General features: G+C 70.2%; 54 protein-coding genes and 1 tRNA gene (2 of these 55 running past the window's edge). 22 read left to right on the top strand and 33 right to left on the bottom strand.

Going from position 1 to position 55,146, the window contains the following annotated elements; translation table 11 throughout:
* Positions 1-820: the final stretch of a chemotaxis protein CheB gene (locus KAK07_RS10070; RefSeq protein ID WP_210860576.1), read on the top strand. The gene continues 2,045 nt to the left of window position 1, outside the view; the window shows 820 of its 2,865 coding nt (coding positions 2,046-2,865); its start codon lies beyond the left edge, outside the window; the stop codon is at positions 818-820.
* On the top strand, positions 817-2,067 hold the full coding sequence (locus KAK07_RS25605) for a PAS domain-containing sensor histidine kinase (RefSeq protein ID WP_210860574.1): 1,251 nt from the start codon (positions 817-819) through the stop codon (positions 2,065-2,067). Before KAK07_RS10070 ends, KAK07_RS25605 begins: the two co-directional genes overlap by 4 nt.
* Here the strand turns inward: KAK07_RS25605 and KAK07_RS10060 are convergent, their stop codons facing one another.
* A complete protein-coding gene (locus KAK07_RS10060; RefSeq protein ID WP_210855534.1) occupies positions 2,068-2,544 on the bottom strand; it encodes a GNAT family N-acetyltransferase in 477 nt (158 codons plus the stop codon).
* A 60-nt stretch (positions 2,545-2,604) separates the two neighbouring features.
* Between KAK07_RS10060 and KAK07_RS10055 the strand changes: the two genes are divergently transcribed.
* The gene (locus KAK07_RS10055; RefSeq protein WP_210860572.1) at positions 2,605-3,540 is read left to right on the top strand and encodes an alpha/beta fold hydrolase; all 936 of its coding nucleotides are present in this window, start codon (positions 2,605-2,607) and stop codon (positions 3,538-3,540) included.
* Here KAK07_RS10055 and KAK07_RS10050 read toward each other — a convergent pair whose 3' ends face one another.
* A complete protein-coding gene (locus KAK07_RS10050) occupies positions 3,541-4,920 on the bottom strand; it encodes a S41 family peptidase (protein WP_247664317.1) in 1,380 nt (459 codons plus the stop codon). It lies immediately after the preceding gene.
* Between the two features lie 127 nt (positions 4,921-5,047).
* Here KAK07_RS10050 and KAK07_RS10045 point away from each other — a divergent pair, with 127 nt between their 5' ends.
* Positions 5,048-7,891, top strand: a complete 2,844-nt coding sequence (locus KAK07_RS10045) for a valine--tRNA ligase (RefSeq protein ID WP_210860569.1) — start codon at positions 5,048-5,050, stop codon at positions 7,889-7,891.
* A gap of 123 nt (positions 7,892-8,014) precedes the next feature.
* Positions 8,015-8,881: a UTP--glucose-1-phosphate uridylyltransferase GalU gene (gene galU / locus KAK07_RS10040; RefSeq protein WP_210855526.1), complete on the top strand. Its 867-nt coding sequence runs from the start codon at positions 8,015-8,017 to the stop codon at positions 8,879-8,881.
* Between the two features lie 67 nt (positions 8,882-8,948).
* On the opposite strand, the gene KAK07_RS10035 is transcribed toward galU, so the two are convergent.
* The 4 genes from KAK07_RS10035 to KAK07_RS10020 form a co-directional block, all read right to left on the bottom strand.
* Complete coding sequence (locus KAK07_RS10035) at positions 8,949-9,176, bottom strand: sulfurtransferase TusA family protein (RefSeq protein WP_210801477.1); 228 nt, start codon at positions 9,174-9,176, stop codon at positions 8,949-8,951.
* Between the two features lie 35 nt (positions 9,177-9,211).
* Positions 9,212-9,757 carry an NUDIX hydrolase gene (locus KAK07_RS10030; protein ID WP_210860567.1) on the bottom strand — a complete coding sequence of 182 codons (546 nt, stop codon included), beginning with the start codon at positions 9,755-9,757 and terminating at the stop codon, positions 9,212-9,214.
* Complete coding sequence (gene cysM, locus KAK07_RS10025) at positions 9,754-10,659, bottom strand: cysteine synthase CysM (RefSeq protein WP_210855522.1); 906 nt, start codon at positions 10,657-10,659, stop codon at positions 9,754-9,756. The genes KAK07_RS10030 and cysM overlap by 4 nt, the downstream gene beginning before the upstream one ends.
* Positions 10,660-10,733: 74 nt before the next feature.
* The gene (locus KAK07_RS10020) at positions 10,734-11,732 is read right to left on the bottom strand and encodes a trypsin-like serine peptidase (RefSeq protein ID WP_210860565.1); all 999 of its coding nucleotides are present in this window, start codon (positions 11,730-11,732) and stop codon (positions 10,734-10,736) included.
* Positions 11,733-11,934: 202 nt separating this feature from the next.
* Here KAK07_RS10020 and KAK07_RS10015 point away from each other — a divergent pair.
* Both KAK07_RS10015 and KAK07_RS10010 read left to right on the top strand, forming a co-directional pair.
* Positions 11,935-12,019 (top strand) — tRNA-Leu (locus tag KAK07_RS10015).
* A 19-nt stretch (positions 12,020-12,038) separates the two neighbouring features.
* Positions 12,039-12,641: a rhomboid family intramembrane serine protease gene (locus KAK07_RS10010; RefSeq protein ID WP_210860562.1), complete on the top strand. Its 603-nt coding sequence runs from the start codon at positions 12,039-12,041 to the stop codon at positions 12,639-12,641.
* Positions 12,642-12,660: 19 nt separating this feature from the next.
* Here KAK07_RS10010 and KAK07_RS10005 read toward each other — a convergent pair whose 3' ends face one another.
* The gene (locus KAK07_RS10005; protein WP_210860560.1) at positions 12,661-13,533 is read right to left on the bottom strand and encodes an SDR family oxidoreductase; all 873 of its coding nucleotides are present in this window, start codon (positions 13,531-13,533) and stop codon (positions 12,661-12,663) included.
* A 54-nt stretch (positions 13,534-13,587) separates the two neighbouring features.
* Between KAK07_RS10005 and KAK07_RS10000 the strand changes: the two genes are divergently transcribed.
* On the top strand, positions 13,588-14,619 hold the full coding sequence (locus KAK07_RS10000) for a CDP-6-deoxy-delta-3,4-glucoseen reductase (RefSeq protein WP_210860558.1): 1,032 nt from the start codon (positions 13,588-13,590) through the stop codon (positions 14,617-14,619).
* Here the strand turns inward: KAK07_RS10000 and aac(6') are convergent, their stop codons facing one another.
* The 6 genes from aac(6') to KAK07_RS09970 are packed head-to-tail and all read right to left on the bottom strand — an operon-like array spanning position 14,620 to position 17,986.
* Entirely contained in the window at positions 14,620-15,069 is a 450-nt protein-coding gene (gene aac(6') / locus KAK07_RS09995; protein WP_375141224.1) for an aminoglycoside 6'-N-acetyltransferase, read from the bottom strand.
* 17 nt (positions 15,070-15,086) lie between these two features.
* Positions 15,087-15,461: a hypothetical protein gene (locus tag KAK07_RS09990; protein WP_210860554.1), complete on the bottom strand. Its 375-nt coding sequence runs from the start codon at positions 15,459-15,461 to the stop codon at positions 15,087-15,089.
* Between the two features lie 37 nt (positions 15,462-15,498).
* Positions 15,499-15,909 carry a GFA family protein gene (locus tag KAK07_RS09985; RefSeq protein WP_210855506.1) on the bottom strand — a complete coding sequence of 137 codons (411 nt, stop codon included), beginning with the start codon at positions 15,907-15,909 and terminating at the stop codon, positions 15,499-15,501.
* A 12-nt stretch (positions 15,910-15,921) separates the two neighbouring features.
* Entirely contained in the window at positions 15,922-16,836 is a 915-nt protein-coding gene (locus tag KAK07_RS09980) for a LysR substrate-binding domain-containing protein (RefSeq protein WP_210860552.1), read from the bottom strand.
* A 5-nt stretch (positions 16,837-16,841) separates the two neighbouring features.
* Positions 16,842-17,684: a peptidoglycan-binding domain-containing protein gene (locus KAK07_RS09975; protein WP_210855502.1), complete on the bottom strand. Its 843-nt coding sequence runs from the start codon at positions 17,682-17,684 to the stop codon at positions 16,842-16,844.
* Between the two features lie 11 nt (positions 17,685-17,695).
* Positions 17,696-17,986: a hypothetical protein gene (locus KAK07_RS09970; protein ID WP_210855500.1), complete on the bottom strand. Its 291-nt coding sequence runs from the start codon at positions 17,984-17,986 to the stop codon at positions 17,696-17,698.
* Between the two features lie 229 nt (positions 17,987-18,215).
* Here KAK07_RS09970 and KAK07_RS09965 point away from each other — a divergent pair, with 229 nt between their 5' ends.
* The 8 genes from KAK07_RS09965 (at position 18,216) to KAK07_RS09930 (ending at position 26,925) form a co-directional block, all read left to right on the top strand.
* Entirely contained in the window at positions 18,216-19,403 is a 1,188-nt protein-coding gene (locus tag KAK07_RS09965; protein ID WP_210860550.1) for an acyl-CoA dehydrogenase, read from the top strand.
* Positions 19,404-19,407: 4 nt separating this feature from the next.
* The gene (locus KAK07_RS09960) at positions 19,408-20,592 is read left to right on the top strand and encodes a CaiB/BaiF CoA transferase family protein (RefSeq protein ID WP_210860549.1); all 1,185 of its coding nucleotides are present in this window, start codon (positions 19,408-19,410) and stop codon (positions 20,590-20,592) included.
* A gap of 69 nt (positions 20,593-20,661) precedes the next feature.
* On the top strand, positions 20,662-21,192 hold the full coding sequence (locus KAK07_RS09955) for a hypothetical protein (protein ID WP_210860547.1): 531 nt from the start codon (positions 20,662-20,664) through the stop codon (positions 21,190-21,192).
* Between the two features lie 153 nt (positions 21,193-21,345).
* Positions 21,346-22,119, top strand: a complete 774-nt coding sequence (locus KAK07_RS09950) for a ferredoxin--NADP reductase (RefSeq protein WP_210860545.1) — start codon at positions 21,346-21,348, stop codon at positions 22,117-22,119.
* Positions 22,120-22,269: 150 nt separating this feature from the next.
* On the top strand, positions 22,270-23,697 hold the full coding sequence (locus KAK07_RS09945; protein ID WP_210860543.1) for an efflux transporter outer membrane subunit: 1,428 nt from the start codon (positions 22,270-22,272) through the stop codon (positions 23,695-23,697).
* A gap of 11 nt (positions 23,698-23,708) precedes the next feature.
* Positions 23,709-25,010 (top strand): efflux RND transporter periplasmic adaptor subunit, encoded by a 1,302-nt coding sequence (locus tag KAK07_RS09940; protein WP_210860542.1) that lies wholly within the window; start codon positions 23,709-23,711, stop codon positions 25,008-25,010.
* Positions 25,007-25,714 carry an ABC transporter ATP-binding protein gene (locus KAK07_RS09935; RefSeq protein ID WP_210855485.1) on the top strand — a complete coding sequence of 236 codons (708 nt, stop codon included), beginning with the start codon at positions 25,007-25,009 and terminating at the stop codon, positions 25,712-25,714. Before KAK07_RS09940 ends, KAK07_RS09935 begins: the two co-directional genes overlap by 4 nt.
* Positions 25,714-26,925, top strand: a complete 1,212-nt coding sequence (locus tag KAK07_RS09930; RefSeq protein WP_210855483.1) for an ABC transporter permease — start codon at positions 25,714-25,716, stop codon at positions 26,923-26,925. Before KAK07_RS09935 ends, KAK07_RS09930 begins: the two co-directional genes overlap by 1 nt.
* Before the next feature lie 19 nt (positions 26,926-26,944).
* Here the strand turns inward: KAK07_RS09930 and KAK07_RS09925 are convergent, their stop codons facing one another.
* The 4 genes from KAK07_RS09925 to KAK07_RS09910 form a co-directional block, all read right to left on the bottom strand.
* Entirely contained in the window at positions 26,945-27,904 is a 960-nt protein-coding gene (locus KAK07_RS09925; protein WP_210855481.1) for a tetratricopeptide repeat protein, read from the bottom strand.
* Between the two features lie 97 nt (positions 27,905-28,001).
* Complete coding sequence (locus tag KAK07_RS09920) at positions 28,002-28,439, bottom strand: hypothetical protein (protein ID WP_210855479.1); 438 nt, start codon at positions 28,437-28,439, stop codon at positions 28,002-28,004.
* Between the two features lie 66 nt (positions 28,440-28,505).
* Positions 28,506-29,120 carry a glutathione S-transferase family protein gene (locus KAK07_RS09915; protein WP_210860541.1) on the bottom strand — a complete coding sequence of 205 codons (615 nt, stop codon included), beginning with the start codon at positions 29,118-29,120 and terminating at the stop codon, positions 28,506-28,508.
* Between the two features lie 85 nt (positions 29,121-29,205).
* On the bottom strand, positions 29,206-29,562 hold the full coding sequence (locus tag KAK07_RS09910; RefSeq protein WP_210855474.1) for a hypothetical protein: 357 nt from the start codon (positions 29,560-29,562) through the stop codon (positions 29,206-29,208).
* Positions 29,563-29,808: 246 nt separating this feature from the next.
* On the opposite strand from KAK07_RS09910, the gene KAK07_RS09905 reads away from it, so the two are divergent.
* A complete protein-coding gene (locus KAK07_RS09905) occupies positions 29,809-31,311 on the top strand; it encodes a S8 family serine peptidase (RefSeq protein WP_210860540.1) in 1,503 nt (500 codons plus the stop codon).
* Positions 31,312-31,345: 34 nt separating this feature from the next.
* Here the strand turns inward: KAK07_RS09905 and KAK07_RS09900 are convergent, their stop codons facing one another.
* From KAK07_RS09900 to imuA, 13 genes are all read right to left on the bottom strand, one after another.
* Complete coding sequence (locus tag KAK07_RS09900) at positions 31,346-32,341, bottom strand: LacI family DNA-binding transcriptional regulator (RefSeq protein ID WP_210860539.1); 996 nt, start codon at positions 32,339-32,341, stop codon at positions 31,346-31,348.
* Between the two features lie 128 nt (positions 32,342-32,469).
* Positions 32,470-33,558: a LacI family DNA-binding transcriptional regulator gene (locus KAK07_RS09895; protein WP_247664316.1), complete on the bottom strand. Its 1,089-nt coding sequence runs from the start codon at positions 33,556-33,558 to the stop codon at positions 32,470-32,472.
* 14 nt (positions 33,559-33,572) lie between these two features.
* Positions 33,573-35,249, bottom strand: coding sequence for an alpha-amylase family glycosyl hydrolase (locus tag KAK07_RS09890; RefSeq protein ID WP_210860538.1), 1,677 nt, complete (start codon positions 35,247-35,249; stop codon positions 33,573-33,575).
* Between the two features lie 38 nt (positions 35,250-35,287).
* Positions 35,288-36,115: a carbohydrate ABC transporter permease gene (locus tag KAK07_RS09885; RefSeq protein WP_210855468.1), complete on the bottom strand. Its 828-nt coding sequence runs from the start codon at positions 36,113-36,115 to the stop codon at positions 35,288-35,290.
* Between the two features lie 3 nt (positions 36,116-36,118).
* Positions 36,119-37,054, bottom strand: coding sequence for a carbohydrate ABC transporter permease (locus tag KAK07_RS09880; RefSeq protein WP_310738642.1), 936 nt, complete (start codon positions 37,052-37,054; stop codon positions 36,119-36,121).
* A complete protein-coding gene (locus KAK07_RS09875) occupies positions 37,051-38,325 on the bottom strand; it encodes an ABC transporter substrate-binding protein (RefSeq protein WP_210860537.1) in 1,275 nt (424 codons plus the stop codon). Before KAK07_RS09875 ends, KAK07_RS09880 begins: the two co-directional genes overlap by 4 nt.
* Positions 38,322-39,416, bottom strand: a complete 1,095-nt coding sequence (locus KAK07_RS09870) for an ABC transporter ATP-binding protein (RefSeq protein WP_210860535.1) — start codon at positions 39,414-39,416, stop codon at positions 38,322-38,324. Before KAK07_RS09870 ends, KAK07_RS09875 begins: the two co-directional genes overlap by 4 nt.
* 127 nt (positions 39,417-39,543) lie before the next feature.
* Positions 39,544-42,078, bottom strand: a complete 2,535-nt coding sequence (locus tag KAK07_RS09865) for a TonB-dependent receptor (protein ID WP_210855462.1) — start codon at positions 42,076-42,078, stop codon at positions 39,544-39,546.
* Between the two features lie 378 nt (positions 42,079-42,456).
* Positions 42,457-43,473 carry a Gfo/Idh/MocA family protein gene (locus KAK07_RS09860; RefSeq protein WP_210860533.1) on the bottom strand — a complete coding sequence of 339 codons (1,017 nt, stop codon included), beginning with the start codon at positions 43,471-43,473 and terminating at the stop codon, positions 42,457-42,459.
* A 17-nt stretch (positions 43,474-43,490) separates the two neighbouring features.
* Complete coding sequence (locus KAK07_RS09855; RefSeq protein ID WP_210855457.1) at positions 43,491-44,225, bottom strand: 2OG-Fe dioxygenase family protein; 735 nt, start codon at positions 44,223-44,225, stop codon at positions 43,491-43,493.
* Entirely contained in the window at positions 44,222-45,913 is a 1,692-nt protein-coding gene (locus KAK07_RS09850; RefSeq protein WP_247661226.1) for a phosphoethanolamine transferase, read from the bottom strand. Before KAK07_RS09850 ends, KAK07_RS09855 begins: the two co-directional genes overlap by 4 nt.
* 52 nt (positions 45,914-45,965) lie before the next feature.
* Positions 45,966-47,534 carry a Y-family DNA polymerase gene (locus KAK07_RS09845; protein WP_210860532.1) on the bottom strand — a complete coding sequence of 523 codons (1,569 nt, stop codon included), beginning with the start codon at positions 47,532-47,534 and terminating at the stop codon, positions 45,966-45,968.
* Between the two features lie 10 nt (positions 47,535-47,544).
* A complete protein-coding gene (gene imuA, locus KAK07_RS09840; RefSeq protein ID WP_310740718.1) occupies positions 47,545-48,396 on the bottom strand; it encodes a translesion DNA synthesis-associated protein ImuA in 852 nt (283 codons plus the stop codon).
* 215 nt (positions 48,397-48,611) lie between these two features.
* On the opposite strand from imuA, the gene KAK07_RS09835 reads away from it, so the two are divergent.
* From KAK07_RS09835 to KAK07_RS09815, 5 genes are all read left to right on the top strand, one after another.
* Positions 48,612-49,088 carry a 4Fe-4S dicluster domain-containing protein gene (locus tag KAK07_RS09835; protein ID WP_210803797.1) on the top strand — a complete coding sequence of 159 codons (477 nt, stop codon included), beginning with the start codon at positions 48,612-48,614 and terminating at the stop codon, positions 49,086-49,088.
* Between the two features lie 25 nt (positions 49,089-49,113).
* Entirely contained in the window at positions 49,114-50,961 is a 1,848-nt protein-coding gene (locus KAK07_RS09830) for an aldehyde ferredoxin oxidoreductase family protein (protein WP_210855452.1), read from the top strand.
* A 67-nt stretch (positions 50,962-51,028) separates the two neighbouring features.
* Complete coding sequence (locus KAK07_RS09825; RefSeq protein ID WP_210860530.1) at positions 51,029-52,399, top strand: NAD(P)/FAD-dependent oxidoreductase; 1,371 nt, start codon at positions 51,029-51,031, stop codon at positions 52,397-52,399.
* A gap of 56 nt (positions 52,400-52,455) precedes the next feature.
* Positions 52,456-52,710: a sulfur carrier protein ThiS gene (gene thiS / locus KAK07_RS09820; protein ID WP_210855448.1), complete on the top strand. Its 255-nt coding sequence runs from the start codon at positions 52,456-52,458 to the stop codon at positions 52,708-52,710.
* Positions 52,711-52,717: 7 nt separating this feature from the next.
* On the top strand, positions 52,718-53,023 hold the full coding sequence (locus KAK07_RS09815; protein WP_210860528.1) for a hypothetical protein: 306 nt from the start codon (positions 52,718-52,720) through the stop codon (positions 53,021-53,023).
* Between the two features lie 22 nt (positions 53,024-53,045).
* Here KAK07_RS09815 and KAK07_RS09810 read toward each other — a convergent pair whose 3' ends face one another.
* The 3 genes in view from KAK07_RS09810 to KAK07_RS09800 are tightly spaced (at most 2 nt apart) and all read right to left on the bottom strand, a layout consistent with a single transcriptional unit that may run on beyond the window.
* Entirely contained in the window at positions 53,046-53,447 is a 402-nt protein-coding gene (locus tag KAK07_RS09810; protein WP_210856993.1) for a c-type cytochrome, read from the bottom strand.
* A gap of 2 nt (positions 53,448-53,449) precedes the next feature.
* Positions 53,450-54,283, bottom strand: a complete 834-nt coding sequence (locus KAK07_RS09805; RefSeq protein WP_247661361.1) for a quinoprotein dehydrogenase-associated putative ABC transporter substrate-binding protein — start codon at positions 54,281-54,283, stop codon at positions 53,450-53,452.
* Positions 54,280-55,146, bottom strand: partial view of a PQQ-dependent dehydrogenase, methanol/ethanol family gene (locus tag KAK07_RS09800; RefSeq protein ID WP_210856992.1) — the 3' end only. The gene runs 885 nt beyond the window's last position; 867 of the gene's 1,752 nt are visible here — the last part of the coding sequence; its start codon lies beyond the right edge, outside the window; it ends in the stop codon at positions 54,280-54,282. The genes KAK07_RS09805 and KAK07_RS09800 overlap by 4 nt, the downstream gene beginning before the upstream one ends.

Genomic DNA, 55,146 nt, shown 5'->3' with positions numbered 1-55,146 from the left:
GTTGCAGTCCACCAATGAAGAGTTGCAATCGGTCAACGAGGAGCTCTACACGGTCAACGCCGAGTTCAATGCCAAGCTCGATGCGCTGAATGCGCTGAACGCTGACCTGGAGGGCATGGCCCAGGCCACCGGACTGGCCACCATCTTCGTCGACCAGGCGCTGTGCCTGGTGCGCTTCACGCCGGAAGCGGCGATGCTGTTCCGGCTGCGCCAGAGCGACCTGGGCCGCTCGATCGAGGACTTCAACTCGCTGCTCGACTACCCGGGCCTGAGCGCCGACCTGCGCCAGGCGCTGCACCAGGACACACCGATCGAGCGCATGGTCGACGGTCCCCACGACACCCGCTTCATGGCCAGCATGGTCGGCTACTCGCACCTGCCGGGGCGGCCGCGGCGTGCGGTGGTCACCTTCATCGACATCACCCGGGTGCGTGACGCCTCGCTGCTGCAGGACCTGATCGATTCCCTGCCCGAGCACATCGCGGTGCTTGATCCGCAGGGCACGATCCGACGTGTCAACCGGGCCTGGAGCGACTTTGCGCGCGCCAATGGCGGCGAGCATTCACCGATGGTGGCGGTGGGCGCCAACTACCTGGCGGTGCTGGCGCGCTCCGGCCACCCGCTGGCCCGCGCCACGCTGACCGGGCTGCAGGAGGTGATGGCCGGCCGGCAGCCCGAGTACCGTCAGGTCTACGACTGCCACGGCCCGAGCGAGCTGCGCTGGTTCGCCATGCATGCGCGGCCCTTCCCGACCCGGGGCGGCGGCCTGGTGGTCACGCATTTCCGGCTGCCCGGCCAGCCTGCCGAGGCCGCGCCGTGACAGTCCGCCCGCACCTGGTGAGCCAGGAGCCCGACACGCTGCCCGGCACGGTGCAGCGCTACCAGCGTGAACTGTCGCAGCACCTGGAGGAGTTGCGTGAGCAGCAGGCGGCCACCGAGCAGGCCCTGGCCTGGTTCGCCAGCCTCTTCGAGGCGCTGCCGGTGCCGGTGCTGCTGCTCAGCGACGTGGGCACGGTGGTCGAGGCCAACGGCAGCGCGGTGGACTACCTGGGCTTGTCACGCCCGCTGCCCCGGGCGCCGTTGATGCTGCGCCGTCTGCTGGAGGGCCGTGACGCCGACCTGCGCTGGGTCAACGCGCTGGCCCATGCGCGCACGCAGGGCGAGGCCACGCTGGAAGAGCAGGCCCTGAAGCCCGGCAACGGCGGAGCCCGGGTGGCGCGCATCGTGCTTCGGCGCGTCGACAACGCAGAGGCCGCGGTGCGTGGCGTGGCGCTGATCTGCTCGCTGATCGACCTGACGGCGCAGGTGCAGGCCCGCGAGGCCGAGCAGGCCCGCCAGGCGGCGGAGTCCCGGCAGCGCGACGCCGAGACGCGCAGCCAGGCACGCGCCCAGACGCTGTCCCGCGTGAGCCATGAGCTGCGCACGCCCCTGAACGCCATCATGGGCTTCGCCCAGTTGTTGACGGCCGACCTGGACCACCTGCCGGCCGAACACCGCCCCTACCTGGCGCACATCCGCGCCGCCGGCGCCGACCTGCTGGGACTGGTCGAGGAAGTGCTGGACATCAACCGCGCCGAGAGCGGCCAGCTGAAGCTCGACATGGTGGCGGTGACGCTGGCCGACGAGGTGCACGCCGCGGTCGCGCTCAACCGGGCCGAGGCGCAGGCGCTGGACATGCGCATCGACAGCGACGTGGGCGAGGCCCCGCGCGTGCGCGCCGATGCGCGGCGGGTGCGCGAGATCCTGATCAACCTGCTGTCCAACGCCATCAAGTACGGCCGCCATGGCGGCGCGGTGCGCCTGCGCTGCGGCCATGACGAGCATGACGCCTGGATCGAGGTGGAGGACAACGGTATCGGCATCGCCGCGGAGCTGTTGCCCCAGCTGTTCGAGCCCTTCAACCGCCTGGGCTCGGAGCGCAGCCGCATCAAGGGCCACGGCCTGGGCCTGAGCATCTGCAAGAGCTATGCTGAACAGATGGGCGGCCGCCTGACGGCGCGCTCCGAGCCTGGCCAAGGCAGCTGCTTCACGCTGACCCTGCCGCGCTGGGACCGCGGCCGCGGCTGATCACCAGGACGCCAGGTCCTCGCCGCTGACGCGGCAGATGCGCCAGTCGGGCAGCACCGTCGCGCCCATGGCCTGGTACATCGCGATCGCGTTGGCATTCCAATCCAGCACCGACCATTCAAAGCGCCCGCAGCCGCGCTGCGCGGCCAGCCGCCCGACCGCCTTCAACAGCGCGCGGCCGATGCCGGCGCGGCGGTGCGCGGGCTGCACATACAGGTCTTCCAGGTACAGGCCCGGCCGGCAGCGGAAGGTGGAGAAGTTGGTGAAGAACAGCGCGAAGCCCACCACCGCGCCGCCCATCTCGGCGACCAGGCACTCGGCCACCGGTCGCTCGCCGAAGAGGTGCGGGTGCAGACGCTCGGGCGTGGTCTCAACCAGGTGCGAGAGCTGCTCGAACTCGGCCAGTTCGCGGATCAGGCCGACGATCGCCGGCACATCGGCAGGCGCCGCCGGGCGCAGGTGGTGGCTTGCAGTCATGCGCGGGATTCTGTCACCCGTGCGCCAGCGCGGGCGGCGCAGCGCCCCTACCATCCAGCCATGACTGACGCCTACCTGCCGCGCCGCGCCGGCCGTTCGCTGTTCGTACCGCTGCGCGGGCTGGACTACCACCTGACCGTCTGGGGCGATGCCTCGATGGCGACCCCGGAGCGGCCGCCGCTGCTGCTGTGCCACGGCTACATGGATGTCGGCGCCTCGTTCCAGTTCATGGTCGACGCGCTGGCCGCACTGGAGGGCCAGACGCGCTGGGTGCTGGCGCTGGACTGGCGCGGCTACGGCCACACCCGCGTGCCGCCCACCGACCACTACTGGTTCCCCGACTACCTGGCCGACCTGGACGCGCTGCTGGACGGCCGGCTCGACGGCCTGGACGCCCGCGCGCAACCGGTCGACCTGCTGGGCCACAGCATGGGCGGCAACGTGGTGATGCACTACGCCGGTGTGCGGCCCACGCGCATCCGCCGCCTGGTCAACCTGGAAGGCTTCGGCCTGCCGCGCAGCGAGCCCGACGAGGCCCCGCGCCGCCTGGCCAAGTGGCTGGACGAACTGGCCGAGGCGGCCCCGCTGCGCAGCTACGACAGCGCCGAGGCCGTGGCCGCGCGCCTGCGCCAGACCAACCCGCGCCTGCCCGAGGACAAGGCGGCCTGGCTGGCGCGCCAGTGGGCGCAGCCGGATGCCGCAGGCCGCTGGCACATCCTGGGCGACCCGGCGCACAAGCGCATCAACCCGCTGCTCTACCGGGTGGAAGAGGTGCTGGCGGCGTGGCGCCGCATCAGCGCCCCGGTGCTGTGGGTGGACGGCGACCTGACCGACCTGTCGCTGTGGTGGGGGCAGCGCTACAGCCTGGCCGAGTTCGACCAGCGCATCGCCGTGGTGCCACAGCTGCGCCGCGAGCGGCTCTCGCCCTGCGGGCACATGCTGCACCACGAGCAGCCCACGGCACTGGCCGGGCTGCTGCGTGATTTCCTGGGCTGATCAGCGTCCGATCATGCCGCGCCGGTCACCCGGCTCCAGCCAGTGCGGCCGCTCGGCCAGCGGGCGCAGCGCCAGGGCGCGGGCGCGGCCGGGCGCCTTGGCGCCCAGGGCCACCGGGCAGGCGCCGGTGTCGGCGTGGTCCATGGCCGTGGCCAGCAGCGGCTCGGTGGCGGTGCCCAGCGGCTGGCCGTAATCCTCGGCCACCGCGCAGGTGGCATCGAAGCCATCGAAGTAGCGGCCTTCGTTGCGCGAGTTGACCGATTCGAAGTTCACCACGCTCCAGGTGGTGCCGCAGCCATCGTCCTGCGGCAGGAAGCCGACCGGCTTGCCGCAGCTGGTGTCGCCCACCGTGACCACCTGCACGAAGGGGCGCAGCGCATTGATCAGCTGCTCGCTGGCCGAGCAGGTGCGCTGCCCGATCAGCAGGTAGACCCTTGAGAGGCCCAGCGCGTTGGCCGGATTGCCGAAGGCGAAGACCTGGTTGCTGGACGCGTGACGGTCGTTGTAGAGCAGCTTCGAGTAGGTCTGGCCCGCGGTGCGCGGCGCCGACACATACGAGGCCAGCCGCCCTGAGGTGGAGACCAGGCCGCCACCGTTGTAGCGCAGGTCGATCACCACGTCCTGCACCCCGGCGGCGCGGAACTGCGCGAAGGCGGTGTCGAAGGGACGCTCGGCCTGGCTGACCATGTCCTTGAGCTGCAGGTAGCCGACCGTGCGGCCGCCCGGCGTGCTCATCACGCTGGCGTTGGTCACCGGCACCAGATCGTAGACACGAGACGTCAGCGTGACGGTGCGCTGCGACACACCGTTGTCCAGCAGCATCGTCAGCGACTGGCCGGTGGCCGTGGCGGACAGCGCCGAGAAGTCGTTGGCGGCGATCAGATCGGACACCGCCCGGCCGTTGATGCGCAGGATCTCATCGCCACGCAGCACGCCGGCGCTGGCGGCCGGCGAGCCGGGTTCGATGTAGCGCACATACAGCGGCCAGTCGGGGTGGCCAGACACCTCCAGGCCCGCCACCATCACGCCGAAGCCCAGGGTCTGGCCGTCGCCGAAGAAGCGCTGGTAGTCGACCGTCGGCGTGGCGTAGCTCCAGCGGTCGGCAGGGAAGGTGGCGTTGCCGGGGAACAGCAGCGCATCGAACAGGGATTCGACGCTGGCGTAGCTGGCCGGGTCGGGGCGCGGACTGATCGCGTACCAGAAGTACCAGTCGGACATGTAATCGGCCAGCCAGATCTTCTGGTCGGTCACCGAGCAGCTCAGCGGCGGCGGCGGGCCGCCATCGCCGCCCCCCCCGCCGCCACAGGCTGCCAGCACCAGGCCCGCCGCGGCAGCCCCCAGACCGGCGCGACCCCGGCGCCACAGCTCGTTCATCCTCATCTGCATCTCCTGTGCCTGGGCGACCACCGCCTACAATCCCAGCAACTCCCCGCGTGGCCCCTGCGTTGACATCCAAATGGTGTCCAGGCGTTGCCGTGGCCACCGTCCGCTTCCAGTGTCCCCCGCCATGACCGAACTCGCCAAGTCCTTCGAACCCCGAGACATCGAAGCCCGATGGGCCCCGCTGTGGGAGCAAAGCGGCGTCTACCGGCCGACGCTGGACGCGTCGCGTCCTTCGTTCTGCATCCAGCTGCCGCCGCCCAACGTGACCGGCACGCTGCACATGGGCCATGCGTTCAACCAGACCATCATGGACTCGTTGACACGCTACCACCGCATGAGGGGCTTCAACACCCTGTGGGTGCCGGGCACCGACCATGCCGGCATCGCCACGCAGATCGTGGTGGAGCGCCAGCTGCAGGAGAAGAAGCTCAGCCGCCATGACCTGGGCCGCAAGAACTTCGTCGCCCAGGTGTGGGAATGGAAGGAGCAGTCAGGCTCCACCATCACCCGCCAGATGCGCCGCATGGGCGACTCGGTGAGCTGGGAGCACGAGTACTTCACGATGGACGAGAAGCTGTCCAGCGTGGTCACCGAGACCTTCGTGCGCCTCTACGAGGAAGGCCTGATCTACCGCGGCAAGCGCCTGGTCAGCTGGGACCCGGTGCTCAAGTCCGCGGTGTCCGACCTCGAGGTCGAGAGCGAGGAGGAAGACGGCTCGCTTTGGCACATCCGCTACCCCATCGAGGGCAGCGACGAGTCGCTGGTGGTGGCCACCACCCGGCCGGAAACGATGCTGGGCGACACCGCGGTGATGGTCCACCCCGAGGACGAGCGCTACACCCACCTGATCGGCCGCCAGGTGCGCCTGCCGATCACTGGCCGCCGGGTGCCGGTGATCGCCGACGCCTACGTGGACAAGGCCTTCGGCACCGGCGTGGTCAAGGTCACGCCCGCGCACGACCAGAACGACTACCAGGTGGGCCTGCGCCATGGCCTGCCGATGCTGACCATCTTCGACCTGGCCGCCCAGGTCAGCGCCCATGAAGCCACCGACATCCCGGCCGTCTATGTCGGCCAGGACCGCTTCGCCGCGCGCAAGGCCATCGTCGCCCAGCTCGAGGCCGAGGGCCTGCTGGTCGAGGTCAAGAAGCACAAGCTGATGGTGCCGCGCTGCGCCCGCACCGGCCAGGTGATCGAACCCATGCTGACCGACCAGTGGTTCGTCGCCATGACCAAGGCCGGCGCCAACGGCAAGAGCATCGCCGAGGAGGCGATCGAGGCCGTTGAATCCGGCGATGTGACCTTCGTCCCCGAGAACTGGGTCAACACCTACAACCAGTGGATGAAGAACATCCAGGACTGGTGCATCAGCCGCCAGCTGTGGTGGGGCCATCAGATCCCGGCCTGGTACGGCGCGGGCGGCGAGCTGTTCGTGGCGCGCAGCGAGGATGAAGCCCGAGCGAAGGCCACGGCCGCCGGCTACAGCGGCGCGCTCACCCGCGACGAGGACGTGCTCGACACCTGGTACTCCAGCGCGCTGGTGCCCTTCTCCACCCTCGGCTGGCCGGCCAGGACCGTTGAGCAGGACCTGTTCCTGCCCAGCAGCGTGCTGGTCACCGGCTACGACATCATCTTCTTCTGGGTCGCCCGGATGATCATGATGACCAGGCACTTCACCGGGCAGGTGCCGTTCCGCCACGTCTACATCCACGGCCTGGTGCTGGACGCGCACGGCAAGAAGATGAGCAAGTCCGAGGGCAATGTGCTGGACCCGGTGGACCTGATCGACGGCATCGACCTGCCCGCGCTGCTGGACAAGCGCACCCAGGGCCTGCGCAAGCCCGAGACCGCGCCCAAGGTGCGCAAGGCCACCGAGAAGGAATTCCCCGAGGGCATCCCCGGCTACGGCGCCGATGCGCTGCGCTTCACCTTCGCCGCCATGGCCACGCTGGGCCGCTCGGTGAACTTCGACAGCAAGCGCTGCGAGGGCTACCGCAACTTCTGCAACAAGCTCTGGAACGCCAGCAAGTTCGTGCTGATGAACTGCGAAGGCCAGGACTGCGGGCTGATGGAGCACACCAAGGCCGAGTGCGAACCCGGCGGCAAGGCCCACGGCTACATGCGCTTCAGCGCCGCCGACCGCTGGATCAGCAGCGAGCTGCAGCGGGTCGAAGCCGCGGTGGCCCAGGGCTTCGCCGAGTACCGGCTGGACAACGTGGCCAACGCGATCTACCAGTTCGTCTGGGACGAGTTCTGCGACTGGTACCTGGAGATCGCCAAGGTGCAGATCCAGAACGGCAGCGAGGCCGAACAGCGCGCCACCCGCCGCACGCTGATCCGCACGCTGGAGACCGTGCTGCGCCTGCTGCACCCGGTGGCGCCCTTCATCACCGCCGAGCTCTGGGACGTGGTGGCGCCGGTGGCCGGCCGCAAGAGCGCCGACACCGTGGCCAGCGCTGCCTACCCGGTGGCCCAGCCCGAGCGCATCGATGCGGCGGCCGATGCCTGGATGGCGCGCCTGAAGACCCTGGTGGGGACCTGCCGCTCGCTGCGCGGCGAGATGGGCCTGTCGCCGGCCGAGCGGGTGCCGCTGCTGGTCAATGGCGATGCCGAGTTCTTCGGCCAGGCTGCGCCGGTGCTCAAGGCCCTGGCCAAGCTGGCCGACGTGCAGTTGCTGGACGACGCCGCCTTCGCCGAGGCCAGCGCCGCCGCGCCGGTGGCGGTGCAGGGCGCGGCGCGGATGGCGCTGAAGGTGGAAATCGATGTCGCGGCCGAGCGGGCCCGCCTGGGCAAGGAGATCGCGCGGCTGGAGGGCGAGATCACCAAGGCCGAGGCCAAGCTGGGCAACGAGAGCTTCGTCGCCCGCGCTCCGGAGGCGGTGGTGGCCCAGGAACGCCAGCGCCTGGCCGATTTCGGCCAGACCCTGGCCCGTCTGCGCGAGCAACTGACCAAGCTGCCGGCGGCCTGAGCCAGCGCCAGCGTCACCTCAACGGGGGGCAGTCTGGGGGGTGTTCGTCCGCGTTCTGTCACGCTGGGCGCGATTCCTGCATGCAAGAATGCCATGACATCCCTGCTCTCCCCCACTGCACCCATGCGCGTCAACAAAGCCGTCTTTCCCGTCGCCGGTCTGGGCACGCGTTTCCTGCCGGCCACCAAGGCCAACCCCAAGGAAATGCTGCCGGTGGTCGACAAGCCGCTGATCCAGTACGCGGTGGAGGAAGCCTATTCGGCCGGCATCCGGCAGATGATCTTCGTCAATGGCCGCAACAAGCGCGCCATCCCGGACCACTTCGACACCGCCTTCGAGCTGGAGCACGAACTGGAAGCGGGCAACAAGCGCGAACTGCTGGCGCTGGTGCACTCGATCAAGCCGGACGACATGGAGTGCATCTACATCCGCCAGCCCAAGGCCCTGGGCCTGGGCCACGCGGTGCTGTGTGCGCAATCGGTGGTGGTCAATGAGCCCTTCGCGGTGCTGCTGGCCGACGACCTGATGGTGGGCGAGCCCTCGATCATGAAGCAGATGGTCGACCAGTTCGCCGAGTGGCAGGCCTCGATCCTGGCGGTGCAGGAAGTGCCGGCCGAGCACACCCGCCGCTACGGCATCGCCGCCGGCACGCCCATCAACGAGCGGCTGATGGACCTGACCCACATCGTCGAGAAGCCGGCGCCCGAGAACGCGCCCTCGCGCCTGGGCGTGGCCGGCCGCTACATCCTGACGCCGGGCATCTTCCGCGAGATCGCCAACCTGCCGCGGGGCGTGGGCGGCGAGATCCAGCTGACCGACGGCATCGCCGCGCTGATGCGCCGCGAGAAGGTGTTCGCCTACCGCTATGAAGGCCGCCGCTACGACTGCGGCAGCAAGGAAGGCTTCCTGGAGGCCAATGTCGAGCTGGCGCTGGCGCACCCGCAGCTGGGTCCGGGCTTCCGCGCCTACCTGAAGGCGCTGTCGCTCTGATCCGCCCCCCACCATGACAAAGGGCCTGCACGCGCAGGCCCTTGGTGTTCTTGGGGGCGGTGGCCGCTCAGCGGCGCCGCAGCAGGTGGATGAATTCCTCGCCCTGCGCGGTCTGCTCGACCAGCTCGTTGCCGGTCTGGCGCGCGAAGGCCTGGAAGTCGCGCATCGACCCGGGGTCGGTGGCCACCACCTTCAGCAGGTCGCCGCTGGACATCTCGGACAGCGCCTTCTTGGCTTTCAGGATGGGCAGCGGGCAGTTCAGACCGCGGGTGTCGATTTCCTTCTGGGCGTCCATGGCGGGTGTCACTCCTGTAGCGCCGATTCTAGGCCTCAACGCGCCGGCTGTTCGCCGGGCTGGAAATAGCGCGGCTCGAGGCCCCGCCCGCGCAGCCACTGGGCCATCGCATGGCCGGTGCCGGCCGGCCAGCAGACCACGTCCTGGGGTGCGAACAGCTTGTACTCGGCCAATTCGGGCGACAGCCGGATATCGCCGTGCGCCTGCACATGAAAGGCGATGATCACCTGGTTCATGCGCTGGAAGTCCCAGACGCCGATCAGCTCGACGCGGTCCACCGTCAGCGCGGTCTCTTCCGCCACCTCGCGGGCAATGCCTTCCTCGGCGCTTTCACCCGCCTCCATGAAGCCGGTGATCAGCGCGAACATGCGCCCGCTCCAGGCGGCGTTGCGCGCCAGCAGGATGCGGCCGTCGCGGTCGGTGCATTCCACCACCGCCGCGAGCACCGGCGTGGGGTTGTTCCAGTGCGTGAAGTCGCAGGCGGTGCAGCGCAGGCGCTCCTTCGGTCCGCCGTCCTCGTCGGCCAGGCGCAGCGCCAGCGGCGCGGCGCACTGCGGGCAGAAGCGCCAGGGCTCGCTCATGCGGGAAACACGCCGGTCGAGAGGTAGCGGTCGCCACGGTCGCAGACGATGAAGACGATGGTCGCGTTCTCCAGCGTGCGCGCCAGCTGCAGCGCCACCCAGCAGGCGCCCGCCGCCGAAATGCCCGCGAACAGGCCCTCTTCCGCGGCCAGGCGGCGCGCCATGTCCTCGGCATCGGACTGGCTGACGTAGACCAGCTCGTCCACCGCGGTCGGGTCGTAGATCTTCGGCAGGTAGGCCTCGGGCCACTTGCGGATGCCGGGGATGCGCGACCCTTCGGACGGCTGTGCACCCACGATGCGCACCGCCGGGTTCTTCTCTTTCAGGAAGCGCGAGACGCCGGTGATCGTGCCGGTGGTGCCCATCGCGCTGACGAAGTGGGTGATCTGGCCGTCGGTGTCGGCCCAGATCTCGGGGCCGGTGGTGTCGTAGTGCACCGCCGGGTTGTCGGCGTTGGCGAACTGGTCGAGCATGCGGCCCTTGCCGGCCTGCTGCATCTGCTCGGCCAGGTCGCGGGCCAGCTCCATGCCGCCGGACTTGGGCGTCAGGATCAGCTCGGCGCCGAAGGCCTTCATCGTCTGGGCGCGTTCGATCGACAGGTCCTCCGGCATGATCAGCACCATGCGGTAGCCCTTGATCGCCGCGGCCATCGCCAATGCGATGCCGGTGTTGCCCGAGGTGGCTTCGATCAGCGTGTCGCCGGGGCGGATCTCGCCGCGCGCCTCGGCCTGGCGGATCATGTTGATCGCCGGCCGGTCCTTGACCGAGCCGGCCGGGTTGTTGCCCTCGAGCTTGCCCAGGATGACATTGCCGCGCGCGGCGATCTCGGCGCCGGGCAGGCGCTGCAGGCGCACCAGCGGCGTGCGGCCGATGGCGTCTTCCAGGGTCAGGTAGGTGGGCATGGCGGGGCGATCAGGCGCGACGGTGGCCGATTATCACGTCGCCCCTGAGCACCTCGCCCGCCGGGGGTCGCTTGTCAGGGCGTGTTGATCCAGTTCTGCAAGTTGGTGTTGACGGCTTCGGTGATGCGGGTGGCGCTGTTGCGGCCCAGGCTGTCAGCGCCGTAGGCATGGATGGCAATGCCGCAGTCGCCCTCGCAGCCGCCCGGGCCGGTGCCGTCGGCCTGGATCACCGGGGCGCCGCTCTGGCCGCCGGCGGTGTCCAGGAAGTAGCGGGTCTTGCGCGACTCGGACGCCGCGATCCGGCCGGCGCCGCCCCATTGCGTGGCACTGGGCTTGTCGCCCGGGTAGCCGACGATCGCGATCGGCAGGTTGGCCTGGCTGCCGGTGGTCCACCAGCGCCCCAGCCAGCCGGTGGTGTTGCCCACGGTGCAGTTGAGCTTGACGGAGCCGTAGTCGTAGTTCTCATCGGCGTTCTTGGTCCAGCCGGCCACCGAGCTCAGGCGCTTGGCGGTGCACGAGCCATAGGGCGCGCTGGCGGCGTTGCGACCCGGATAGAAACGCATGGTGTTCGACCACACGCCGCCGGTGCCGCCGGAGTGCACGCAGTGGCCGGCCGTGGCCACCGTGTCGGCACTGATCAGCCAGCCGGTGCAGGTGTAGCTGCCGGTGCCCTGGTTGAAGGTCAGCAGGCCCACCGCGCGGTAGGGGTAGCCGGACTCGGACGGGTAGACGCGAAAACGGCGGTCAGCGCCCAACACCGATTCGGGTGCCAGCTGATCATCGCCGCGCGCGCCCGGAGCCACCATCGGACGGTAGCGGGCGGCGAAGTCGGCCATCTCCGCGGCCGAGTAGCGCTCGGCGGGGAATTCGGCCTCGGCGTCGGGCGCCAGGCCGGGCGCCAGGCGCCCGCGGAAACCGGCCGCCGGGGCGGCGGTGCTGCTGCTGGCCAGGGCGGGCGTGCCGTCGCTGCTGATGCTGCGGTGGGCGTCGGACACATCGGCGGCGGACGCCGTGGTGGCCGAGACGAAGCCGGCCAGGCACAGGGCCAGGCGGCGGGAGGCATGGGTGGTCATGGCGGTGCTCCTGCAAGGTGGCGGCAAAGGGTGAAGTCCCCCCTGGCGCCGGGGCCCAGGGGTGGCCCCACTGTCGGGCCCCTGCCCCAAGCGCCTGCCAACCGATGACCCACGGATGCCCGCCCACTCCCCCCTAGGCCAGCACCCCCCCGTGCCATAATCGCGCCCTCGCAGCACCGGGGCCCCGGCCCCGGCCCGATGCGCCCATGTGACGAAATCGGTAGACGTAGCGGATTCAAAATCCGCCGCCGCAAGGCGTGCCAGTTCGAGTCTGGCCATGGGCACCAGCGCCGCAACACCGACGCCATGCCACCCCTGCCTCCCGTCACCAAGGCCCTGATGCTGGCCTGCACCGCCATCTTCTGCCTGCAGTTCCTGCTGGGCGGCTACGCGCTGACGGGCTGGTTCGGCCTGTGGCCGCTGGCCAGCGGCCACTTCATGCCCTGGCAGGTGGTGACCTATGCCTTCCTGCACGGCGACATGCTGCACCTGTTCTTCAACATGCTGGGCATGTACATGTTCGGCGCCGAGATCGAGCGCCTGTGGGGCCAGCGCCGCTACCTGCAGTTCATCGCCGCGTCGGTGCTGACGGCCGCGCTGTCGCAGATGCTGATCACGGCGCTGGTGGGCAGCATGGGCCCGACGATCGGCATCTCGGGCGGTCTGTACGGCCTGCTGCTGGCCTCGGCCATGCTGTTCCCGAACCGCACGATCATGCCGCTGTTCCCGCCGATCCCGATGAAGCAGCGCACCTTCGTGCTGGTCTTCGGCGGGCTGGAGCTGCTGCAGGGCCTGATGGGCTTCACCGGCGTGGCCCACTTCGCCCACCTGGGCGGCATGCTGGGCGCCTGGCTGATGATCCGCTACTGGCGCGGTCAGCCGCCGTTCTCGGGCCGTCGGCGCTGGTAAACGCAGCCCTGGGGATGCCTCACACAGGCGTCTGGTGCAGGGGCTCCACCCCCAGCTCGCAGCGCATGCGTTCGTTGCGCAGCCGGCGTGATTCGCCCATGAAGCTCAGGCTCATCGGCGAGGCGGTGCGCGCCATCTCCTCGCGCGTGACGCGCGGCAGCCGCGGCAGGCCGGCCAGGTCGGCCGCTTGGTCGTACCACTCGCCCATCAAGCAATCCACGCCATCGGTCACGTGGTAGGCCCGCTGCGGCCCGCCGCGCCACAGCGCCGCCACGCAGGCGCGCGCCAGGTCATCGGCGTGGATGTGGTTGGTGAACACATCGTCCTCGGGGCGCAGCAGCGGTCGGGCCTGGCGCACGCGGTCGATGGCTGAACCCCCGGCGCGGTCGGGCGCATGGATGCCCGGGATGCGTAGCAACACCACCCGCCAGCCGCGCCGGCCCGCCGCGCGCAGCGCCTGCTCGGCGGCCACGCGGCGACGGGCGCGGTCGGTGGCCGGCGCCACGGGGCGGGTTTCGTCGAACAGCGCCCCACCGGCATCGCCATAGACGCCGGTGGTGCTGCCATAGACGAGCACCCGCGGCCGCTGGCCGCAGCGCGACAAGGCCTGCAGCAGGTGGCGGGTGCGCGGGTCCTCGGTGCCGGCGCCTGGCGGCGGCGCCAGGTGCAGCACCGCGTCGGCCAGGCCGGCCAGGCGCCAGAGGCTGCCGGGCTGGTCGAGGTCGCCCAGCAGCGGCGTCGCGCCCGCGGCACGCAACTCGGCCAGGCGCGCGGGCTGGCTGGTCAGCGCCAGCACTCGCCAGTGCCGGCCCAGCACGCGCAGCACCCGCATGCCCACATCGCCACAGCCCACGATCAGCAGCGAGGGGCGGTGGTCAAGCGTGCGCGGCATCAGGTCTTTCGGGGCATCGGGGACAATCGCGGCAGTGTAGTGGCCCGGCCGATCATGACCTTTCGCATCACCCTGAAGCCCTCTGAGCGCCAGTTCGACGTGGCGCGTGACGAGCCCATCCTGAACGCCGCGATCCGCGCCGGCATCGGCCTGCCCTATGGCTGCAAGGACGGCGCCTGCGGCTCCTGCAAGTCGCGCCTGCTGGAAGGCCGTGTGATCCATGGCGCCCATGCCGAGAAGGCGCTGAGCGCCGCCGAGGAGCAGCAAGGTCTGGTGCTGACCTGTTGCGCCACGCCGCAGACCGACTGCGTGGTGGAAGCCCGCAGCGTCACCGGCGCCGGCGAGCACCCGGTGGTCAAGCTGCCCGGCCGCGTGCTGGCGATGGACAGGCTCGCCCCCGATGTGATGCGCCTGCGGGTGCAGTTGCCGGCCAACCAGGCCTTCAGCTACCACGCGGGCCAGTACATCGAGTTCATCCTGCGTGACGGCAGCCGCCGCGCCTACTCGATGGCCAACGCGCCGCACAACCTGGGCTCGCCGCCCAGCATCGAGCTGCACCTGCGCCACCTGCCCGGCGGCCTGTTCACCGACCAGGTGTTCAGCACGATGAAGGAGAAGGACATCGTGCGCATGGAAGGCCCCTTCGGCAGCTTCTTCCTGCGCGAGGACTCGGCGTCGCCGATCATCCTGCTGGCCTCGGGCACCGGCCTGGCGCCGATCAAGGCGCTGATCGAGCGCCTGCAGCAGCAAGGCATCACCCGCCCCGCCACGCTGTACTGGGGCTGCCGCAGCCGGCGTGACCTGTACCTGCACGACTGGGCCGAGGCGCAGGCCGCGCAGATGCCCAGCCTGCGCTATGTGCCGGTGCTGTCGGAGGCGCGTCCTGAGGACGACTGGCGCGGCCGCACCGGCCTGGTCCACCAGGCGGTGATGGCCGACCACCCGGACCTGAGCGGCCACCAGGTCTACGCCTGCGGCCTGCCGGCGATGGTGGACGCCGCGCAACGCGACTTCACCGGGCGCTGCGGGCTGCCCGCCGAGCAGTTCTTCGCCGACAGCTTCACCAGCGCGGCCGACAAGGCCTGATCAGCCCGGCGCGTTCAGCGACATCGCGAAGCACACCAGTCGCTCGGTCTCGGTGAAGCCCAGGCGGGCGTGCACCGTCTGGCTCAATGTGTTGTCCAGCGGTGTGTCCGAGGCCATTTCGGTGCAGCCGCGTGCCCGGCCCCAGTCGGCCGCCGCGGCCACCAGGGCCCGTGCGAGGCCCTGGCGGCGCGCGGCAGGCGCCACATACAGGCCCTCCAGGAACAGCACCGGGCTGCTGTCGGTGCCGTTGACGTAGTCATGGCGCAGCGCCGCCTCGGCCATGCCCAGCGCCGTGCCGTCCTCGGCACAGGCCAGGAAGGTCGCGTAGCGTGCCGCGTCGGCGCACTGCTGGGCCATCTCGGCCAGGTGCTCATCCACGCGGCTGTCATCCCACAGCGCACGGCGCAAGGCCAGCCAGCGCGGGTCAGCAGGGTCGGCGAGGCGGGCGATGTGCACCGGGCACCCGTTCAGAAACAGGGTCGGTCCGGGACCTGCAGCCGACAGCTCCAGGTGAACAGCCGCGCGCCGTTCTTCATCGAGCGGCGCCAGGTGGCGGTGGCCTCGTTGGCGATGGCGTCGGGCAGCGGCAGCGCCACCTCGGCGCCGGTGCTGTTGGTGTAGAAGTTCAGGAAGCAGGTCTCGTCGGCCCCGCACAGCTGGGCGATCTGGCGCTGGTAGGCGGCTTCGTCCTTGGCCAGCGCCGTGGGCACGATCACCTGGCGCACCAGGCCCTGGCGGCCGGCGACGGTCCAGGCGGGCTCGGCGGTCTGGGCGGCGACAGGGCCGCTGCTCAGCGTACCCAGCAGGGCAGCCAGCAGCACGGATACCAGCCTCGGCTTCATCGTCGGACCTCCATCGGTGGAGCGGCCAGTGTAGTGCTCAGTCGCTGTCGGTGGCCGCATGGCGCGGCAGCGTATCGCCCAGCACCAGCCAGTCGACATGGGTGTCATGGAACACATGGGCCGTGGGCGGCTGGGTCAGCGCCTCGTCCAGCAGCGCACGTGCCAGGTGCAGCTCGCCGGGCCAGCGGCTGGAGGCGAACAGCATGGGCGTGCCGCAACGGCCGCAGTGGGCGCGGCGCGCCTCGGGGCTGGAGGCATACCAGCGCAGCTGACCCTGCGCATCATCCACCTGCACCGCCGCCTCATCGAAGCCGGCCCAGGTGACCACGCCGGCGCCGTGCGCGCGCTGGCACATCGTGCAGTGGCAATGGGCCACCCAGCGCGCCGGCAGCATGGCCTGCAGTTGCACGGCGCCGCACAGGCAGTGGCCCCGGGTGCTGTTGGTCATCTCCGTCTCTCCTCAGGTCGCAGACACCCGGGCGGCCGCGGCCTCCTGTGCCAGCCAGTCGCTCAGCGCCTGCAGCGGCGCCAGGTCGGCCTTGTGGGGCGGGTACAGCAGGTGGTAGCGCCGGCCGCTGTCCAGCGCAAAAGGCAGCAACTGCTGCAAGCGGCCAGAGGCCAGTTCCGTCTCGATCAACAGCCGTGGCACCAGCGCTGCGCCCAGCCCCTGGGCCGCCGCCTCGGCCAGCATCGAGAACAGCTCCATGCGCGCGCCGGCCATGGCCTGCTCCACCTGCAGGCCCTGGGCCTCGAACCACTGGCGCCAGGCGTCGGGCCGGGTGCTGGCCTGCAGCAGCGGCAGCGCCGCCACCTCGGCCGGCGTGCGCACGCGGCGGCCCTTCAGCAGCGCGGGCGCGGCCACGGCCACCAGGTGCTCGGGCAGCAGGGCCAGGCCCTGCGTGCCCGGCCACGGCGACTCGGCGGGCTGGATCGCCGCGTCAAAGGGTGACTCGTCGTCGAACAGGAAGGGCCGGGTGCGCGGCGTGAAGTGCAGCGTGATGCCCGGGTGCGCCGCCTGGAAGCGCGCCAGCCGGGGCAGCAGCCACTGGGTGGCGAAGGTGGGCACCACCGCCAATTCCAGCGCGCCACCGGCGGCCTGCCCGGCCTGGGCCATCAGGTCCAGCGTGTCGCGCTCCACCGCATCCAGCCGCGCCGCCACGCTGCGCGCGTAGCGCCGCCCGGCCTCGGTCAGCAGCACGCCGCGCTGGCCGCGGCGAAACAGCGGCACGCCGACGAAATCCTCCAGCGAGGCGATCTGCCGGCACACCGCGCTTTGCGTGACCGACAGCTCCTCGGCCGCGCGGGTGAAGCTCTGGTGGCGCGCAGCGGCCTCGAAGGCGGCCAGCGCGGCGGTGGAGGGGATCTTGCGCCGCACCCGCTTCAGCGTCCGTCGGTGGACCAGTGCGGCGGATCGGTCGGGTGCTTGACCACGCCGTAGGTGGCACCCAGCTTGTGCAGTTCCTTGTTCGACTCGCCGTTGGTGGGCGAGCCGATCTCCACCGTCTTGCCCTTCTTGTCGGCGATCTTCAGCGTGCCGCTCCAGGAGATGCTCATGTCGATCGCCTTGCCCTCGATGTGGCGAGAGGTCAGCGACGGCTTGAACTTCAGCTTGAACAGGTCGGCCATCTCCTTGGCCCCTTGCACCGAGGCCTTGTCGTCGCCGTGGTCCCAGACGATGTCGAGCGCCGAGTTCGCCGGCACCTTCGCGGGCTTCACGTTGCCGCGCGACACCTCCCACGAGTAGTGCATCAGAAAGGCCCGTTCCTTGTTGCGCAAGGTGGACGCCACGTCCACGCTGGCGCCCGCGGCCTCGAGCGCCTTCAGGAAGGCCTTGACGTTGGACTGGAACGAGCCGGCCAGGTCACCCACCTTGTCACTGTTCGGGAACTTGGCCTGGTTGGCACGCCACCAGGACGCGCCGCTGAGCTTCTTCGGGTCAGCCGCCTTGGGCGCCGGCGGCGGCGCCGGCACCGGGCCGTTCAAGGCCCGCCAGGTCTTGCCGCCCGGCTCCACCAGCCCGTCGCCGCGGCTCATGCCCACCACCCGCTTCTGGAACTCGGCGATCGCGTCCTCCAGCGACTTGGTGTTCTTGCCGTCCACCTTGACATCGAAGCTCTTGCCGTCAGGCATGGCAGCGAAGGTCTTGAGCTTCTGTTGCACCAGTTTCACATCGGCGGCGGCGTTCGCGCCGCCCTTGCCCACCGATCCACTCAGGCTTGCCATGTTGCTGCCCCTTACTCGATGCGTGGATCGAAGCGCGACAGCGCCTTGGTCGCGGCGGACTGGCCGGCGTACTTCTTCTTCAGCTGGGCCAGTTGCGCGTCGGTGCCGGTGCAGTACTTCTTCAGTTGCTCATCCAGAAAGGCCTGCCGCTTCTCATTGTCGGTTTCCTCGCCGCGGAAGTGGTCGCACTGCTCACGCCGCGCGACAAAGTCGCGCACATCGTCCGGCAGGGCGGCGCCGGACTGGCAGGCCGACATGCCCAGCAGCAGGCCCGAAAACACGAGTGCGGTGCGCCATGGCATCCGCGGGGAAGGGTGTGACATGCGGTGTGTCCTCCTTGGGGGTGTGATCCGGCCTGCGTCGCAGGCCCTGCAAGGATGCTAGCGCAGGGCGGTCGGTACCATCCCCCCAGCTTGAGGGTCGGTCCGGAATTCCATTCCTGCACATTGGAATGCAATATTGTCGGTTGTCACCCGTCGGTGTCAGCGTCTACGATGCCATGATTGAACACCGAACCGTGGAGACCTGCGCATGAACGCCACCGCCGCCAAAGCCCGCTTTCAATGGGACGACCCGCTGCTGCTGGACAGCCAGCTGACCGAGGACGAGCGCGCCGTGCGTGACGCCGCCCGCGCCTACTGCCAAGACCGCCTGGCCCCGCGCGTGCTGCAGGCCTTCCGCAACGAGCAGACCGACGTGGCCATCTTCCGCGAGATGGGCGAGCTGGGCCTGCTGGGCCCGACCATCCCCGAGGCCTACGGCGGCGCCGGCCTGAACTATGTCTGCTACGGCCTGGTGGCGCGCGAGGTGGAGCGCGTCGATTCGGGCTACCGCTCGATGATGAGCGTGCAGTCCTCGCTGGTGATGGTGCCGATCAACGAGTTCGGCAACGAGGCCACCAAGCGCAAGTACCTGCCCAAGCTGGCCACCGGGGAATGGATCGGCTGCTTCGGCCTGACCGAGCCCGACCACGGCTCCGACCCCGGCAGCATGGTCACCCGCGCCCGCAAGGTGGACGGCGGCTATGAGCTGACTGGCGCCAAGATGTGGATCACCAACAGCCCCATCGCCGACGTGTTCGTGGTGTGGGCCAAGGACGATGAAGGCCAGATCCGCGGCTTCGTGCTGGAAAAGGGCTGGAAGGGGCTGAGCGCGCCGGCAATCCACGGCAAGGTGGGCCTGCGCGCCAGCATCACCGGCGAGATCGTCATGGACAAGGTCTTCTGCCCCGAGGAGAACGCTTTCCCCGAGGTGCGTGGCCTGAAGGGCCCGTTCACCTGCCTGAACAGCGCCCGCTACGGCATCGCCTGGGGTGCGCTGGGCGCGGCCGAGTTCTGCTGGCACACGGCCCTGCAGTACACCCTGGACCGCAAGCAGTTCGGCAAGCCGCTGGCCGCCAACCAGCTGGTGCAGAAGAAGCTGGCCGACATGCAGACCGAGATCACGCTGGGCCTGCAGGGCTGCCTGCGCCTGGGCCGCATGAAGGACGACGGCACGGCCTCGGTCGAGATCACCTCGATCATGAAGCGCAACAGCTGCGGCAAGGCGCTGGACATCGCCCGCGTGGCGCGCGACATGCTGGGTGGCAATGGCATCTCGGATGAATTCGGCATCGCCCGTCACCTGGTGAACCTGGAGGTGGTCAACACCTACGAGGGTACGCACGACATCCACGCACTGATCCTGGGTCGGGCCATGACGGGCATCGCGGCGTTCTGACGACATGAACACCGGTGCATTGGCGGGCCTGAAGGTCCTGGATCTGTCGCGGGTGCTGGCGGGCCCCTGGGCCGGCCAGTTGCTGGGCGACCTGGGCGCCGATGTGGTCAAGGTCGAACGCCCCGGCGCCGGTGACGACACCCGCGCCTGGGGCCCGCCCTGGGTGAAGGACGCCAACGGCGCCGACAGCCGCCAGGCCGCCTACTTCCAGTGCGCCAACCGCAACAAGCGCAGCATCGCGGTGGACATGGCCACGCCCGAGGGCCAGGCGCTGCTGCGCGAGTTGGCCACGCAGGCCGATGTGGTGCTGGAGAATTTCAAGGTCGGCGGCCTGGCGCCCTATGGCCTGGACTACGCCAGCCTTCAGGCGCTGAATCCGCGTCTGATCTACTGCTCGATCACCGGCTTCGGCCAGACCGGGCCGTATGCGCCACGCGCCGGCTACGACTTCCTGATCCAGGGCCTGGGCGGACTGATGAGCCTGACCGGCCGCCCCGATGGGGAAGACGGCGCGGGGCCGCAGAAGGTGGGCGTGGCGCTGGTCGACATCATGACCGGGCTGTACGCCACCATCGCCGTGCTGGCGGCGCTGAACCACCGCCACGCCACGGGTGAAGGCCAGCAGATCGACCTGGCGCTGCTGGACGTGCAGGTGGCCGCACTGGCCAACCAGGCAGCCAGCTACCTGACCACCGGCGCTTCGCCGCGCCGCATGGGCAATGCGCACCCCACCATCGTGCCCTACCAGGACTTTCCCACCGCCGACGGCGACATGATCCTGGCGATCGGCAACGACGGCCAGTTCGCCCGCTTCTGCGCCGCCGCCGGTCATCCGGAATGGTCGGCCGACGAGCGCTTCGCCACCAACCCGGCGCGGGTGACGAACCGCGCGGTGCTGATTCCGCTGCTGCGCCAGGCCACGGTGATGAAGACCACCGCCGAGTGGATCGCACTGCTGGAGTCGCAGGCCGTGCCCTGTGGCCCGATCAACCGCCTGGCCGAGGTGTTCGCCGACCCGCAGGTCATCGCCCGCGGCCTGAAGATCGACCTGCCGCACCCGGCGTTTGGCAGCGTGCCTGGCGTGGCCAACCCGATCCGGCTGTCGGCCTCGCCGGTCAGCTACCGGCAGGCGCCGCCCACGCTGGGCGAGCACCAGGCCCAGGTGCTGGCCGACTGGCTGGGGCGTTGAGCCTGCGGCCTTAAGGCGGCCGTCACGCTGGCACGCCACGATCAGGTCTCCACCCCAGGGAGACCTTTGATGCGCCTGCTCGCCCGCCGTCTGTTCACCGCCCTGCTGGCCGCTGTGCCGCTGTGGGCCGCCGCCACGCCGATCGATCTGGCGTACAACCCGTCCAACACCGGTCCGGCCTACGCCTGGCGGCTGGACGCGGTGCGCGTCAGCGCCGACGGCCGCAAGCTGCAGGTGCGCACCCAGCCCAGCGGCAGTCTGCCCGGCGGCATGATCAACCTGGGCAGCTACCCCTGGTGGATCACACTGGTGGCCTATGACCAGGGCGCGGGGCGCACCGGCAACGGCGACCGCTGGCGCGGCAACGCCGCCCTGCCCGCCCCCACCGGTCGCTGGGCCACGGTGGCCACGCTGGCGCCGGGCAGCAGCACCGTCTACCGCGTCCGGCCGATCGCCACCGGCGGCGTCGTGCGCGGCCTGCCGGGCGTCACCTGGAGCGGCACCGTGCAGGGCACGTTGACCACTGACGGCACGCGCGGCCCGCTCGATGCCAGCCACCTGGTGGACTTTGACCTGCACATCGTGGGCGACCAGCACTGAGCGCCGCACGGCGGTGCATGGGCCGCGGAATTGACGCAGCGCAAGCGCTGTGGCGCCAATCGGCGACAATACAGGGTTTTTGCCGAGCGGCACGGTGCCTGCGCCCTGTGCGACTGCCGGCGCCAGCCCACCGTTTTTCCTCAGCCCCACCCCATGAGTGCCTTTCACGAAGAGCGCGTCCTGAGCGTGCACCACTGGACCGATCGCCTGTTCAGTTTCACCACCACCCGCGACACCGGCCTGCGCTTCTCGAACGGTCACTTCACGATGATCGGCCTGCGGGTGAACGGCAAGCCGCTGCTGCGCGCCTATTCCATCGTCAGCCCGAACTACGAGGAACACCTTGAGTTCCTCAGCATCAAGGTGCAGGACGGCCCGCTGACCAGCCGGCTGCAGCACATCCAGGTGGGTGACAGCATCATCGTCGGCAAGAAGCCCACGGGCACGCTGCTGATCGACTACCTGGTGCCGGGCAAGCGCCTGTACATGCTGTCCACCGGCACCGGCATGGCCCCCTTCCTGAGCATCATCCGCGACCCCGACACCTACGAGAAGTTCGAAGAGGTCATCCTGGTGCACGGCGTGCGCCAGGTGAAGGAGCTGGCCTACCACGACTACCTCACGAAGAAACTGCCGCAGCACGAGTTCCTGGGCGAGATGGTGACCAAGCAGTTCAAGTACTACCCCACCGTCACCCGCGAGCCCTTCCAGAACCAGGGCCGCGTGACCGACCTGATCGAAAACGGCAAGATGGCCGCCGACCTGGGTGTGCCGGCGCTCAACGCCGCCGAGGACCGGGTGATGATCTGCGGCAGCCCCGAGATGCTGCGCGACCTGAAGACCATGATGGAAGCCCGCGGCCTGAAGGAAGGCAGCACCACCACGCCAGGCGATTTCGTCATCGAGCGCGCCTTCGTCAGCCAGTGACCCCCGGCGGCGTGCACGCTGCTTGATGATCGGCCACCTTCGGGTGGCCGATTTACTTTACAAACGGGACGCACGGCCGTGCCGTCGGACCGCGAGCATGATCCCCGTCGACCCCGTGCCCTGCCGGCACCTCGGCGACGCGAACCACCCATGCCCCTGTCCACCTCCCGATGTCTGCGCGCCGCCCTGGGCGCGCCGGTCCTGCTCCTCGCCGCCTGTGCCAGCGTGGGCACACCGCCCCCGGCCTCCGACGCCACCGTGGCCCTGCCCAGCCGCTGGGCCGCCAGCGACCTGACCCGCCCGGCCGACGACGCCGCGCTAGCGCGCTGGTGGCAACTCTTGGGCAGCCGCGATCTGGATGCGCTGGTCGAGCGCGCGCTGACCCGCAACACCAGCCTGCGCAGCGCCCAGGCCGCGCTGCGCCAGGCCCGCGCGCTGCGCGCCGCCAGCGAAGCGTCCGCGCGGCCCAGTCTGGCCTTGGGCGGCAGTGCCCAAGGCCAGCAGACCGACGGCGCCGGTGGCAGCCACACGCTGTCGCTGGCCTTCAGCGCCAGCTGGGAGGCCGACCTGTGGGGGGCCACGGCCGCCAGCGTGGCCGCGGCGCGTGCCGACGAGCGCACGGCCGAGGCCGACCTGGCCAGCACCCGCCTGGCGCTGCTGGCCGAACTGGGCCTGGCCTGGACCCAGTGGCAGGCCGACCTGACACGCCAGCGGATCACCCGCCAGAGCCTGCGCAGCCTGGAAGAAACGCAAGACCTGACGCGCTGGAACGTCCAGGCCGGCCTGGCCAGCGCGCTGGATCTGCAGCAGGTGGTGCAGACGCTGGAAAGCACCCGCGCCAGCCTGCTGGCCCTGAACGCGCAGGTCACCCAGGACCGCCATGCGTTGGCCGTGCTCGCGGGCGACCCACCCGCGGCCGCCACGCTGCCGGACGACAGCGCCGACGGCCTGCCAGGACTGGACCAGGCCCTGGCTGGCCTGGCCACCGGCCTGCCCGCCGACCTGCTGCGCCGCCGGCCCGACCTGCATGCCGCCGAGTCGTCGGTCCAGGCCGCCTGGCTGCGCCGCCGGCAGGCCGAGCGGGCCGCCTGGCCCGGCCTGACACTCAATGGCTCGCTGGGCCTGCAGGCGGCCACGTTGGCCGGCCTGGGCCAGCCGGGTGCTGCGCTGGCCACATTGGCGGCCTCGGTGAACTGGCCGCTGCTGGACGGCGGCCGCCAGGCCGCGCAGCTCGAGCAGCAGGACGCTGCCCTGGACGCCGCCCGCGCCGCCTATGACGCGGCGCTGCTGGCCGCGCTCAAGGACGTCGAGGACAGCCTGGCCGCGCTCCAGGGCGCGACCGATCGCCAGACCGCACTGCGGCGCGCCAGCGAGGCCGCGCTGCAGGCGATGCGCCTGAGCCAGGTGCGTCGCCAGGCGGGCCTGATCGACACCGCCGCGCTGCTCGATGCCCAGCGCACCGCGCTGAGCAGCGAACTGGCCTGGGTCACGGCGCGCGCCGACCAGGCCTCGAACCTGATCCGCACCTGGAAGGCGCTGGGGGGCGGCTGGGATGCCCCTGCCCGCGCCGACCGCTGAGAACCGACACCATGCCCGATTCCCCCGACACCCTCCCCGACTGGCTGCAGGGCGATCGCCGCCCGCTCTGGCGCCGGCCCGGCCCCTGGCTGGCCCTCGCCGGCCTGGCCGCGGCCGCCGCGCTGGGCCTGTGGTGGCGCGCCGACCGCCAGGCCGCCCAGGCGCCGCATTACCTGACCGAAGCGGTCACCCGCGGCAACGTGGCGCTGACGGTCAGCGCCAACGGCACGCTGCAGCCCACGCGCTCGGTCAGCATCGGCAGCGAGCTCAGCGGCACCGTCGCCGAGGTGCTGGTTGACGTCAACGACCGCGTCAGGAAAGGCCAGGTACTGGTGCGCCTGGACACCTCCAAGCTCAGCGACCAGGTCGGCAAGTCGCGCGCCGCGCTGCAGGCCGCGCAGGCCGCATTGGCGCAGACGCGTGCCAGCGCCGCACTGGCCAAGGCCTCGCTGGCCCGGCTGGATGAGGTGCAGCGCCTCTCCGGCGGCCAGCTGCCCGCCGCCACCGAGCTGGACAACGCCCGCGCCACGCTGGACAAGGCGCGCGCCGACGAGGCCAGCGCGGCCGCCGGCGTCACCCAGGCCCAGGCGACGCTGCGCACCGACGAGACCAACCTGGCCAAGGCCTCGATCCGCTCGCCGATCGACGGCGTGGTGCTCACGCGCGCGGTCGAGCCCGGCAATGCGGTGGCGGCCTCGCTGCAGGCGGTCACGCTGTTCACGCTGGCGCCGGACCTGTCCAAGCTGCTGCTGTCGGTCAACGTGGACGAGGCCGATGTCGGCCAGGTGCGCGTGGGCCAGACGGCGCAGTTCACCGTCAGCGCCTGGGCGGGCCGGCGCTACCCGGCCACGATCACCCGCGTCGCCTATGGCTCCACCATCACCGACAACGTGGTCACCTACACCACGCAGCTGCAGGTGGACAACCCCGACCTGAGCCTGCGCCCGGGCATGACGGCTACCGCCACGATCGCCGCCACCGAGCGCACCGGCGTGCTGCTGGTGCCCAACACCGCGCTGGGCTTCCAGCCCGCGGCCGCCGGGGCCGCGCCGGCGGCGCCGTCCGGCGGGGGCAGCATCGTGGCGCAGCTGATGCCGCGCCCGCCAGGCATGAACCAGCGCAAGCCCGGCAGCGGCGCCCCCGGCGCCCGCGCCGGCCAGCCACGCCAGGTGTGGGTGCTGCAGGACGGCACGCCGGTGCCCCTGCCGGTGACGGTGGGCCTGTCCAACGGCCGCGTCACCGAGGTCAGCGGCGAGGGCCTGAAGGAAGGCCTGGAAGTCATCACCCAGCAGCGCAGCACGCCGGCGAAATGAGCGACGGCGCGTTGATCCGCCTGCGCGGCGTGACCAAGACCTACGGCCAGGGCGCGGTGGCCTTCCAGGCTCTCAAGGGCATCGACCTGGACATCGCGGCCGGCGAGTTCGTCGCCGTCATGGGGCCCAGCGGCTCCGGCAAGTCCACGGTGATGAACCTGCTGGGCTGCCTGGACACGCCCACGGCGGGCGAGTACCTGTTCGACGGCATCGCGGTGCAGCGCCTGGACCGCGATGCGCGCGCGCGCCTGCGCCGGCGGCACCTGGGCTTCGTGTTCCAGGGCTTCAACCTGCTGGCGCGCACCTCGGCGCTGGAGAACGTCGAGCTGCCGCTGGTCTACCGCGGCGAGAACCGCGCCGCGCGCCGTGCCGCCTCGATGGCGGCGCTGGCCGAGGTGGGCCTGACCGACTGGGCCGACCACACGCCGGCCGAGCTCTCCGGCGGACAGCAGCAGCGCGTGGCGATCGCCCGCGCCATCGTCACCCGCCCGACCGTGCTGCTGGCCGATGAGCCCACTGGCAACCTCGACACCGAGCGCAGCCGCGAGATCATGCAACTGCTGCAGCGCCTCAACCATGAGCAGGGCATCACCGTGCTGATGGTCACCCACGAGCCCGAGATGGCGGCGTTCGCGCGGCGCATCGTGCACTTCCGCGACGGCCGGGTCGAGCGCGACGAGCGCCTGCAGGAGGAGCCCGTCTGATGTGGGCCAATACCCTGTTCCTGGCGCTGCGGGCGATTCGCCGCAACCTGCTGCGCAGCTTCCTGACCGTGCTGGGCATCGTCATCGGCGTGGCCGCGGTCATCACCATGGTCACGCTGGGCAATGGCGCCACGCAGGCGGTGCGCCAGCAGATCAGCAGCCTGGGCTCCAACCTGCTGCAGGTGCGCCCCGGGCAGCGCCTGGCCTTCGGGCCCAACACCGCGGGCGCACCGGCCTTCAAGGAGGCCGACGTCGAGGCCATCGCCAGCCAGGTGGGCGGTCTCAAGGCGGTGGCGCCCGAGGTGCGCAGCGGCGTCACCGTGGTGGCCAACGGCAAGAACTGGTCGAGCACCGTCACCGGCAGCACCAATGCCTACTTCACCGCCGCCAACTGGACCCTGGCCAGCGGCCGCGTGTTCAGCGCCGATGAACAGGCTGCCGGCGCCGCGGTGTGCCTGGTCGGCGCCACGGTGCGGCGCGAGCTGTTTGGCGCCGAGGCCGAGGTCATCGGCCAGCGCATCCGCGTCAAGACCTTCTCCTGCGAGATCATCGGCACGCTGGCCGCCAAGGGCCAGGCGGCCATGGGCCAGGACCAGGACGACACGATCATCGTGCCGCTGCGCACCGCGCTGCGCCGCGTCACCGGCTCGACCCGCATCAACACCCTGCTGGTGTCAATGGCCGATGGCGCCGACGCCAGCCAGGTCACCGCGGCCCTCACCCGCGTGCTGCGCGAGCGCCGCAAGCTGGCCGACGGCCAGGACGACAACTTCAACGTGCTGGACACCGCCCAGATCGCCCAGACGCTGAGCGGCACCACGCAGCTGATGACCTCGCTGCTGGGCGCGGTGGCCGCGGTGAGCCTGCTGGTCGGCGGCATCGGCATCATGAACATCATGCTGGTCAGCGTGACCGAGCGCACCCGCGAGATCGGCGTGCGCCTGGCCATCGGCGCGCTGGAGCGCGAGGTGCTGCTGCAGTTCCTGGTTGAGGCCGTCGTGCTGTCCTCACTGGGCGGCCTGGTGGGCATTGTGCTGGCCAACGCCGCGTCGGTGGCCCTGGCCGGCCTGATGCAGGTGCCCTTCCTGTTCAACCCCGGCGTGAACCTGCTGGCCTTCGCCTTCTCGGCGCTGATCGGGGTGGTCTTCGGCTACTTCCCGGCGCGGCGGGCGGCGCGGCTGGATCCGATCGAGGCGCTGCGGCACGAGTAAGCGCCGCACCCGCCCCCGGCTAACGGACGATCCGCTCGAGGACCGGCGCGCGCCGGCGCGCCTCGGGTGTGTCCTCGGCCAGGTGTTGCAGGATGCGCTGCCGGCTGACGCCCAGCGCGGCTGCCTCGTCCAGCAGGGCCTGGACGCCTGATTCCTGCTTCAGCAGGATCTGGTCGGCGGCCTTGCCATACAGCGCCGCCGCCAGGGTCAGGCGGGCGGCGCCGTAGTCCCTGGTCTTCAGCGCCTCGCGCGAGAAGTCGATCGCCTCGTCGAACATCCCGCGCCACAGCACCTGTTCGGCGAAGTTGCCCAGGGCCCAGGCGTCCTGCGGATGCCGCGCCTCGCGCACCCTGCGGCCCAGGTCCTGCAGGGTCACGCCGTCTTCCGGCCGCAGCGTGAAGCCGGCCAGTTCGTTGAGCGCGCCCACGTAGGCGTTGCGCTCCTCAGGGCCCTGGCCCGGGCCCATGCGCATCACCCGCAGGTAGGTGCTGAAGGCCTGGTTGGACTGGCCCATCTTCAGGTAGTAGCGCGCGTAGCCTACCCACAGCCAGGGGTCCGACTCGCCCAGCGCGCGGGCCCGTTCCAGCGACAGCCGCTCCTGCTCGTACTGTCTGCGGATGTCGTGCACCTCGGCCTTCAGGATGTGGGCCTTCTGGAGGGCCGGGTCCAGCGCCAGCGCCTTGTCGATCAGCTCGTTGTAGGCCTCGACCGTGCCGGGCTTGAACTGGCTGGCCACCACATGGCCGCCCTTGATGGTCAGGCGCGCCGCCTGCACATAGATGGCCGCGTTGCCGGGCTCCGCCGACAAGGCCTTGAGCAGCAAGGGCGCGGCCCGGTTCAGGTGCTGGACATCACCGTAGTAGGTGTCGATCTCGGACTTGGCCTGGGCCAGCGCGTCAGCGGCGCCCTGGTCGGCGGCCGGCGCGGGCGTGGCGATCAGCAGCAGCGTGCTCAGCAGCGCCGCAGCGGTACGGGTCATCCAGCAAGGTGTCATCAGGCGGACTGTTGTGAGGTGGAGCTGCTGGGGCAGCGTGGCGAGCGTGGTCTGACAGCGCGGTGCCAGCGCCCAGTGGTCATCACAGACGTTTCATCACCGCGCTGACGTGGGTCCCACCGTCGTTGGACGAGGGGCACCCGCCCTGGAAGACCGCGTAGCGCGCGGTCACTGTCACCGCGCGTGGCGCGAAGCCCGACGCGGTGAGCTGGAGGGTGTAGGTGCCTTCGGTGTTCCCCAGGCCGCAAGGCAGGTTGCACACCAGGCCTTGCGCGGTCTCCTCGATGCCCGAGCTCACCGCGATCTGCTGCAGTGACACCGGTTGACCGTCGAGTTGCACATCGGCGATCACGACGCGGCTGATGGTGCCGGTCTCGCCTTCCACGCTCACGCGGTCCAGCAGCACGATCGGTTCCAGATAGAGATTCAGGCAGCCACCGTCGGTGGGCTCGCGGCCACCACCGCCACAGGCCTGCAATGCCAGTAGCGCCACGGCCAGCAGGGCCGTCCTGGTTCTCATGTTGTTTTCTCCCCTTGCGCACGCTGACGCTGCATCGCGCGTGAACCCACTCTACCAGCACGCCGGTCAGGGCAGTTGCAGTCTGGGGTGCTCGGCCAGGGCCGTCAGCGCCTGATGCATCGCGGGTCGGGTCCGCTTCAGGTGCGCCCGCGTGCCCGACCAGCGCGAGACCACCACCGCCAGCATCGCCAGCGCACCGGGTGGCTCCTCGTCCAGCAGCGCGCTGAACTGCTCGGCGAAGATGTCCCAGGCGCGGTGCAGTTGTGCCCGCGCGGCGGCACGTACCTTCGCCTGGGCGCTGACGCTGGTGGCGGTGGTCCAGCGCTCGGGGTAGTCGCTGATGCTGACCGCCGGGTAGCAGTTGGCGGCGATGAAGACCAGGCCGCGCAGGGTCTGGGCGCGGCGGCCAGGATCAGCGGGCAGCAGCCCGGCAGCGGGGAATTGCAGGCCCAGGTGGATCAGGATGGCGGCGCTTTCGCTCAGCACCGTGCCATCGGGCAACTGCAGGGTCGGGACCTGCCCCAGCGGGTTGATGCGCCGCAGGGCGTCCAGGCCCTCGCCGGGCTCCCAGGTGGCCGCCAGCACCAGGCGGTGGCGCAGGCCGCAGGCGCGCAGGGCCATGACGACCGCGTCCGAGCCCGAGCCCGGCGCGCCGTACAGCACCCAGGGGGCGTCGTTCATCGGCCGGCTCCGCGGTCCAAGGCATGGCGTGTCATAGCGGCATCATGACAGGCCGCGGGACCGCGGGCCACCGCGGTGGGTTGGCTCAGCGCGTGGCGTCGGCCAGTCGCAGCGTCGGGGCCGGTGCGGTCCAGGCGGTGGTGGCCGGCGGCTGGACCAGGAAGGTGTTCGGGTCGATGCCGGCCGCGGTGCGCGCGGCGACGATCACCGCCGGGTGCGCGCCACCGGCATGCTGGGTGGCCGCGGGGGCCGCGGTCCAGTGCACGCTGGCGGGCGGCTGGACCAGGAAGGTGTTGGGGTCGATGCTGGCGTGGGCGGCCAGGCGCTGCTGGGCCACGGCGGGGTGATCGGCGTTGGCGTGGGCGGGCGCGGCCGGGTCGGCAGCGAGGGCGCTGGTGGTCAGCAGGGTGAGGCTGGCCAGCAGGAAGCTGATGCGGGGCATGGTGGGCCTTTCCATCGTGGGTGGTACAACGGTCTCCACGGCTCATCTCGATGGCGGCCTGTCGTCAGCATTGTGACAGAGAACTAGGGTTTACCCGCATCCCTAGATTGATCCAGGCCAAGCCACAGGCACGCCCGCGGCGCTCGGGTTCTAGGGAGACACCGCCCGCTGCCGTTCGGCGCCGCCCAGGTCGGCCCTACCATCGGCCGCGTCGGCGTCACCTCGCCCACCACTTCTGGAGTTCCCATGGCTTTCCGACTCCCGCTGCAGCGCGCCAGCGCGCTGGTTCTGAGCAGCTTCGCCCTGGTGGGCGGCAGCACCTGGGCCGGTCAGGTCCACCCCGATCTGGCCGCCGCCGCGCAGCGCCAGGGCCGCGCCGAGGCGCTGATCGTGCTGAAGGACCAGCGCACGCCTGCCACCGCGACCCTGCCAGCCGACGCCGACTACAAGGCGCGGCGGCGCGCACTGGTGGCCGCGCTGGTGGCGCGCGCCGACGAGCAGCAGCGCGGCCTGCGCGCCTGGATGGATGCCCGCCAGATCGCCTACCAGCCCTTCTGGATCGCCAACATCGTCCACGCCCGGCTCAACGCCAGTGAGCTGGCGGCACTGGCCGAGCGCGATGAGGTGGCCCGCATCGATCCCAACCCGACGATCGCCGTGGCCCTGCCCCGCCCCACCGGGCAGCCGGCGCAGGTCGAGAGCGTGTCCACCGTGGCCTGGGGCGTCGACAAGATCCGCGCGCCGCTGGTGTGGGCCCAGGGCATCACCGGCCAGGGCGTGGTGATCGCCGGCCAGGACACCGGCTACCGCTGGGACCACCCGGCGCTCAAGCCGCAGTACCGCGGCTGGAACGGCAGCACCGCCGACCACAACTACAGCTGGCATGACGCGATCCACGTGGCCAACGGCAGCTGCCCCGCCAACTCACCCGCGCCCTGCGACGACAACGGCCACGGCACCCACACCGCCGGCACCTTCGCCGGCGACGACCACGCCACCCACCAGATCGGCGTGGCGCCGGGCGCCAAGTGGATCGGCTGCCGCAACATGAACGCCGGCAACGGCACGCCGGCCACCTACATCGAGTGCATGCAGTGGCTGCTGGCGCCCACCGACCTGGCCAACCAGAACCCCAACCCGGACCTGGCACCGGACATCATCAGCAACTCCTGGGGCTGCACCATCGGTGAAGGCTGCACGGTGGGCAACGAGATCAAGGGCGCGGTGACCAACCTGGTCAAGGGCGGCATCCTGTTCGTGGCCGCCGCCACCAACGCCGGCCCCAGCTGCGGCACGATCACCGAGCCGCCAGCGATCTACCCGCTGTCCTACACCATCGGCGCCACCGACAGTGCCGACCGGCTGGCCAGCTTCTCCAGCCGCGGCCCGGTCACCGGCAAGGGCGTCAAGCCGGATGTGTCAGCGCCCGGCGTGAACGTCAACTCGGCCTACCCGCCCAGCACCTACACCAACCTCAGCGGCACCAGCATGGCCACGCCCCACGTGGCCGGCGCCGCGGCGCTGCTGATGTCGGCCGTGCCCACGCTCAAGGGCAACCCGTCCGCGGTGGAGAAGCTGCTGAACAAGACAGCCCAGCGCAGCGGCGTGACCAACCCGGTCAACCAGACCTGCGGCGGCACCGCCGCCACGGTGTGGCCCAACGCGATGATCGGCAACGGCCGCATCGACGTGTTCGCGGCCTACCAGAAGGCGATTGCGGGCGTGCTGGACACGTCGCTGGAGGACTGAGCACCCGCGGCGCGATCGCTGACGGTCTGCCAGCTCAGCGCGCGCGCGTGGACTGCCGCACCATCAAGCGCGTCGGCATCATGACCGACTCCACGCGGCGCCCGGCCAGCTTGTCCAGCAGCAGTTGGACCAGCACGCGTCCGGCCTCATCGATCGACTGACGGATGGTGGTCAGCGCCGGGTGCGACTCCGCCGCCAGGCGGATGTCGTCGAAACCGACCACCTGCACATCCTGTGGCACCTGGAGGCCATGGTCGCGCAGTGCGGCAATGACAGCCAAGGCCACCAGGTCGCTGGCGGCAAACACGGCATCGAATTCGACACCCTGGGCCAGCATGGCGGTCACCTCCCGCTGCACGGCCGCGTCGACGAAGGGCACAGGCCGGTACAGCTGAGGGTCCGGCGTCAGGCCGGCCGCCACCAGAGCGGCTTCGTAGCCTTGGTGACGCTGGCCGATCTCCGCCAGGCTGCCGTCGCCGAAGAAGGCGACGCGCCGGGCACCGCAGTCCAACAGGTGTTCGGTTGCCTGGCGACCGCCCATCAGGTTGTCGCTGCCGACGGTGCAGTAGAGCTGGTCAGGCAGTCGCGCGCCCCACACCACGAACGGCAAGCCGCGGACAGCCAGTTCGTTGAAGCGGTCATGGTTGTTCTCCTGACCCAGCATGATGGTGCCGATCGCCTGACCGGACTCGTGGGGCTGTGTCAGTGTTTCACTCTTGTCGGTCTCGACACCGACGATGAGCATGCTGTGGCCGCTGTCGATCAGCGCGTCACCGATGCTGCCCAGGGTCGCGAGGAAGAATGGGTCCTTGAAGTGCTGACGGTGCTCGGGATGGTAGGGAAAGGCCACGGCCACTGTCTGCATGGCCTTGCCACGCAGGATCTGCGCGCCGACGTTGATCGAGTAGTTCAGGCTGCGCGCCAGTTCGTTGACCCGGTTGCGGGTCTCCTCACTCAGGCGCGGGTTGTTGGACAGCGCCCTGGACACCGTGGAGATGGACACATTCGCCAGCCGGGCAATGTCGGCCATCTGAAGTTTGGTGGGGCGGCCCGACGGGGTGTCTCGTGGCTCGCCGGAGGTCGGCTTGGGGCGGGGCATGGGCAGCAGCTGGGTCCTTGGGCGCCGTTCGCCGGCGATTCTGGCACCAACCGCGAGGCTCACGTCTGTCTGGCCGATTCACATGGCGCCAGCCGCGTCGACTCACGGGGCTGCAGCGTGGTCGGCAGCACGATGCTCGGTGCCTGGGCACCGTCCACCACGGCTTCCAATGCCCGCAGCAAGGCGGCACCGGCCTGCTCGACCGACTGCGCGACGGAGCTCAGCGCTGGTCGCATCTGGGCGACCATGGGGATGTCGTCAAAACCGACCACCTGCAGGTCCTCGGGCACACGCAGGCCCGCACGATGCAGCGCATGGACGACCGTCATCGCCGTCAGGTCACTGCTCGCGAAGATCGCATCGATGCCCGGCTCCATCGCCAGCAGGCTGGCCAGTTCGCGCTCCACGCGCGCCTGCACGAAAGGCGCCGGGCGCGTCAGCTCCATCGGCGGCAGCAGGCCGCGCGCATGGTGAGCATCCACATAACCGGCGTGGCGGTGAGCCACTTCGGGCAGGCTGGTGTCACCGATGAAGGCCACCCGGCGAGCGCCGCCGTCCAGCAGGTGGGCGGTAGCCAGTCGGCCGCCCAAGCGGTTGTCGCTGCCCACGGTTGCATAGCGGCGCCCCTCGATGTGCGCGCCCCACACCACCAGCGGAACGCCTCGGTCAGCCACCATGTTGAGCTGTTCATGGTGATGCCCCTGGCCCACGACGATCACACCCATCGCGCGGCGGGACTCGACATCGCGGCACAGCCGGCCCACCTGCATGGTGTCGATCCGTGACAGCAGCAGGTCGTAGCTGCGGGCCGTGAGTGCATCGGCGATGCTGCCGATCAGCGCCAGAAGAAAGGGATCCGACAGCGACTCCCCGGCAGCAGGGCTGTGCGGCACCACGACCGAAATCGTCCGGTTGTGCCGGATGCGCAGGTTGCGTGCCCCCTCGTCGACCTCGTAGTGCAACTGCCTGGCGATGCCCTCGATGCGGTGGCGCAGGTCTTCGCGCACGCCGGGCTCTCCGCGGAGCGCACGCGACACCGAGGCCACGGATACCCCGGCCAGCCGCGCGACATCGGCCATTTGCGGCCGCGTTCGTCCGGCCGCAGCCACCACCTGCGGTGCGCGCGCCACGACGATGCCCCGCTGCATGGCCGCTCCGGTGCTCAAGCGGCGTCGCCGCCGGCCAGTCCGAAGAAACCGCCGTAGGCGGGCAACTCGATGTGGTCGCCGACCAGCGCCCCCGACAGGCCATGTCCTGACAGGGCTTGCAGCGTGCCCAGGCCCGTCAGCGCGATGCAGGCGGGCTCGGCAGAGATGTTGAGCGCCACCACTAGGTCGGTGGCATCCAGCCTGCGGGCAAACACCACGCACGACGACGGCGCCGGCAGAAAGCGCAGCTCACCCTTCGCGAGTGCCGGCTGAGTGCGCCGCCAGGCCAGGAAGCGTCGCGCGAAGTGCAGCGGCGAGTTGGCGTCGGCCTCTTGTCGGCTGACCGCGAGGGGCAGGTGGCGCGGCGACATCGGCAGCCAGGGTGCGCGGCTCGAGAAACCACCGTGCGGCATCTGGTCGTCCCAGGGCATCGGCGTGCGGCAACCGTCGCGACCCTTGTACTCGGGCCAGAAGGCGATGCCGTACGGGTCCTGCAAGGCTTCGAAGGGCACCTCTGCCTCGGGCAGGCCCAGCTCCTCGCCCTGGTATAGGCAGGCGCTGCCGCGCAGGCTGACCAGCATGGCCAGCAGCACCTTGGCCAGCGCCGGTGGCGCATCCGCCCCGCCCACCCGGCTCATCACGCGCGGTGCGTCATGGTTGCCGATCGACCAGCAGGGCCAGCCGTCGCCAATGCCGGCCTGCAACTGCTCGACCACGTTGCGCACATGCGCCGCGTCGAGTTCATCGCGCAGCAGGTTGAAGGTGTAGGCCATGTGCAGCTTGTCGCCGCCACTGGTGTAGTCGGCCATCACCGCCAGCGCGTTGTCGTCGCCGATCTCACCGACGCTGGTGGTGGCGCCATAGGCGTCCATCAGCGCACGCAGGCGGCGCAGAAAGTCCAGGTTCTCCGGCTGCGTCTTGTCGTGCAGGTGGCGTTGCCAGGCGTAGGGGTTGCTGTCGGGGGTGGAGTGATCGGTCCGGGGCTCGTCACCCCAGGCTGGATTGCTGCGCAGCGCACGATCGTGGAAGTAGAAGTTGACGGCATCAAAGCGGAAGCCGTCGACGCCACGATCCAGCCAGAAGCGCACATCGTCCAGCAGTTGCGCCTGGACCGCCGGGTGGTGCAGGTTGAGGTCAGGCTGGCTGGCGAGAAAGTTGTGCAGGTAGTACTGGCGGCGCCGCGCATCCCACTGCCAGGCCGATCCACCAAACACGCTGAGCCAGTTGTTGGGTGGTGTCCCATCGGCTTGCGGGTCGGCCCACACGTACCAGTCGGCCCTGTCGTTGTCGCGGCTGGCACGGCTGGCGCGGAACCACGCGTGCTCGTCCGAGGTATGGCTGAGCACCTGGTCGATCAGCACCTTCAGACCCAGCGCGTGGGCGCGCGCCAGCAGTTCGTCAAAGTCGGCCAGGGAGCCGAACAGAGGATCCACCTCGCGGAAGTCAGCGATGTCATAGCCGAAGTCGCGCATCGGCGAGCGGTAGAAAGGAGACACCCAGATCGCATCGACACCCAGGCTGGCCACGTAGTCCAGTCGACGGGTGATGCCTCGCAGGTCACCCACGCCGTCGCCATTGCTGTCGGCGAAGCTGCGCGGGTAGATCTGGTAGATGACGGCGCCGCGCCACCAATCCTTGTCCGTCGTGCGGGAAGCGGCCACGGGTACGGCCGGAGTCAGGGTCTCGTTCATCTGCTTTCCGTTCGGGTGCGTGCGGGGACGGCCCGCGCTCATCCCTTCACTGCGCCGGCCGTCAGGCCGGAGACGATCCGGCGCTGGAACACCAGCACCAGCGCGACCACCGGCAAGGTCACCACGACGGACGCCGCCATGATGTGGCCCCAGGGCAGCTCGTACTGGCTGGCACCGCTGATCAGGCCGATGGCCACGGGAATCGTGCGCTGCTCGGTGCTCAAGGTGAAGGTGAGTGCGAACAGGAACTCGTTCCAGGCGGTGATGAAGGCCAGCAGGCCGGTGGTCACCACCGCCGGGCCCAGCAGCGGCAGGTAGATGCGGGTGATGAGGGTCAGGGGCGTGGCACCGTCCATCAACGCGGCTTCTTCCAGCTCCTTGGGCAGGTCGCGCATGAAGGTGGTCAGGACCCAGACCGTGAACGGCAGGGAGAAGATCATGTAGGACAGCGTCAGCGAGAGCAGGTTGTTGTACAGACCCAGCGCGCGGATCAGCTCGAACATGCCCGAGAGCACGGCCACCTGCGGAAACATCGACACGCCCAGGATGGTCACCAGCAGCGTGGAACGCCCGGCGAAGCGAACCCGCCCGAGCGGATAGGCCGCCAGCACGCCCAAGCCCAACGACAGAGCGACCACCGACACCGACACCAGCACCGAGTTGAGGATGTTGGTGCCGAAGGCCTGTTCGCGGAACACGGTGGCGTAGTTCTCCCAGTGCCAGTCCCGGATCAGGACATCGACACGGAACAGCGCCGAACCCGGTTTCAGCGACGTGACGACCGCGTAGTAGAAAGGGAAGACGGAGTACACGACCATCACCCCGACCAGCAGCCAGAACCCCAGACGTCCCCAATGGCGATGCATGGTTCAGTCCTCCTCGCCCAGACGCACGCGGCCCAGCGTCAGGTAGACGCCAACGCAGCCGGCGATCAGCATGAACAGCATCGTCGACGCCGCCGATCCATAGCCCACATCCTGGAAGTCGACCAACTGCTGCCGGGCGTAGATCGACATCGACATCGTGCTCTGGCCGTTCGCGCTCAGCACATAGATCACGTCGAACACCCGCAGCGCATCCAGCAGTCGGAAGATCACCGCCACCATCAGTGCCGGCCGGATGAGCGGCAGGGTGACCTTCCAGAACACGGTCCAGGCCGGCACGCCGTCCACCCGGGCCGCCTCGTAACAGTCGGTGGGCAGCATTTGCAGCGCGGCCAGCACCATCAGCGCCATGAACGGCGTGGTCTTCCACACATCGACCAGCACGATGGCCACCATCGACAGGCTGGGGTCTGCCGTCCAGGCCAGCGGCTGATCGATCAGTCCCACGGCCAGCAGGCCCTGGTTGATCACGCCGAACTGGTCGTTGAGCATCCAGCCCCAGATGCGCGCCGACACGATGGTCGGCACCGCCCAGGGAATCAGCACGGCCGCGCGCACCCAGGCGCGCCCCGGGAACTGCGCATGCAGCACCAGCGCGAACACGGTGCCCAGCACGGTCTCAATGGCCACCGACAGCGCCGCGAAGCGGAAGGTGTTCCACACCGCATGCCACCAGTCAGGGTCGGCCAACAGTCCGATCCACTGGCCCTCATCGCGCGACAGGTAGTTGTCCAGCCCGATGAAACTGACCTGGGACAGATCCGTCAGGCTGGCATCGGTCAGGCTGAACCAGACGCTGCGCGCCAGCGGCCAACCCGCCACCACCAGCAGGACCAGCAGCATCGGACTGAGCAGCCACCAGGCCATGCGCGTGCGCTGGCGGGCGATGCTCACCCTCGGTGTCTGAGGACGTGCGTTCACCACTGGCCTCCGCGGCGCAGTCGGCGCAGCTTGTTGTCCAGCACCTGCAGCCGCTCGTCGGCGTCGGACTCGCCGGTCAGCACCGAATGCACGGCATTCGAGAACTCGATGCTCACCCGGTTGTACTTGGCCCCGGTGGCCGTCGAAGGTCGGGCCACCGCGCTGAGCAAGGTGTCCCTGAGTGTGGCCAGATAGGGCGCGGTGGCCAGCACCTCCGGGTCACCGTACAGGCCCGGCAGCGTCGGACTGTAGGAGCCCTGGATGGCGCGGCGCTTCTGTTCGGCGGCACTGGTCAGGTGCAGAACCAGGTCGATGGCCAGGTCGCTGTGGCGCGAGTACTTGTTGACCACCAGCAGGCTGCCGGCGAGCGTGGCAGTCGATCGACCTCCGGCGCCAGCGGGCAGCGCTGCCACGCCCACGAGGTGGCGCACCGAACTGCCTGGGTCATTGACCAGCGACCAGGCGTAGGGCCAGTTGCGCATGAACGCGGCATTGCCCGACTGGAAAACGCCACGCGCCTCTTCCTCGGTGTAGTTGAGCACGCCCTTGGGCGTGATCGTGCCCACCCAGCCGGCCGCCTCGCGCAGGGCCTTCGCGGCTGCGGGGTTGTTGATCGTGATCCGACCGCCCTCGTCCACCACACTGCCGCCACCCTGACTCGCCACCCACTCCAGCGCATTGCAGGTCAGGCCTTCATAGGCACGCCCCTGCCAGACGAAGCCCCAGAACTTGTCCGCGCCCCGCCGGCGCTCGCCAGCCTGAATGGTCTGAGCGGCCTGTCGCAGCTCGGCCCAGGTGCGCGGCACGGCCAGGCCGTAGCGCTGCAGCAGGTCCTTGCGGTAGTACAGCACACCCGCATCACCGAACCACGGCATGCCCAGCAACTGTCCTCCGACCGTGGCACTTTGAACCATGGCCGGGAAGTGTTGCGCCGTGCGGTCGGCGGCTGCTGGCCCCAAGGCCTGCAGGTGCCGCGCCAGGATGCCGGTCCAGGCGATGTCGATCTGGAACACGTCGATATCGGCCGCGCCTGCCGCCAGCAGTTGCTGGGTCAGCGTGAGGGTGTCGGAACCGGGCATGGTCACCAGCTTGACGCTGTGACCCGTGCGTGCAGACCAGGACTCGGTGCCCTCGCGACACAGCGCCAACTCGCGGCCGGTGGAGCCGCAGGTGATGGTCACGGTGGCGGCTTGCGCCGCGCCCATGATCGCCAGCACCGCCCCTGCGGCACAGACCAGTTGACGCAGCGTGGCCAGGGACAGCAGGGTCATGCGCCCACCTCGGGTCGCAGGTTCCGGCCATCGTCCGCGAAGACCTGCAGGCGCTGGGACGGCAGGCGCAGCCACAGACGCTGGCCGCGGACGACGGCGGATTCGGCGTCCAGTCGCGCCACCAGCAAGGCCTGTGCGTCGTCGCCGATGTCGAGGTGTGCGAAGGTCTCGTTGCCCAGGTGCTCGATGACCTCCACACGGCCGGGAACGGCACCCGACGTATCGTCGGCCAGCTCGATGTGCTCCGGCCGGATGCCCAGCGTCACCGCAGCCGCTGGTGCCAAGCCCGGCAGCGCGATGCCAGCGACCTCGATTCCACCGTTCGCCAGCACGAACCGGCCGGGCTCGTGCCCGGCGCGCGCCGGCAGGAAGTTCATCCGCGGCGAGCCGATGAAACCGGCGACGAACAGGTTGCGCGGGTGGTGGTAGAGGCTCAAGGGCGTGCCCACCTGCTCGATGCGGCCCTGGTTGATCACCACGATGCGGTCGGCCAGGGTCATCGCCTCGACCTGGTCATGGGTCACGTAGACCATGGTGGCCTGCATCTCGGCGTGCAGCCGCGCCAGCTCGATGCGCATCTGTACCCGCAGCGCCGCGTCCAGGTTGGACAGCGGCTCGTCGAACAGGAACACCTGCGGCCGCCGCACGATGGCGCGGCCGATCGCCACGCGCTGGCGCTGGCCGCCCGACAGGGCCTTGGGCAGACGCTCCAGCAGCGGTCCCAGCTGCAGGATCTCAGCCGCCTGGGTGACGCGTCGGTGCAACTCGGCCCGCTCGGTCCCGGCCAGGCTCAGCCCGAAGGCCATGTTCTGGTAGACCGTCATATGCGGGTACAGCGCGTACGACTGGAACACCATGGCCACCCCGCGCTGCGGCGGCGGCAGGTGCGTGACATCGCGCCCGCCGATGGTCAGCCGCCCGTCACTGATCTCCTCGAGGCCGGCGACCATGCGCAGCAGCGTCGACTTGCCGCAGCCCGACGGACCAACGAAGACGACGAACTCGCCGCTGTCGATGTCCAGGTCGACGCCGTGGATGGTGTCAAGGGCGCCGTAGCGTTTGCGGATGCCCTGAAGGCTCAGTGAGGCCATGCTGCTGGAGACGAGGGCGGTCGATGTTGGTGTGTTGGGACAGGACAGGCCGGAGGCCTCAACGATCGGCCCGGTCGACCTCTGGGTCGACCGGGCTTTCCCTGGGGCTGCTGGCCCTGCCCTTCGATCAGAACTTGAACTCGACGCTGGCCCGAACGTGGCGGCCGAAGATCGGACGACCCTGGAAGGCCGCCTCCTGGCCGCCCTGGATCACGCCAGCCCGCGGGTTGCCTTCGGTCACGCCAACCGTGTTGAACAGGTTGGTCACCAGCAGTTGCACGCGGGTCTGCGGATTGATCGCCGCCGCGAAGCCCAGGTCCAGTTCACCGTAGGCCGGCAGGGCCACGGTGTTGGCGACGTCGGCATACCGCTGACCGGTGTAGCGGTAGTCGGCGAACAGGTCGTAGGCCTTGTTGTCGCCGAAGTGCACCGCCGGTCGGATCGAGGCCTGCAGCTTGGGCTGGCGCACGATCTGGTTGCCGGTGAAATCGAACGATGTGCCATCCGGGTTGTTGCCGGCAAAGCCGCTGTACTTCAGGTCCTGGTAGACGCCACTGAGCGCGATATCAAACGTGCTGTTGGGTCGCCAGACGAACTCGGCTTCCAGGCCCATCGACTTGGCCGCTGCCTTGGCCGACTGCGTGACCTGCTGGCCATTGACCGTCGACGTGGTGTTGAAGGACAGGTTGGGGAAGTTGTTGTAGTAGGCGGTGACGAAGGCGGAGTACTCGCGGGTGGCGTACTTGAAGCCCAGTTCGAACATGCCGATGTTCTTCTCGATCGGCGTGCAGCAGTTGAACCACTGCGCGAACTCCGGCGTGATGCGGAAGCTCTTGCCGGCACGGGCGAAGACCGAGACCTGCGGGCTGAACTCGTAGTTCGCGCCCAGCGACCAGGCCAGTTCCTTGGCCGAGAAGCTGTAGGGCTTGTACTCCCCGGTGAACACGGCCACGCTGTCATCGGCCACGGTGTTCGGGTCGCCCAGGTCCTTGTTGGTGGTCTGCGCGATCAGGCCGTTCTTCTTGACCGTGTGGTAGCGGATGCCGCCGTCGATGCGCAGCGGCTTGGACACCTGCCAGTTATCGGTGACGTAGTAGTCCAGGTTGGTCACGTGGTCGTGGAACTCCTGCAGGTTGGTGTGCAGGTTCAGCAGACCGCCACGCGTGCGCGAGGTGGTGACGTTGCCCGCGGCATCCAGGCCGACCACGGTGAGCAGGCGGGGGCGATTGACCGCTTCGGTCAGCACATCGCTCCAGTTCCAGTTCTGCTGCTGGTCGAACTGGCTGTAGTACACGCCGGCCACGACCTCGTGCGTGCCCATGGCGGTCTCGATGTCCTTCTTAAGGCTCAGGTCGTTGACGATGTTGTCCAGGGCCACCTTGGTGTTCCACAGGCCCTCGGTCACCGCCAGACCATTGCCGATCTGCGAGGCGCTGAGGTTGCGGCCGTCGCCACCCACCACGCGGTAGGCGGCGGAGACGGTGTTGGGGTTGGCCGCCTTGAGGCGGGTCAGCGCGTTGTCGAGGAAGGTCTGGGCGTTGTCGACGCCGTTGCTGAACAGGCCGTTGAAGTCGATGCTGCCGGTGGTGCGGCGGAACTTGTTGTAGACCGTGACCGAGTCGGACAGGCTCTTCTCGAAGAGCGCGGTGAAGGTGTTGGTGTCGGTGTGGATGCCATCCTTCAGGTTGTAGGGGGTGTTGAACGCACCCTGCCCGTCAGGGATCTGCATCGCGCTGAACGCACTGGAGACCAGGGTGCCGTCGCCAGCCGACAGGCCCGGCAAGCCCTTGCTGGGCGAGGCCATCGGCATCGCCGTGTAGAAGATGTTGCGGTCGTCGAGCTTTTTGTAGCCCAGGTAGATCTGACCGTCGTCGAGCTTGTAGGTCAGGCCGCCGCGGAACTGGCCGCCCTTGTTGCCGCTGAAGCCGGGGTCGCGCAGGCCGTTGTCGACCCGCTGGAAGCCGCCAATCTGGAACAGCAGCTTGTCATTGATCGGGCCGGACAGGTTGAAATCGGTGCGGAGGTGGTCGTAGTCGCCCACCTCCAGTTTCACCAGCCCCTCCAGCGTGTCGGTGCCCTTCTTGGAGATCACGTTGACCGAGCCGCCAGGCGCATTGTTCGCCAGGATGGACGCGGTGCCGCCACGGGTGATCTGCACGCTCTTGGTGGTTGCATCGAGCCGGAAGAACGCGTCGGCGTTGGTGAAGGCACCGGCGCCCTCCTCCCACACCGGCAGGCCATCCTCCAGCAGCGGCAGGTAGCGGTAGTTGTCGTTCGGCAGGCCGCGCGAGTAGACGTTGTTGCCGACCTCGCCGCCCGAGCTCTCGGTGAAGATGCCAGGGGTCTGGGTGATCAGCGCGGCCATGCTCAGCGGCGCCTTGCGGGCCAGATCCTTCTCGGAGAAGGTGCTGATGGAGTAGGAGGTCTTGAACTTGGTGATGTCGGCGCCGCGTCCGGTGACGATGACCTTGTTGAGTTCCAGCATGTCCGCTGCCGACGCACCGGCGTCGCCGGCCGGCGCGGGGGATGCCTTGGCGGCGTCCGTGGCGGTGGACTCGGCGGCGGGCGCAGCCTGGGCCTGGGCCTGCTGGGCGCAGAGGCTGAGCACGGCGATGGTGGCCGCCACGGCCACCGGCGTGAGCCGAGCTTGAGGGTGTTTCATCGTCATCTCCAGTGCTTGTGTTGTTCGGGGCAGGGTCGGTTGGGCCAGGGCCATCGCGTCGCGGGTGTCGCGTCGCTGGGCGCCAGTGTGCCAGTTGTGCAAACCTTTGCACATAGGGTTTGCCCGGAAGTTCCCTGCCTTCGAGCGCTACGTGAGTCAGCGCCTGGAGGTCTGTTGGATAGCGAAATGCATCAATACTTCATAGGTGTTCAGGGCTGATGCATGTCGCTGGGCACCGACCTCTGCCACCGGCGGCACGGGACTGGCACCGGAAGTCGCGGTCGGACTCGACGAACGAAAGTGCAATTGTTTGCACGCAGCGCGCCTGAGCGATCGCCTCAAGCGCATGGGGCACAGCTCAGTGAACGGCGTCCCCCATCATTCAAACGGGTAGCGCACCCCCAGCCGGCCGCGGAACTCGTCCATGCAGGCCAGGGTGGCCAGGGTCTCGGCCAGCGGCATCTGCGGCGACTCGGTCAAGCCGGCGCGGATGCAGCGCATCGCCTCGGCGACTTCGTACTCGAAGCCGTTGAGCGCAAAGGGCCGGTCGTGGACCTCGGGCGCCTGGCCGGCCCGCGTCAGCACGGCCCGCGTGCCTTCCCAGAAGTGCTGCGGCACCAGGATCGAGCCCTGTGAGCCGAACAGCGCCAGGCTGTTCTCGGCAGCGCCGTCGAAACCGCAGACGAACTGGGCCTGGATGGCGCCGGGAAAACGCAGCGTGGCCGTGACCCGCGCATCCACCCCGGTGGCCGCCAGCACGCCGTCCACCGCCAGGTCCAGCGGGTCGCTGGCCTGCCCCGTGGCGGCGGCCACGGCCCAGCGCGACATCGACAGGTTGTAGATGCCGATGTCCAGCAGCGCACCACCGGCCAGCGCCGGGTTGAACAGCCGGCTCTCGGGCCCTGCGTCGGCGGGGAAGCAGAAGCTGGACTGGATGGTCTGCAGCCGACCGATCGCCCCCTCGGCCAGCCACTGGCCGATGAGCTCGTAGACCGGCAGGAAGCGCGTCCACAGCGCCTCCATCAGGAAGACCTGCCGCTGCTGCGCCAGCGCGACCAGTTCGCGGCCCAGCGCCCCGTGCGGCACCAGCGGCTTCTCGCACAGCACCGGCACGCCGGCCAGCAGGCAGGCGCGGACCCAGTCGCCATGCGCGCTGTGCGGGGTGGCGATGTAGACCGCGTCGATGCGGCCCGCACCCAGCAGCGCGGACAGGCTGTCGGCCACGCGCGGCGCCGGTTTGCCGCTCACCTGCCAGCGCGCGGCAAAGGCCGCGGCGCTCGCCGGCTGGCGGCCCAGCACCGCGGCCAGGTGCGCCTGCGGCAGGCGCTGCACGGCATCGGCAAAGCGGTGGGCGATGCCGCCCGGTCCGATCAGTCCCCAGGCGAAATCACTCATGGTCGTCCTGAGCGGGCTCAGGGTCCCTGGAAGCCGTTCGCCCGGAAGGTCAGCACCAGCGTGTCGCGGTGGCCATGGCCACCGGGCTCGGCGGGCTGGATGGGCGTGGACTCGTGGATCACGCGCTCGTCGTCGAGCAGCAGCGTGCTCCAGGGCTGGCTCAGCGTGAAGCGCTGGCCCTCGCGGCCCTGGGCGGCGAAGACGCGGGTCTCGGCGCCCTTGATGCCCTGGCGGGCCACCAGCGTGACGGTGACCAGGTCGACGCCGTCGCGGTGCGCGCCCTCGGGCGTGGGGCGGCCGATGCCATCGGTGGTGTCGATGCGGAACGGATGCGCCTCGACATACCAGCGCCGGGCGCCCTTCAGGGCCGAGGCGCGCGCGGCCATCGCCACCAGCCAGCGGTTCCACAGCGGATGCGCCAGCAGCGCCGGCTCGATCGGCTCGAAGTGGCGCTCGATGCCGCCGTGCAGCGCGTTGTACTCGACCGGCTGCCAGTGCGGCCGGTGCGGCGCCAGCGTGAGCTGCTCGCCCTCGACGATGAAGCAGCCGTGGCGGCGGTAGCGGTAGCGGCCGCCGTCCTTCAGGTAGCGGTCGGGGGGCAGGCGGTCCCAGAAGGGCAGCCAGGCATCGAGTGCGGTGGACGGGCAGCCCAGCAGGTGGCCGGCGCCGTCGGCGTCCAGCACGCCAAAGCCCTGGGCGGCGAGCGTGGCGTCGATCTGCGGGGCGGGGGTGACGGGGGGCTGCAGCATCATCGACGGCACGGGGCGAACAGGTCCATCGCGGGCTCGCGCACCGCGGTCTTCACGTCCATCAGGCCCAGCAGGCTGTGGAACAGGTGGTCGTGCGAGGCGGGCTGGGCAGCACGCGCCTGCACGCAGCCGAGGTCGAGGCGGCGGCTGTCGGCGAAGCCCGGCGAGAACCAGGCCACCATCGGCACCTGGGTCTGCTCCTTGGGGGCGATGGCGTAGGGCACGCCGTGCAGGAACAGGCGGTTCTCACCCAGCGATTCGCCATGGTCGGACACGTAGATCAGCGCGGTGTCGTAGCGGTCCTGGCGCGCCTTGAGCCAGTCGATGGTGCGGGCCAGCACGTGGTCGGTGTAGAGCAGCGCGTTGTCGTAGGTGTTGACGATCTGCGGGATCTCGCACTGGCGCAGGTCGGGCGTGTCGCAGGTGGGCTCGAAGCGGCGGAAGCTCGCCGGGTAGCGCTTGTAGTAGGCCGGGCCATGGTTGCCCAGCATGTGCAGCACGACCACGCGGCTGTCGGTCACGGCCTTGGGCAGGCCCTGCGCGGCACTGGCGGCGGTGGCGGAGGCGGCCACCAGCGGCGCATCCAGGTCGCGCAGCAGTGCCTCGTCCAGGCAGCGTTCGCCATCGCACAGGGCGCTGGCGGTGGTGGCCAGGCGCTCGTTGGGCAGGCCATCGCAGACGCCCTTGCAGCCCGACTGGTTGTCGCGCCAGAAGGTGCCCAGGCCGGCATGGTCCAGCACGTGCAGCAGGCCCTGGCTGCCGCGAATGCGGTCCTCGTCGTACTGGCGCCGGCCCCAGGGCGAGAACAGGCAGGGCACCGAGGTCTCGGTGTTGGTGCCGCAGGCGCTGACGTCCTTGAAGTTGATCAGGCCCGGCACCTCGGCCAGTTGCGGCGTGGTCTGACGTGCGTAGCCCGACAGGCCCCAGTTGGCGGCGCGGGCGGTCTCGCCCAGCACGAAGACGAACAGCGTGGGCTTGCTGCGCGCAGCCCAGGCCGCGCCGGGGCGGGCGTCGGTGCCCAGGGGCTCGCGCGGCTTGGCGGCGCTGCGGGTGTCGGCCACGGCCACGCGGCCCAGTGAGTACAGGTAGTTGGCCGGGGTGATCAGGTAGCGCAGTTCCTTGCGGTTGCGCATCAGGCTGCCGAAGTCCTGGAACACGGCCATCACCGCGCCCACGCCCAGCGCCGCTGCCAGCAGCAGCCAGCCGATGCGCCGCGCCAGCGCGCCCGGCCAGCGGCGCCGCCGGATCGGCACCCACCACAGCAGCAGCAGCGGCAGCACGGCGTAGAACAGCAGGTGCGGCGCCATGCTCCAGGTGAACAGCTCGCTGGCTTCCTTGACGTCGGTGCGCAGCACGTTACGCAGCATGGACGGGTCGAGGTAGACGTTGAACTTCTGCGTGTAGTGCACCGCGAAGGCGGTGGCCACCAGCAGCAGGCCCAGCAGCGGCTTGGCCCAGGCGCGGTGCAGCACCAGGCCCAGCAGCAGGAAGTGCACGGCCACCAGGGCCACGAACAGCGCGCCGGCAAACAGCCAGGTGGCCGGGGCGGTGGCGTCACGGCCGCTCAGCACCTCGTGCCAGAAGCTCAGGTTGCAGGCCAGCGCAAACCACAGGCTGGCCACCAGGGCCAGGGTGTCGGTACTGGGGGCGCCGCGCTGGTCGGCGGCGGGGCTCATCAATGGGCGGGACATGGCGCCGGATTGTCGCCGCTGTCTCGCCCGTCGACTGAAGCGGGGCTGAGGGTCAGGCAAAACGACCGTGCAGGAACCAACCCGGCTGGCCGGCCGGCGGCGCCGGGCGCAAGCGGTAGATCCACAGCAGCGCCTGCTGCGGTGTCTGGGCGATGAAGTAGTCGCGCGCCACCGGCGCGCCGTCCCACCAGCCGGACTCGATGCGCTCTGGGCCAGCCAGCAGGCGCAGCGGCTGGCCGTCCAGCCAGGGGCGGGCCTGCTGCTCGGGCAGGGGCAGCGGCTGCGGCAGCAGCCAGGCGGGTCGTGTGAGGCGGGCGGCGGGCGGCGGCGGGGCGCTGCGGGCGCGCTCCCAGGCCGGCAGGGGTTCGGTGGCGCTGGCCTGCTCGGGGCGGTGCTCGGCACGCGGCGCCAGCCGGCCTACGCTGTGCTCGCCCAGGCGCGCCTGCAGGCGCTCGAGCAGGCGCACCAGGCCCTCGCCGCTGGCGCCGGGCTCGTCGAACAGCGCGGCGGGCGGCCCGGGGCTGCGCACCGGGTCGTCGCAGCGCAGCGTCAGGCCCAGCACCGGCGCGGCCAGCGGCTCGCGCGCCAGGCGCTCGCGCAGCAAGGCGCGCCAGTGGGCGGGATCGGCCGAGGGCTCGGCCAGCGCCAGCGTGAAGGGGCTGGTGTGGGCGCCAGCCTCGCCGGCCGGGCCGGCGCGCAGGCGGGTTTCGTGGTGGAAGACCAGCATGAAGCGCCCCACCCGCGCCTGCAGCGCGCGCGCCCAGGTGGCCAGGCGGCCCAGCAGCAGCGTGGCGGCTTCGAGCAGGCGATCGGCGTCATCGGTGCGGCCGGGCAGCTCCAGGTGTTCGGCAAAGCGCTCGGGCGGCTGCAGCGGCTCGCGCGGGTCGGGGCGGGTGCCCCAGGCGCGGTCCAGCGCCTCCAGCGGCGCTAGGCCGAAGCGGCGCGCCAGGCCAGCGCGCGGCTGGCGCCGCCAGTCGGCCAGCGTGGCCAGACCCAGGGTCTGCAGCGCCTCGGCCTGGGCCGGGCTGTCGGCCAGCGCGCTGGCGGGCAGGGCGTCCAGGCGCTGCTGCAGCGCGGCCCAGGCCGGATCGCGCGAGTGGCCACCGCCGGGCGGTGGCGGCGGCGCCAGCACCGCGTGGGTCAGCGCCGCGGGAGCGGTGTCATCGGGCGCCCAGCGGGCCAGCCAGGCGGCGCCCTGGGCGCTGGGCGCCCAGGCCAGTTGCAGCGGTTGCGCCAGCGGGGCCAGCGCGGCCAGCAGCTGCTCGCGCAGCGCCGCCAGACCGCCGAAGCAGCGCAGGCTGGGCTGCAGCTCGGCCAGCAGGGCCTGGGGCGGGCACAGCACGACGCTGGGCGTGAAGACCATCAGGCGGTGTGCGGCATCGTGCAGCGCGCGGGCATCGCGGGCGTCGTCGGCCGCGCCCAGCTGCAGCGTGGGACACAGCGCCAGCGCGGTGGCGCGCTTCATGCCCGGTGCCAGGCCCAGCGCCCGGGCGGCGGCATTGACCGCCAGCAGCCGGTGCTGGCCGATCAGCGCCAGCGGTTCGGCCGCGGCGGCGGGTCCGCGCTCGGCGGCCAGCGACGCCAATGACAGCACCGGCAGGTGCACCCCCAGCCACAGCATGCCTGGGCCCTCATCGGTCGCTGGCAGGGGCGCCCAGCCGGGCCAGCCAGGGTGCGCTGCCCGGCACCGCCGCCAGACCGGGCCCGGCCCGCTCCGGCAGCGCCGGCTGCGGCTGGCGGGCCGGGGCGGGCCAGGGCTGGTTGGCGCGCTGGCGCGCCCGCGCCGACAGCACCGGCGGCAGCGCCAGCCGCAGCGGCTGCTCGCGCAGCGGGCCGCGGCGCTTGAGCAGGCGCAGCGACAGTTCATCCGGGCCGCTGCAGCTCAGCAGCAGGCGCAGCGGCGCCGGGCTGGGGCGTTCGGCCGCGGCGGGTTCGCGCAGCAGGAAGGCGGGGCCGGGATGGGCCTGGGCGGCCAGTTGCAGGCGGCGCAGCACCTCGGGGCGGGCGGCGGCGCCAGGCCAGGCCAGCAGCGCACCCAGCTGGCCGCTGCGCAGCGCCTGCTCCATCGCCCAGCAGACCTCGACCGGCGCGCCCTGGTGGCGCCGCACCGCGGCCCGCGCCGCCGGCCGGGCTGTCTGGCGCGCCCGCACGACGATGCACAGCGCCGGCGGCAGGCCCAGTTCGGACAGGGCCTGGGCGGACAGCTCGGCGGGTGGATCGAACAGCATCAGGCTGCGGCCGGCCGCCGCCTGGCGGGCCAGCGCCGGCGCCAGCAGGCGCCACTCGCCCAGGCCGGGGCCGGCCAGCAGCAGCTCGGTCAGCGCCCGGTGCGGCCAGCCGCCGCCGGGCAGTTCGGCATCCAGGGCCGCGAACCCGCTGGGGGTGGTGTCACCCGCGGCACCGCCGCCGCCCGGGCGGGCGCGCCAGAGCGCCGGGTGCAGCGCAGCCGGGTCGGCCAGGGGTGAAACATCCAGCGAATCCACTGGATATTTATACAGTATTCACCCCCTCGCCGGCAAGGCGTCGGCGCGTGACGTACCAGACTGGCACACCTGCCTCAGATACCCGCACAGGATTTCGGGTTACCCCGGGGTAGGCGTTGGCAGAGGCTATGCAGATCATTGCATAGCCCGAGGTCAGGCGCTGAACGCCTATGCCCGGCTCACGAACTTCACAAGGACCGACGCGGAGACCCTCCATGCAGAAGAGCCTTCACATCAACCCGGACAAGTGCACGGGTTGCCGGCAGTGCGAAATGGCCTGCTCTTACGAGAACTACGGCGTGTTCGCCACCGCCCGCTCGCGCATCCGCGTGTTCGACTTCCACGAGACCGGTCGCAAGGTGCCCTACACCTGCACCCAGTGCGATGAGGCCTGGTGCCTGCACGCCTGCCCGGTCGAGGCGATCACGGTGGACAAGGCCACCGGCGCCAAGGTGGTGGCCGAGAGCACCTGCGTGGGCTGCAAGGTCTGCACGATCAGCTGCCCCTTCGGCACCGTCAACTACGTCCAGGAAACCGGCAAGGTGCAGAAGTGCGACCTGTGCGGCGGCGAGCCGGCCTGTGCCGACGCCTGCCCCACCGGCGCGATCACCTATGTCGACGCCAACTGGACCGGCATCGACAAGATGCAGGCCTGGGCGAACAAGCTGGGCAACCAACAGGCCGCGGCCTGACCACAGGCAACAAGGAGCATCACACATGTCCTGGGCTGGAAAAATCCTCCGCGTCAACCTGACCACCGGCGCCGTCACCTCCGAGCCGCTGCGCATGGACTGGGCCAAGGAGTACCTGGGCTCGCGCGGCTTGGCCTCCAAGTACCTGACCAGCGAGATCTCGCCGAAGGTCGATCCGCTGTCGCCTGACAACAAGATCATCTGGGCCACCGGCCCGCTGACAGGCACGATGGCCTCCACCGGCGGCCGCTACACCGTCGTCACCAAGGGCCCGCTGACCGGCGCCATCGCCTGCTCCAACTCGGGCGGCTACTGGGGCGCCGAGCTGAAGATGGCCGGCTGGGACATGGTCATTTTTGAGGGCAAGTCGCCCAAGCCGGTGTACCTGTCGATCGTCGATGACGTGGCCGAGCTGAAGGATGCCTCGCACCTGTGGGGCAAGTCGGTCTGGGAGACCGAGGCCACGATCCACAAGACCCACCAGGACCCGCTGGTGCGCGTCTCCTCGATCGGCCTGGCCGGCGAGAACCAGGTGCTGTTCGCCGCCGTGGTGAACGACCTGCACCGTGCCGCCGGCCGCTCGGGCGTGGGCGCCGTGATGGGCAGCAAGAACCTCAAGGCCGTGGTGGTGCGTGGCACCAAGGGCGTGGGCAACCTGGCCGACGCCAAGGAGTTCTTCAAGGTCACCGCCGAGAAGAAGAAGATCCTGCACGACAACGCCGTCACCGGCCAGGGCCTGCCGACCTACGGCACCCAGGTGCTGATGAACGTCATCAACGAGGTCGGCGCGCTGCCCACCCGCAACTTCCAGGACGTGCAGTTCGAAGGCGCGAAGGACATCTCCGCCGAAGCCATGGCCACGCCGCGCGCCAGCGACGGCAAGCCGCACCTGGTGACCAACCAGGCCTGCTTCGGCTGCACCATCGCCTGCGGCCGCATCAGCAAGATCGACAAGGGCCACTTCACCGTCGAGAACAAGCCGCAGTACTGGGGCGCCTCGGGCGGCCTGGAGTACGAAGCGGCCTGGGCCCTGGGCGCCGCCAACGGCGTCAACGACCTGGAAGCGCTGCAGTACGCCAACGTGCTGTGCAACGAGCAGGGCATGGACCCGATCACCTTCGGCGCCACCGTCGGCGCGGTGATGGAGCTCTACCAGATGGGCGTGCTCACCCAGGAGCAACTGGGCATCGACGCCAAGTTCGGCTCGGCCCAGGCGCTGGCCTACTTCGCCGAGATCACCGCCAAGGGCGAAGGCTTCGGCAAGGAGATCGGCCAGGGCTCCAAGCGCCTGTGCGAGAAGTACGGCCACCCCGAGCTGAGCATGAGCGTCAAGGGCCAGGAGTTCCCGGCCTATGACGGCCGCGGCATCCAGGGCATGGGCCTGACCTACGCCACCTCCAACCGCGGCGCCTGCCACCTGCGCAGCTACACCGTGGCCTCCGAGGTGCTGGGCATCCCCGTCAAGACCGATCCGCTGACGGCCGACGGCAAGCCCGAACTGGTCATCGCCTTCCAGGACGCCACCGCCGCGTTTGACGCCGCCGGCATCTGCATCTTCACCAGCTTCGCCTGGGGTCTGGCCGATGTCGCGCCGCAGGTGGCTGCCGCCTGCGGTCCCGAGTTCACCCTCGAGAACATGGCCAAGATCGGCGAGCGGATCTGGAACATGGAGCGCGACTTCAACAACCAGGCCGGCTTCACCGCCAAGGACGACACGCTGCCCAAGCGCCTGCTCGAAGAGCCGGCCAAGACCGGCCCCGCCAAGGGCCTGGTCAGCAAGCTGCCCGAGATGCTGCCCAAGTACTACGAGCTGCGTGGCTGGGACAACAACGGCCAGCTGAAGCCCGAGACGCGCTCGCGCCTGGGCCTGTAAGTCCTCGGTCCACGATCCACCGGGCGGTTCTCGTGACCGCCCTTTTCATTCCTGCACCGCACGCACCATGAAGCACGTCATCCTCGGCGCCGGCCCGGCCGGCATCATCGCGGCCGAGACCCTGCGCAAGCAGGCCCCCCAGGACAGCGTCGTCGTCATCGGCGACGAGCCCGAGGCGCCCTACTCGCGCATGGCCATTCCCTACCTGCTGATCGGCAAGGTGGGCGAAGAAGGCACGCACCTGCGCCACACCACCGGCCACTTCGCGCAACTGGGCATCACGCTCAAGCGTGGCCAGGCCGCCAAGGTCGACGTCGCGGGCAAGGCGGTGGTGCTGGCCGACGGCAGCCGCGAGTCCTTCGACCGCCTGCTGATCGCCACCGGCTCCTCGCCCGCCACTGCGCCCATCCCGGGCATCAACGGCCCCGGCGTGCACAGCTGCTGGACCCTGGCCGATGCGCGCGCCATCATGGCCAGCGCCAAGCCGGGTGCGCGCGTGCTGCAGCTGGGTGCCGGCTTCATCGGCTGCATCATCATGGAAGCGCTGGCCACGCGTGGCGTGCAGCTCACCGTGGTGGAGATGGGCGACCGCATGGTGCCGCGCATGATGGGCCCCACTGCCGGCCGCATGATCAAGGAATGGGTCGAGCGCAAGGGCGTGAAGGTCTTCACCGGCGCCAAGGTCGAGGCGATCGAGCGCCCTGGCGCCGCCGCGGCCGCGCCAGCTGCCGAGCCCGGCCTGCTGGGCAAGATCGCCAACGCCTTCGGCCTGGGCAGCGCCCCGGCACCGGCGCCCGCGCCGGCGGGCGGCGCACCGATGCGGGTGAAGCTGTCCACCGGCCAGGTGCTGGAGGCCGACCTGGTCATCAGCGCCACCGGCGTGCGCCCGAACATCGGCTTCCTGCAGGACAGCGGCATCACCTGCCTGCAGGGTGTGCTGACCGACGAGCATCTGCAGACCAACGTGCCGGGCATCTACGCCGCCGGTGACTGCGCCGAGGCCTTCGACAAGGTCACCGGCCGCACCATCGTCAGCGCGATCCAGCCCAACGCGGCTGAACAAGCCCGCGTGGCCGCGCTCAACATGATCGGCCGCACGACCGAGCTCAAGGGCGTCACCCAGATCAACGTGCTCGACACGCTGGGCATGATCTCGGCCAGCTTCGGCAAGTGGGACGGTGTGGACGGTGGCGCGCATGTCGAGCAGACCGACGAGGCCGCCGGCCGCCACCTGAGCCTGCAGTTCGACGACGAGAAACTGATCGGCTGCAATGCCATCGGCTGGACCGAGCATGTCGGCGTGATGCGCGGCCTGGTCGAAGGCCAGGTCAAGCTGGGTGACTGGCGCGAGCGCCTGCTGAAGGAACCCACGCTGCTGATGGAAGCCTACCTGGCCTGCGCCCAGGCGCAGGGCGAACAGGCCCACGTCCGCGCCTGAGTTGCAAGGGCCCGCTCGTGCAAGGCCATGCGCCTTGCACGACACTGGGCATCGACATGCAGATCACCTTCAAGCTCTACGCCAGCCTGGCCCAGTACCTGCCGCATGATCGCCCACCGGGCAACGAAGTGCGGCTGGATGTGGCCGACGGCGCCAGCATCGCCCAGGTCATTGAACCCTTCGGTCTGCCGATGAAGCTGGTGCACCTGGTGCTGGTCAATGGCCGCTACGTCGCCCCCGAAGACCGCGCGACGCTCGCACTCGTCGAAGGCGACGTGCTGGCCATCTGGCCGCCGATAGCAGGCGGGTAGACCGCCCGTGTTCGACCCGTCCACCTACACCGAGGCCTTCGAGCGCCACCACGGCTGCACCGAATCCGAATGGCTGGGACAGCTGCCCGGCGCGGCGCAGCCGCACGCCGTGCAACTGGGCCAGGCCCAGGCCCGGGTGCTGATCGATGGCGGCACGCTGCAGATCGACTGGCAGGTGCTGCCGCCGCGGCGCATCGCGCTGATCCAGCTGCCGCAGATGCACGTGCGCTACCGCTTCGACGGGGTCAGCGCCGAGGCCCGCCAGCGCTTCATGAAGCGCTTCGACCTGTTCATGCAGAAGGGCGGCGGCTGACGCATCGCCGCCCCGCTGCGCGTCACTTCGGCGGCGTCTTCTTCCACCAGTCCTTGAAGGTCGGCTCGTTGGGCGTGCCGATCGACTGCAGGTAGGCGGTGATGTTGGCGATGTCGGTGTCGTTCACGTAGTCCCGGTAGGACCGCATGCCCTTGTCCTCGCCGCGCATCAGCACCTCGTGCACGTCATTGCGCTCGGCATGCACGATGTTGGGCCCCATGCCGCCGGTGGCGTACATGCCGTGGCAGCCGTAGCAGTTGAGTTTCAGGAAGAGCCGGCGGCCCTCGCCGGCCGCGTCCAGTTTCTGCGCCACGGGCGCGGTGGACGAGCTGATCGACAGGCCGGTGTCGGCGGCCAGGGACGAGGACACCGTGCCCAGCGAGGCGGCCAGCGCCAGCGCGGTCAGGATCAGAGTGCGTTGCATGGTCATTTCCCTTCGAGATGAGCCACTTGGAGGTCACCGCTGTCGACCAGCGGGACACCATATTCCTGCAGGATCCGGCGCACCTCGGCGGCGCGTCGGTCGAGCACCGACTGCAGGGTCTGCAGCAGTGCGGCGTCGCCGCGGCGCACGCCCAGCGACATCGGGTAGCGGAAGGCCAGATCGGGCTGGCGCGGGTCCGACAGCACCGGCGTGACCTGCAGCTTCGCGCCATGGCGCTGGGCGAAGAAGCCGGCGTACGGCCCCCACACCAGGGCCATGTCGATGCTGCCGTCGGCCACGGCGTCGACGAGGTGCGCCATCGGCGTCTCGTCCTCCTCCGGGCCCCACATCGGGAAGCCGCGCACCTGGGCCGCCAGGCCGCGCTGCGCCAGCGCCTGGACCGGGGGCGTGTTCGCGCCCTCGGCCCCCAGCACCTGCACGCCGATGCGCTGGCCGCGCAGCACCGGATCGTCAAAGCCCTGCGGCACGGCCTGGCCGGTTCGCGTGACGAAGACGAAGCTCGATGCGTAGTACGGTCGCCCGGTGAGCAGGCCCTGCAGCCCGGCCGGCACCCCGATCACCACATCGCACTCCCCGGCGTTCAGCGTGCGGCGCAGAAAGCCGCGCCGCTGCATGTTCCAGGTGAAGCGCAGCGTGGCGCCCAGGTCGTCGGCCAGCAGCCGGGCGATGCGGTTCTCGAAGCCCTCCTGCCGCTGGTTGGAGTAGGGCAGCGCGGCCGGGTCGGCGCACACCGCCAGCTCGCGCGGCGCATCCGCCGCACGCACCGGGATGAGCGCCAGGCACGACAGGCCCAGCCCGATCAGCAGGCGCTTCATGGCAGCTTGAAGACGTGCAGCATGCCGCTGGTGGCCGCCGCCGGCGTGGTCTTGCCGCGCGCCGTGGGCAGCTGGGCGATGGCGCCGGCCAGCGGCGAGCGCATGCCGTCGCCACCCTGCACACCGAAGCCGCCACCGGCCGGGCACGGACCGCCGGCGAAGCCGCCCGGCAGCCAGCCGATGCCGGTGTACACCGCCACCCGCTGCGTGCCGTCCGGCGCGCTGTAGGCGATCGGGCTGCCGATGATGCCGCACTCGAGTTGCTTGTCGAACACCACCTGGCCGTTGGTGGCGTTGAGCGCCTTGAAGTGGCCGTCCAGCGTGCCGTAGAAGACCAGGTTGCCGGCGGTGGCCATGACGCCGCTGTAGACCGGCAGCGTCTCGATCACGTTCCAGGCGCGCTGGCCGGTGGCCGCGTTCCAGGCCACCAGCTCGCCCATGTAGCCGCCCGGGGCCGGCTGGAAGGCGATGTCGGCGCCCATGAAGGGCGTGCCGGCGATGTAGATGGCCTTCAGCGGCTCCAGCGCATTGCAGAAGTTGATCGCCGGCACATAGAACAGGCCGGTCTGCGGCGAGTAGGCCGAGGGCTCCCAGTCCTTGCCGCCCAGCGGCGACGGGCAGATGCCGTTGGTGATCTCGCCCTGGTGCGGCTCCATGGCCTTCACCACCGCCGGGGCGCCGGTCTTCATGTTCACCTTCTCGGCCCAGGTCGTGTAGGCGAACTTCTCGGCCACCAGCACCTCGCCGGTGGCGCGGTCCATGGTGTAGGCGAAGCCGTTCTTGTTGAAGTGCACCAGCGCCTGGCGGGTCTTGCCCTTGATCGTCAGGTCGACCAGAATGCTCTCGTTGACCGCGTCGTAGTC

The organism is Ideonella alba, assembly GCF_018069875.1.
GTDB classification, from domain to species: Bacteria; Pseudomonadota; Gammaproteobacteria; order Burkholderiales; family Burkholderiaceae_C; genus Ideonella; species Ideonella alba.
This window is presented reverse-complemented; position numbering and strand designations above follow the sequence as displayed.

What these genes read in the sequence shown, in the direction of transcription:
- KAK07_RS10060 (WP_210855534.1), bottom strand. Translation starts at nt 2,544, where the DNA reads ATGACTGCAAGCCACCACCTGCGCCCGGCGGCGCCTGCCGATGTGCCG.
- KAK07_RS10055 (WP_210860572.1), top strand. Translation starts at nt 2,605, where the DNA reads ATGACTGACGCCTACCTGCCGCGCCGCGCCGGCCGTTCGCTGTTCGTA.
- KAK07_RS10050 (WP_247664317.1), bottom strand. Translation starts at nt 4,920, where the DNA reads ATGAGGATGAACGAGCTGTGGCGCCGGGGTCGCGCCGGTCTGGGGGCT.
- KAK07_RS10045 (WP_210860569.1), top strand. Translation starts at nt 5,048, where the DNA reads ATGACCGAACTCGCCAAGTCCTTCGAACCCCGAGACATCGAAGCCCGA.
- galU (WP_210855526.1), top strand. Translation starts at nt 8,015, where the DNA reads ATGCGCGTCAACAAAGCCGTCTTTCCCGTCGCCGGTCTGGGCACGCGT.
- KAK07_RS10035 (WP_210801477.1), bottom strand. Translation starts at nt 9,176, where the DNA reads ATGGACGCCCAGAAGGAAATCGACACCCGCGGTCTGAACTGCCCGCTG.
- KAK07_RS10030 (WP_210860567.1), bottom strand. Translation starts at nt 9,757, where the DNA reads ATGAGCGAGCCCTGGCGCTTCTGCCCGCAGTGCGCCGCGCCGCTGGCG.
- cysM (WP_210855522.1), bottom strand. Translation starts at nt 10,659, where the DNA reads ATGCCCACCTACCTGACCCTGGAAGACGCCATCGGCCGCACGCCGCTG.
- KAK07_RS10020 (WP_210860565.1), bottom strand. Translation starts at nt 11,732, where the DNA reads ATGACCACCCATGCCTCCCGCCGCCTGGCCCTGTGCCTGGCCGGCTTC.
- KAK07_RS10010 (WP_210860562.1), top strand. Translation starts at nt 12,039, where the DNA reads ATGCCACCCCTGCCTCCCGTCACCAAGGCCCTGATGCTGGCCTGCACC.
- KAK07_RS10005 (WP_210860560.1), bottom strand. Translation starts at nt 13,533, where the DNA reads ATGCCGCGCACGCTTGACCACCGCCCCTCGCTGCTGATCGTGGGCTGT.
- KAK07_RS10000 (WP_210860558.1), top strand. Translation starts at nt 13,588, where the DNA reads ATGACCTTTCGCATCACCCTGAAGCCCTCTGAGCGCCAGTTCGACGTG.
- KAK07_RS09990 (WP_210860554.1), bottom strand. Translation starts at nt 15,461, where the DNA reads ATGAAGCCGAGGCTGGTATCCGTGCTGCTGGCTGCCCTGCTGGGTACG.
- KAK07_RS09985 (WP_210855506.1), bottom strand. Translation starts at nt 15,909, where the DNA reads ATGACCAACAGCACCCGGGGCCACTGCCTGTGCGGCGCCGTGCAACTG.
- KAK07_RS09975 (WP_210855502.1), bottom strand. Translation starts at nt 17,684, where the DNA reads ATGGCAAGCCTGAGTGGATCGGTGGGCAAGGGCGGCGCGAACGCCGCC.
- KAK07_RS09970 (WP_210855500.1), bottom strand. Translation starts at nt 17,986, where the DNA reads ATGCCATGGCGCACCGCACTCGTGTTTTCGGGCCTGCTGCTGGGCATG.
- KAK07_RS09965 (WP_210860550.1), top strand. Translation starts at nt 18,216, where the DNA reads ATGAACGCCACCGCCGCCAAAGCCCGCTTTCAATGGGACGACCCGCTG.
- KAK07_RS09960 (WP_210860549.1), top strand. Translation starts at nt 19,408, where the DNA reads ATGAACACCGGTGCATTGGCGGGCCTGAAGGTCCTGGATCTGTCGCGG.
- KAK07_RS09955 (WP_210860547.1), top strand. Translation starts at nt 20,662, where the DNA reads ATGCGCCTGCTCGCCCGCCGTCTGTTCACCGCCCTGCTGGCCGCTGTG.
- KAK07_RS09950 (WP_210860545.1), top strand. Translation starts at nt 21,346, where the DNA reads ATGAGTGCCTTTCACGAAGAGCGCGTCCTGAGCGTGCACCACTGGACC.
- KAK07_RS09945 (WP_210860543.1), top strand. Translation starts at nt 22,270, where the DNA reads ATGCCCCTGTCCACCTCCCGATGTCTGCGCGCCGCCCTGGGCGCGCCG.
- KAK07_RS09940 (WP_210860542.1), top strand. Translation starts at nt 23,709, where the DNA reads ATGCCCGATTCCCCCGACACCCTCCCCGACTGGCTGCAGGGCGATCGC.
- KAK07_RS09935 (WP_210855485.1), top strand. Translation starts at nt 25,007, where the DNA reads ATGAGCGACGGCGCGTTGATCCGCCTGCGCGGCGTGACCAAGACCTAC.
- KAK07_RS09930 (WP_210855483.1), top strand. Translation starts at nt 25,714, where the DNA reads ATGTGGGCCAATACCCTGTTCCTGGCGCTGCGGGCGATTCGCCGCAAC.
- KAK07_RS09925 (WP_210855481.1), bottom strand. Translation starts at nt 27,904, where the DNA reads ATGACCCGTACCGCTGCGGCGCTGCTGAGCACGCTGCTGCTGATCGCC.
- KAK07_RS09920 (WP_210855479.1), bottom strand. Translation starts at nt 28,439, where the DNA reads ATGAGAACCAGGACGGCCCTGCTGGCCGTGGCGCTACTGGCATTGCAG.
- KAK07_RS09915 (WP_210860541.1), bottom strand. Translation starts at nt 29,120, where the DNA reads ATGAACGACGCCCCCTGGGTGCTGTACGGCGCGCCGGGCTCGGGCTCG.
- KAK07_RS09910 (WP_210855474.1), bottom strand. Translation starts at nt 29,562, where the DNA reads ATGCCCCGCATCAGCTTCCTGCTGGCCAGCCTCACCCTGCTGACCACC.
- KAK07_RS09905 (WP_210860540.1), top strand. Translation starts at nt 29,809, where the DNA reads ATGGCTTTCCGACTCCCGCTGCAGCGCGCCAGCGCGCTGGTTCTGAGC.
- KAK07_RS09900 (WP_210860539.1), bottom strand. Translation starts at nt 32,341, where the DNA reads ATGGCCGACATTGCCCGGCTGGCGAATGTGTCCATCTCCACGGTGTCC.
- KAK07_RS09895 (WP_247664316.1), bottom strand. Translation starts at nt 33,558, where the DNA reads ATGCAGCGGGGCATCGTCGTGGCGCGCGCACCGCAGGTGGTGGCTGCG.
- KAK07_RS09890 (WP_210860538.1), bottom strand. Translation starts at nt 35,249, where the DNA reads ATGAACGAGACCCTGACTCCGGCCGTACCCGTGGCCGCTTCCCGCACG.
- KAK07_RS09885 (WP_210855468.1), bottom strand. Translation starts at nt 36,115, where the DNA reads ATGCATCGCCATTGGGGACGTCTGGGGTTCTGGCTGCTGGTCGGGGTG.
- KAK07_RS09875 (WP_210860537.1), bottom strand. Translation starts at nt 38,325, where the DNA reads ATGACCCTGCTGTCCCTGGCCACGCTGCGTCAACTGGTCTGTGCCGCA.
- KAK07_RS09870 (WP_210860535.1), bottom strand. Translation starts at nt 39,416, where the DNA reads ATGGCCTCACTGAGCCTTCAGGGCATCCGCAAACGCTACGGCGCCCTT.
- KAK07_RS09865 (WP_210855462.1), bottom strand. Translation starts at nt 42,078, where the DNA reads ATGAAACACCCTCAAGCTCGGCTCACGCCGGTGGCCGTGGCGGCCACC.
- KAK07_RS09860 (WP_210860533.1), bottom strand. Translation starts at nt 43,473, where the DNA reads ATGAGTGATTTCGCCTGGGGACTGATCGGACCGGGCGGCATCGCCCAC.
- KAK07_RS09855 (WP_210855457.1), bottom strand. Translation starts at nt 44,225, where the DNA reads ATGATGCTGCAGCCCCCCGTCACCCCCGCCCCGCAGATCGACGCCACG.
- KAK07_RS09850 (WP_247661226.1), bottom strand. Translation starts at nt 45,913, where the DNA reads ATGTCCCGCCCATTGATGAGCCCCGCCGCCGACCAGCGCGGCGCCCCC.
- KAK07_RS09845 (WP_210860532.1), bottom strand. Translation starts at nt 47,534, where the DNA reads ATGCTGTGGCTGGGGGTGCACCTGCCGGTGCTGTCATTGGCGTCGCTG.
- KAK07_RS09835 (WP_210803797.1), top strand. Translation starts at nt 48,612, where the DNA reads ATGCAGAAGAGCCTTCACATCAACCCGGACAAGTGCACGGGTTGCCGG.
- KAK07_RS09830 (WP_210855452.1), top strand. Translation starts at nt 49,114, where the DNA reads ATGTCCTGGGCTGGAAAAATCCTCCGCGTCAACCTGACCACCGGCGCC.
- KAK07_RS09825 (WP_210860530.1), top strand. Translation starts at nt 51,029, where the DNA reads ATGAAGCACGTCATCCTCGGCGCCGGCCCGGCCGGCATCATCGCGGCC.
- thiS (WP_210855448.1), top strand. Translation starts at nt 52,456, where the DNA reads ATGCAGATCACCTTCAAGCTCTACGCCAGCCTGGCCCAGTACCTGCCG.
- KAK07_RS09810 (WP_210856993.1), bottom strand. Translation starts at nt 53,447, where the DNA reads ATGCAACGCACTCTGATCCTGACCGCGCTGGCGCTGGCCGCCTCGCTG.
- KAK07_RS09805 (WP_247661361.1), bottom strand. Translation starts at nt 54,283, where the DNA reads ATGAAGCGCCTGCTGATCGGGCTGGGCCTGTCGTGCCTGGCGCTCATC.